This window comes from Streptomyces sp. ME19-01-6 (assembly GCF_033793745.1).
GTDB lineage: Bacteria > Actinomycetota > Actinomycetes > Streptomycetales > Streptomycetaceae > Streptomyces.
This window is the reverse complement of sequence record NZ_JARAXF010000001.1, coordinates 1-53,935: the sequence shown is the minus strand read 5'-3', so window position 1 is coordinate 53,935 and position 53,935 is coordinate 1. Positions and strand designations below refer to the sequence as shown.

The following is a 53,935-nucleotide window of genomic DNA, read 5'->3' as shown; positions in this document are numbered from 1 at the left end:
CGAGCGTCGCACGCGCGACCGCCGGGCCGCACACGACCGCGATGGCCGCACCTCTGCGCCGCGCGGGCGACGGTGCCCGCGGCGGAGCCGCTGATGTGACGAGCAGCCGCTGCCGCGGCTGGGCGAACGGAGAGACGCGGTGAGCAGCGGTATGGGCAGGTGTCAGCGGCGCGGGTGCGGTGGGGCGTACGAGGACGTGGGCGGCGGCCAGCTGTACTGCGACACCTGCGGCATGGCCCCGGTCGTCTCGCGGGACGGAATGGTCGGCTCGCCGCCCACCGGCATCACCGGCGTGGGGCGCGGCGACCGGGGAAGCGGCTCGTCGGGCACCGGCTCCCGATCCTCCTCGCGCCCGTCGTCCCGGTCCGCCTCGTCCCGGCGCTCGGTGTCCGGGCGGCTGTCCCGCTCGCTGGGGTCGGGGCGGTCCTCCTCTCGTTCGGTGTCGGTGCGCAGCTCCCGCTCCACCGCCGCGGCCCGCTCCGGACGCAGCCGACTCGGCGCGGGCCTGGTCAGCGTGGACGAGGTACCGCGCACCGACCCGCGCATGGCGGTGCTGGCCAACCCCGAGGTGCCCGAGCGCAAGCGGTTCTGCAGCCGGAGCGACTGCGGAGCGCCGGTGGGGCGCGCCCGCGGCGACCGGCCGGGCCGCACCGAGGGCTTCTGCACCAAGTGCGGCCATCCGTACTCCTTCGTGCCCAAGCTGAGCCCCGGCGACATCGTGCACGGCCAGTACGAGGTGGCGGGGTGTCTGGCCCACGGCGGTCTCGGCTGGATCTATCTGGCCATCGACCGCGCGGTGTCCGACCGCTGGGTGGTCCTCAAGGGCCTGCTGGACACCGGCGACGAGGAGGCGCTGTCCATCGCCGTGTCGGAGCGCCGGTTCCTCGCCGAGATCGAGCACTCCAACATCGTCCGCATCTACAACTTCGTCGAACACCTCGACCAGCGCACCGGCAGCCTCGACGGCTACATCGTGATGGAGTACGTCGGCGGCAAGTCGCTGAAGGACATCGCCAACTCCCGCCGCGCGCCGGACGGCAGGCGCGATCCGCTGCCGGTCGAGCAGGCGTGCGCGTACGGCATCGAGGCCCTGGAGGCCCTCGGCCATCTGCACAGCCGCAATCTGCTCTACTGCGACTTCAAGGTCGACAACGCCATCCAGCAGCAGGACCAGCTCAAGCTCATCGACATGGGCGCGGTCCGGCGGATGGACGACGAGGAAAGCCCGATCTACGGCACGGTGGGCTACCAGGCCCCCGAGATCTCGGAGCTGGGCCCGACGGTCGCCTCGGACCTGTACACGGTGGCGCGCACCCTCGCCGTGCTCACCTTCGATTTCCAGGGTTATACGAACGTCTTCGCGGACAGCCTGCCCGACCCGGGGAACATCGAGGTCTTCCAGCGCTACGAGTCGTTCTACCGGCTGCTGGTCCGGGCCACCGACCCCGACCCGAACCGCCGGTTCGGCTCCGCACAGGAGATGGCCGACCAGCTGACGGGCGTGCTGCGGGAGGTCGTGGCGCTGCAGACGGGGCGGCCCCGGCCCGCGCTGTCCACGCGTTTCGGGCCCGAGCCGCGGGTGGTGGACACCCAGCTGTTCGCCGAGCAGGGACAGGACACGTCCGTGCTCGGCGCCCGCGCCGGCCGGGGCCGGACGGCCGCCGCACCGGACCGCCCCCAGGGCGTGCTGGCCCTGCCGCTGCCCGCGATCGCGCCGCTGGACGCCCGCGCCACCGCCCTGGCGCTGCCGGTGCCGCTGGTGGACCCGGACGACGCCAACGCCGGGTTTCTCGCCGGACTGCTGGCCTCCGCCCCGGCCGAGCTGCACGCGGCGCTGCGGGCGGCCCCCGCCGACTCGCTCGAGCTGCGGCTGCGCCGCATCCGCGCCCAGCTGGAGCTCGGCCACGCGCGCGAGGCGGGGATCGCGCTGGACGGTCTGGAGGCCGGCTATCCCGACGACTGGCGGATCGTCTGGTACCGGGGCCTGCACGCGCTGGCGACCGGGGACAACGAGACCGCGGCCCTGTCCTTCGACGCCGTCTACGACGCGTTCCCCGGCGAGCCGGCGCCGAAGCTGGCGCTCGGTGTGTGCGCCGAGGTGCTCGGCCAGTTGGACAACGCGGCGGAGTACTACCGGCTGGTGTGGACGACCGACCCGAACCATGTGAGCGCCGCCTTCGGACTCGCCCGGGTCCTGCTGTACGCCGGGGACCGCGCGGGAGCGGTGGCCGCCCTGGAGTCCGTACCGGAGTCGTCCATCCACTACACGGCGGCCCGGGTCGCGGCGGTGCGGGCCCGGCTGCGGCAGCGCGCCGCGCACGAGCCGCTGCTGCCCGATCTGACGGCCTCGGCCCAACAGGTCGAGTGGCTGGGGCAATTGGGCCTCGACGCGGTGCGGTACGAGCGGCTGCGCACGGAAGTACTGGGCAGCGCCCTGGATTGGGTACTGTCCGGCAGCAGTGGCGCGCCTCCGGGCGGCGCCCGGCCGTCCCTGCTCAGCAGCAGTCTGGACGAGCGGGGACTGCGCTTCGGCTTGGAACGCTCGTACCGGGTACTCGCCAGGCTCGCGCAGCGCGGCGAGGAAAGGATCGAACTGGTGGAGCGGGCCAACCGTTTCCGCCCCAGGACGTGGGTGTGATCGATGTCGCAGATGCCGCAGATGCCCCGAGTGGCAACCTGCCCGACCTGTGAAGAGCCGCTGGAGTCGGGTGACAACTTCTGCGGCGTGTGCGGGGCCGACCTGGCGTCGGCCGGGCCGGCTGCCGCCGTGGCCGCGGACCGCCCGGCGCCCCCGGTGAACGGAGTGGCGCGGGCCGACTGGCAGGAGCCGGAGGACTACCCGCTCCAGGCCCCCGCCCCGGCGCACCCGGCTGCCATGTCGGCACCGGCCGCTCCGGACGGCCCGGTCGCCTGGGACGTCCCGGTCACGCCGGACGCCTCGGCCGTGCCGGACGCGTCGGACGCCATCCCACCGGCGGCCGACCCCAGGGCCGCGGCGGCTTTCGGAGAGCAACCAACCCCCGGCGCACCCGGCACACCCGGCACACCGGGTACGCCGGGCACCGGAACGGACACTGACGCGAGCAGCGGCGGCGGGGCGGGCCCCCGGCCGGCAGGCGGCGGCCGCCGCCTGTGCGCCGCGTGCCGGGAGGGCACCATCGACCAGGACGGATACTGCGACTCCTGCGGCCACGCGCAGCCACGGGAACGCGACCACATGGAGCGCGAGTTGGCGGGCGTCGCGGCGGCCAGCGACCGAGGTCTGCGCCACCATCGCAACGAGGACGCGTTCGCCGTGTCCGCCGCGGCGCTGCCCGACGGCTCGCCGGCCGTGCTCGCGGTCGTCTGCGACGGGGTCTCCTCGGCGACCCGCCCCGACGACGCGTCCGCGGCCGCCGCCCACGCCGCCGGCCAGTCGCTGCTCGCCTCGCTCCCCCGCGGCGCCCATCCCCAGCAGGCCATGAACGAGGCGATCGTCGCCGCCGCCGAGGCCGTGAACTCCCTGGCGGCGGAGGCCGGCCGGACCGGTCCGCACGACGAGCCCCACCAGCGCCAGCAGAACGCGCCGGCCTGCACCATCGTCAGCGCGGTGGTCGCCGCCGGCATCCTGACCGTCGGCTGGATCGGCGACAGCCGCGCCTACTGGGTGCCCGACGACCGTTCGGCGCCGCCCGCGCGGCTCACCGAGGACGACTCCTGGGCGGCCCAGATGGTGGCGGCCGGTCTGATGTCCGAGGCGGAGGCGTACGCGGACGAGCGGGCCCATGCCATCACCGGCTGGCTCGGCGCGGACGCCTATGAACTGGAGCCGCACACCGCGTCCTACAAGCCGGACCGGCCGGGTGTGGTGGTGGTGTGCACCGACGGCCTGTGGAACTACGCGGAGTCGGCCCAGGAGATGGCCCGCGCGGTGCCGCAAGACGCCCGCGCCCGGCCGATGCACAGCGCGCGCGTCCTGGTCGGTCACGCCTTGGACGGCGGGGGCCACGACAACGTAACGGTGGCCGTACTGCCGTTCCCCGCGGAGCCGGGCAGGGCAGGATCCGGCTGATCCTCCGGCAGGAGCCCCAGCGTCGGCGCCAAGGAGCGGTCTGAGCCAAGAAGGAGCGGTCTGAGCCAAGGAGGAAATCTGATGGCCGATTTCGCCAAGTCCACCGTGCCCCGGTTCTCGGTCGAGGTCTACCAGAACGAGTACCTCCCCGAGGGCGGCCGCGAGGTGAACGCGATCGTCACGGTCACCTCCACCGGCGGCGGCACCACCGGGGGGATGCCCATCCCGGCGATCCCGGCGCCCGCCCCGGCCCTGGACGAGGGCGGCGGTCCCGCGCGGGACCAGGGCGGCCCGGCCCCGCGCGCGGCCGTGGTCATCATGGTCGACTGCTCCGGCTCCATGGACTATCCGCCGGCGAAGATGCGCAACGCGCGGGACGCGACCGCCGCCGCGATCGACGCCATCCGCGACGGCGTCGCCTTCGCCGTGGTCGCCGGCACCCACAAGGTGGAGGAGGTCTTCCCGGGCGGGGGCCGGCTGGCGACCGCCGACCCGGCCACCCGGGCCCGGGCCAAGGACGCGCTGCGCAGGCTGAGCGCCGACGGCGGCACGGCGATCGGCACCTGGCTGCGCCTCGCCGACCGGCTGCTGGCGTCGGCCGATGTGCCGATCCGGCACGGCATCCTGCTCACCGACGGCCGCAACGAGCACGAGGAGCCGGGGGAGCTGCGGGCCGCGCTGAAGGCCTGTGCGGGCCGCTTCACCTGCGACGCGCGCGGAGTTGGCACCGACTGGGAGGTCAAGGAGGTCACCGGCATCGCCTCCGCGCTGCTCGGCACGGCCGATATCGTGGCCGACCCCTCTGACCTGGCCGCATTAACCGCGGACTTCACCCGCATGATGGATGCCGCGATGGGCAAGGAGGTCGCGGACGTCGGCCTACGGGTGTGGACCCCGCTGGGCGCCGAGGTGGCGTTCGTCAAGCAGGTGGCGCCCACGGTCGAGGACCTCACCGACCGGCGCGCCGAGGCCGGGGCGCGGGCCGGCGACTACCCGACGGGCTCCTGGGGCGACGAGTCCCGCGACTACCACCTGTGTGTGCGGGTGCCCACGGCCGAGGTCGGGCAGGAGATGCTGGCCGCCCGCGTCTCTCTCGTACTGCCACAGCACGACGGCGGGCTCCCGGCCACCCTCACCCAGGGGCTGGTGCGGGCCGTGTGGACGGAGGACATGGTCGCCTCCACCGCGATGAATCCGCAGGTCGCGCACTATACGGGCCAGACCGAACTGGCACAGGTCATCCAACAAGGGCTGGATGCCCGCAAAGCGGGCGATATGGATGGAGCAACGGCCAAGCTGGGACGTGCCGTCCAGCTGGCGAGCACCTCGGGGAACGAGGGCACGGCGAAACTGCTTGCGAAGGTGGTGGACGTCGTGGACGCGGCGACAGGTACTGTGCGACTGAAAGCGAAGGTCGCGGAGGCGGATGAGATGACTCTCGAAACGCGCTCCACCAAGACAGTGCGCGTCAAGAAGTAACAAGAAGTAACGCGACAAGCACGCAAAACGGCGGTAAGCGCCGAGAACGGCACAAGAGGGGGAACACCGACATGCCGACCTGCCCTAACGGCCACCAATCAGCGGCCGACGACTGGTGCGAGGTGTGTGGCCACCGGATGTCGGGGACGCCCGTGCCCACGGGCGCTGCCCCCCCGCCTCCGCCGCCTCCGCCGATGCCCGGCCCGCCCGGGTTCCCGGGAAGCGCTCCGGGCCAGGGCCCGGGAGGCCCCGGAGGTCCCGGCGCCCCAGGGGGCTACGGCTACCCCGGCGGGCCGCCGCCAGGCGCCCCGGGGCCCCAGGGCCCGCCCGGAGGCTACGGCTATCCCGCGCCCGCCCCGCAGCCGCCGGCCCCCACCTTCCAGGCGGAGCTGTGCCCTCAGTGCCGTACGCCCCGTGAGGCGCAGGCGCCCTTCTGCGAGGAGTGCCGCTACAACTTCCTGACCCAGTCGCCGACCTCGTACGCCCCGCCGCCCCCGCCCGGGCCCGGCGGGTTCCAGCCGCCGCACCCCCCGCAGCCGCAGTCGTTCCCGCCGCAGGGGCCCCACGGGGGTCCGGGTGACTTCCCCTTGCCCCACCAGCAGCCCCCGGGTCCGGCCTTCGGCGAGGACGACTGGACGCTGCAGCCGCCGAGCGCGGCCGGGCCGGCCGCGCCGCCGAACGCCCCCGCGCCCCCGTCGCCGTACGGGCAGCCGCACCCGCACCAGGCGCCCATGCCTCCTGGACCGCCTGGGCCCCCCGGGCCTCCCGGGCCGTCCTTCGGAGGCGGCGACTACCCGGGCGCCCCGGCGCCCGGACCGCACCAAGGGCCGCCCGCCCACTTCACCCAGGGCGGTCCCCAAGGCGGCCCCCAGGGTGCGCCCGGCCCCGCGGCCCCCGCGGGGTGGGTCGCGGTCGTCGCCCCCGACCGTGAGTACTTCATGGCGATGATGCACCGCAGCGGCCCGGAGGCGGCCGGCCTGAACCTCCCGGCCTACTCCCCCGAGCAGCAGCTCCCGCTCACCGGGCCGCAGGTCACCATCGGCCGCCGCCGCCACAGCACCGGCGAGTCGCCCGACATCGACCTGGCGCGTCCGCCGGAGGACCCCGGGGTCTCCCACCAGCACGCGGTCCTTGTCCAGCAGCCGGACGGCGGCTGGGCGGTCGTCGACCAGGACTCGACGAACGGCACCACGATCAACGGCGGGGAGGACCCGATCCAGCCGTACGTCCCGCATCCCCTCCAGGACGGCGACCGCGTCCACGTCGGGGCCTGGACGACGATCACCGTGCGCCGGGGATAGGGCCGAGGACGGCTCTCCCCCGGCGGACGGGACACAGCCCGGTGGCGGGCGGCCGGCCGACTTCGGCCGATCACCCGCCGTCGGAGGCACACCCTGCATAGATTCGGGGCGGAACATCCGCTCACCGAGATGTGTGGAGAGTGTCATGCCCGTACTGAAAGGCAAGACCGCCGTCGTCACCGGGGGCTCGCGGGGCATCGGCCGGGCCATCGTGGAGCGGCTGGCCCGCGACGGCGCCGAGGTGGTGTTCAACTACGCGCGCAGCGCCGAGGCCGCCGAGGAGATCGTCCGCACCGTCGAGGAGGCGGGCGGCAGCGCCCGTGCGGTGCGGCTGGACCTGGCCGAGCCCGGGGCGGCGGAGCAGCTGATGGAGACCGCGTCGCAGGGGCCGTCCGGCGGCGTGGAGATCCTGGTCAACAACGCGGCCATGAACTTCCCGAGGACCCCTCTCGCCGAGATCGAGGAGGAGCGCTTCGACCACCTGCTGACGGTCAATCTGAAGGCCGCCTTCCTGACCGTACGGCACGCGGCCCGCCATATGCCCGACGGCGGGCGCATCATCAACATCTCCACTCTCAACACCGTCCGGCCCGTGCCGGGCGTCGCCCCGTACATGATCAGCAAGGGCGGGCTGGAGCAGCTCACCGCGGCGGCCGCACAGGAGCTGGGAGAGCGCGGCATCACCGTCAACACGGTCTCCCCGGGTGCGACCGACACCGACATGCTGCACGACGCCAACCCCGGGGAGATGCTGGACCTGATCGTCGGCCTCACCCCGCTCCGCCGGCTCGGACAGCCGTCCGACGTGGCCGACGTCGTGGCGTTCCTGGCGGGCCCGGACGGCCGCTGGCTCACCGGCCAGAACCTCCGGGCCACGGGCGGCCTGAGCTGACGGAGGCCTCTTCAGCGGGTCGTTCGACAGACCCCTTCAAGGCCCTGTCCGGGGGCGGCCTGTTCAGGGGCCCTGTCCGGCGTGGGGGGCGGCGTGGGCGGGCCCCAGCGGCCAGGCGTACGCGCCCTCCGGGTCGTCCAGCCATGCCCACTGCCGCCCCTCGCGCACCGTCACGCCGTAGCGTCCCCGCCCCGGCCGGTCCTCGTGCTCCCACAGTGCGAGGGCCTCCAGCGGGTCCATCCGCGCCGTGACCACGTGCAGCAGGAAGCGGAAGGAGTCTTCCAGCAGCGGCCGGGCCGGCAGGCCCTTCGTCGCGACCCGGGGCGGGGGCTCGCTGCCGCGCAGCGGGACGAAGTACGCGGGGGTGGTCAGGAAGTGCCCCTCGCCGTGCTCGGCGTCGGCGACCCGCAGCGCGATCAGCCCCGTGGCGAGCGGCGCCAGGATCAGTCCGCCGGACCGGCACTGGGCCAGCCAGGCGGGCGGCAGGGAGGTCACGGCGCAGGTGGCGATGATCCTCTCGAAGGGGGCGCGCGAGGGGCAGCCGAGCGCCCCGTCCCCGGTGACGACCGTCGGCCGGTATCCGGCCGCGGCCAGGTGGTCGCGGGCGGTGTCGGTGATGTCCGGGTCGATGTCGACGGTCGTGACCCGGTCGTCGCCGAGCCGGTGCGCGAGCAGCGCCGCGTTGTAGCCGGTGCCCGTGCCGATCTCCAGCACGCTGTCCCCGTCCCGCACCTCCAGGGCCTCCAGCATCCGCGCCATCAGCGACGGCTGGCTGCTGGAGGAGACGGGCTCGCCGTCGCGCACCCGCGTCGCCAGGGGCGCGTCGGAGTACACCCCGGCCAGCCAGCGCGCCCGGCGCGCGGCGTCGGGGTCGTACCGCCCCAGCCGCTCGTAGATCACCGTCCCGCCGGGCGGGCTCGGCCCGCCGGCCTCGTAGTAACGGGGGACGAACACATGGCGCGGCACCTCCTCGAAGGCCTCTCGCCACGCGGGGTCGGCCAGCCCGCCGCCCGCGGCGATCTCCCGGACCAGGGCGGCCCGCAGCGTCGCGGCCGTCACGGCGTACGGATCGGACTTCCGGTCCGTGCCGCCCGCGCCACGCCTGCCTGTGCGCGTGCTGCCCATGACTCCACTGTCCTGCGCCCGCGCTCCGGTCGCGACCTACATCCCAAGTACTCCGCCAGGAGCGAACCGCCGTGAAACACAGTCTGAGAGCATGGAGGGGTGACAGAGATTCCGCGCGGCACGCTTCAGGAGCAGACGTTCTACGAACAGGTCGGCGGCGAGGAGGCCTTCCGGCGCCTGGTGCACCGCTTCTACCAGGGCGTGGCGGAGGACCCGCTGCTGCGGCCCATGTACCCCGAGGAGGATCTGGGCCCGGCCGAGGAGCGGCTGAGGCTCTTCCTCATGCAGTACTGGGGCGGCCCGCGCACCTACAGCGACAACCGCGGCCACCCGAGGCTACGCATGCGCCACGCGCCCTTCACCGTGAACCGCGCGGCCCACGACGCCTGGCTGCGTCATATGCGCGACGCCGTGGACGAGCTGGAGCTGGCGCCCGAGCTCGAGCGGCAGCTGTGGGACTACCTCACCTACGCGGCCGCCTCCATGGTCAACACCGCAGGCTGACCCGCGGGCTGACCCGTGGGCTGACCCCGCGGGCTGCCGCCGTCCGGTCAGGCGGCTCAGAGGTTCAGGCGGGGGTCACCGACAGGCCCGAGAGCCCCGGCAGCCCCGTTTTGCGCACCGCTATCGAGCCGTACGGCGTGCGCAGCCGCAGCCAGCCGCCCGCGGCGAGCAGCGCGAGCTGCTCGGGCTCGGGGGCGAGCGCCGTTGTGCCACCGCCCGACGGGCCGGTCGCCACGGCCGCGGCGACCGGCGCCGGGGCCCGGCCCGGGCGCAGGAAGCCCAGCGACTGCGCGGCGTGCACGGCGCGCAGCGGAAGGCCGGTCTCGCCGAGCGTCCGGGACCAGATCTCGCGGCCGATGCGGTCCCGCTCGGCGCGGGTGCGCCGCTCCTCGGGCAGCGCCGCGTCCCGGGCGCGGAACTCGGCGACGGCCGAGGCGACCGCCCCGCGCACCTCGGCCGCGCCCGGCAGACCGGGCACCTGGCGCCAGCCGCCGCGCGGCGGCAGCAGCCCGGCCCACGGCGGGCCGGTGACCGCCTCGGGCACGGCCACGTCCAGGCCGTCGGGCGCCGCACCGGCGCCGCCCGCCATTCGCCGCGCCCCCGTGTCCAGCGCGTCCGCGAACTGCCCGGCCGAGACCGTCGTGTCCAGCACGGTGTCGGCCGCGAGCCGCGCCGTACGGATGGCGAGCACCTCGAAGGAGGGCGGGCGGCCGAAGACGGCGAGCACTCCGCCGCCCGCCTGCAGCCGCACCGCCGCGGCGCGGTCGTAGTGGATCAGCCGGGCCAGGAAGGCGGCGAGGTCCGCCGCCTCCCCGGGGTCGGCGAAGCGCAGCTCCTCCCCCAGCACCGTCATACGATTACGGCCCCCTCGGGCTGCTCGTCCCGCCCGGCGGACCCGGTGGCCTTGGCGGACCCAACAGCGTGGTCTGCGGCGTCTTCCTGGTATTTCGCCAGGAAGCCCTCCTCCTCGGAGGTGAGGCGGCGCGGACGGCCGCGCTCCAGGTCATAGGGGACGATCATGGTGGAGGCCCGCGCGTACACGGTGTCCTCGTCCTTGACCTCGTACCCGAGCGTGATGAACGCGGCGCCGATGTCCTTCACCCACAGCTCGATGGTCACCGGCGCGTGCCGGTGGAAGAGCGGCTTGAGGTAACTGATCTCGTGCCGGGCCACGACCACGCCGCCGGTGAAGGCACCGCTGCCGTCCCCCGGCGCCAGCCGCCAGATGAAATCGACGCGCGCCTCCTCCAGATAGCGGAGGTAGACCACGTTGTTGACGTGGCCGAACGCGTCCATGTCGGACCAGCGCAGGGGGCAGGGGTAGATATGGCGGGCCATGCTCAGCCCCGGGTCAGCTTCTTGTACGTGGCGCGGTGCGGACGTGCCGCGTCCGGGCCGAGGCGCTCGACCTTGTTCTTCTCGTACGCCTCGAAGTTGCCCTCGAACCAGAACCACTTGGATTCGCCCTCGTACGCGAGGATGTGCGTCGCGACGCGGTCGAGGAACCAGCGGTCGTGGGAGACGACCACAGCGCAGCCGGGGAACTCCAGCAGCGCGTTCTCCAGCGAGGAGAGGGTCTCCACGTCGAGGTCGTTGGTCGGCTCGTCGAGGAGCAGCAGGTTGCCGCCCTGCTTGAGGGTGAGCGCCAGATTCAGGCGGTTGCGCTCACCGCCGGAGAGCACCCCGGCCGGCTTCTGCTGGTCCGGGCCCTTGAAGCCGAACGCGGACACATACGCGCGGGAGGGCATCTCGACCTGGCCGACGTTGATGTAGTCCAGCTCGTCCGAGACCACGGCCCACAGGGTCTTCTTCGGGTCGATGTTGGCGCGGGTCTGGTCGACGTAGGAGATCTTGACCGTCTCGCCGACCTTGATGTCGCCCGCGTCGGGGGTCTCCAGGCCCTGGATCATCTTGAACAGCGTGGTCTTGCCCGCGCCGTTGGGGCCGATGACGCCGACGATGCCGTTCCGCGGCAGGGTGAAGGACAGGTCGTCGATCAGGACCTTCTCGCCGAACGCCTTGGAGAGGTTCTCCACCTCGACCACGACACTGCCCAGGCGCGGACCCGGCGGGATCTGGATCTCCTCGAAGTCCAGCTTCCGGGTCTTCTCCGCCTCGGCGGCCATCTCCTCGTAACGGGCCAGTCGCGCCTTGGACTTGGCCTGGCGGCCCTTGGCGTTGGAGCGGACCCACTCCAGCTCTTCCTTGAGGCGCTTGGCGCGCTTGGCGTCCTTCTGGCCCTCGACCTTCAGCCGGGTCTGCTTGGTCTCCAGGTAGGTGGAGTAGTTGCCCTGGTAGCCGATGGCGCGGCCGCGGTCGAGCTCCAGGATCCACTCGGCGACGTTGTCCAGGAAGTACCGGTCGTGGGTGATGGCGACGACGGTGCCGGCGTACTTGGCGAGGTGCTGCTCCAGCCACTGCACGGACTCGGCGTCCAGGTGGTTGGTGGGCTCGTCGAGCAGCAGCAGGTCGGGCGCCTCGAGCAGCAGCTTGCACAGGGCGACGCGGCGCTTCTCACCACCGGAGAGGTTGGTGACCGGCCAGTCGCCGGGCGGGCAGCCGAGGGCGTCCATCGCCTGCTCCAGCTGGGCGTCCAGGTCCCAGGCTTCCGCGTGGTCCAGCTCCTCCTGGAGCTTGCCCATCTCCTCCAGCAGCGCGTCGGAGTAGTCGGTCGCCATCAGCTCGGCGATCTCGTTGAAGCGGTCGAGCTTGCCCTTGATCACCGCCACACCGTCCTGGACGTTCTCCATGACGGTCTTGGTCTCGTCCAGCGGGGGCTCCTGGAGCAGGATGCCGACGCTGTATCCGGGCGAGAGGAAGGCGTCCCCGTTGGACGGCTGCTCCAGGCCGGCCATGATCTTCAGCACCGTCGACTTACCGGCGCCGTTGGGACCCACGACACCGATCTTGGCGCCGGGCAGGAAGCTCAGCGTGACATCGTCGAGGATCACCTTGTCGCCGTGAGCCTTGCGCGTCTTGCGCATGGTGTAGATGTACTCAGCCAAGAGAAACCGTCCGGCAATCGTAGGTATCGAAGTGCGGCCTTACCACGAGGGTCGCCGCGTGGGTCGGCATGCGGCTGCGCCGCGTCGTCAGATACACCCCATCTTGCCGTACGCAAAGCTCATGACGGAAACCCGTTACTCCTCCGCCCGGGCCCGGCCCTGTCCCGACGCACGGCGGGCACACAACAGCCACACATCAGCCGCATCCCGGCCGGTCGCCCCACCGCATGCGAAAGGGCCGGAGCCTTACAAGGCCCCGGCCCTTTCAGCGATTACTGCGGGTCAGTGATCACTCACCCGCCGGAGCCGACTTCTTCTTGCGGACGAAGAAGACCGCGCCGCCACCGATCACGACAAGCGCCACGGCGACACCCGCGATGATCGGGGTGTTGTTGCTGCTGCCGGTCTCGGCGAGGTCGCCGCCGCTGCTGTCCGCGCTGCTGCCGCCGGCCGACGCCGGGCTCGGCTGGGAAGACGGGGTCTCGTCACCGCTGCCGCCGCCGGTGCTCGCGGTCTTGCAGTCCAGCACGCCGGAGAAGGTCTTCTCGAAACCGTTCGGACCGGTGATCGTGAACTTGTAGGCCTGGTCCTCCTTCACCGGGGCGGTGACGGTCTCGGACTTGCCGGCCTCGATGGTGTGCTTCTCGCCGAGGAGCTCGAAGGTGAACGCCTCGTCGCCCTTGTTCGTCGCGGTGATGTCCACGCCGCCCTTGGCGCAGTTCTTCTCGGCCGACAGCGCGGGTATCGGGCCCTTCTTCGCCCAGTCCGCGGTGGCGGTGGCGGAGACGGTGGACTCACTGGAGCCGGCCAGGATCTGCGTCTGGCTCTTGGTGGCGCTGGCGAACGCGCGGCCGACCGGGACCTTGGTGGCGGCCTGGGCGGTCAGCGTGGCGCTGCCGTCGGCGGCGCCGGCCGGCACGTCGAAGTAGAGCTCGCTGCCGTCGGCGGCGCTGGTGACCGTCTTGCCGTCCTTGTCGACGACCTTGACGCCGGAGGCGGCGGTGTCACCCGGGGTGACCGTGACGCTGTCCGCGTTGGTGTGGACCTTGATCGGGCCCAGGCGGTCACCGGACTTGCCGGAGACCGCGGGCGGGTCCAGGGTCAGCGACGCCTTGGGCTCCTCGAGGCTCTGCGCGTTCTTCTCGAGGTAGTCGGCCAGCTTCTCGGCCGCGGGGTCGGCCGCGTCGACGTCCGCGCCGTCCGAGAAGCGCCAGATGGCGACCTGGGTGCCGGCGGCCGCGGTCTTCTCCGTCAGGGGGCCGGAGTCCGCCTTGGCCGCGAGTGCGGAGAGGTCGTTGACCTGCGGGTAGGAGTTCTGCAGGATCCAGTTGATCTTGCCGGCGTTGGCGTTGTGCGCCAACGACGTGGCGCTCCAGGACTTCTCCTCGTACTTCGCCTTGCCCTGCGTCGGGTTGTGGAGGTCGATGCAGTACGTCTGGATGGTGCCGCCGTTGTCGACCGACATCTCGAACAGACCGGCGCCGACCCGCTGGTCCTTGCCCTTGTCGTGGATGACCGCCTGGTCGAAGGTCTTGAGACCGCTCAGCGTGGCGGTGGCGCCGCCCTGGCTCGGGGGCGCCTCGTCCGCCGCGGCGGTGCCGGCCGTGACGATCGCACCCGCCGCGACCAGGCCGGAGGCCAGGACAGCGACGGCAAGGCGAGCAGAGCCCCGCCTCTTTACAGAAATCATGGTTTCCCCTCCGGGCGAGCGCCAATCTGTGGGTGCGCCTCGCCAGCGAACTCAAAACTCAGGTGCCCCCGTTAGCACCAGGGATCCTAGGGAGAACCCTCGTCCCGTTCCCCAGGAATACCAAGGCCCAACCGATCCGAATCGAAATCGTTATCTCATCACACGATCGCGTCTGACCTGGCTTTATCGACAAATTTCCGGGAATCACGGGGGCGTTGCCCCAGTCGGTACGTTTAAAAGAGGTTTAGCCCGCGAGACCCTGCGAAAGGCAGACGTACCCCGCGCCAGATCGTGTCCGACCGCCATCGCGTCGATGTCCGCGGTGATCCACCGTCTGGTCCCGCCGGCGTCCTCCCCCTGCTGCTCCCCCGGTCCCCCCGCCCCCGGGCGCTCCACCGGCCGCTCGCCGGGCCACCCGCCGCGCGGCTCGCCCGTCCGCTCCCCCGTCCGCTCCCGCACTCGCAACGTGCCGTGCACGACCAGCGGTTCGCCGAGCGAGACCGACGCCGCCACATTGACCGCGAGCCCCCGCCAGGCCCAGACCGTGTAGAAGCTCGTGTACGCGTCCATCCACGCTTCCCGCGCCCGGTCCCAGCGCCGCGCCGTCACCGCCAGCCGTAACCGGGCCACCGCGACGCCGGCCGCCGTCTCCCAATAGTCCGGCCGCGTCGCGGCATTGCCCACCACCGTCAGCCAGGTCTCGTTCAACCGCGCCGCCTCCCCCGTCACTTCTCCGCGCTCGCGTCGCGCTCGCCTCCATTTGCGTCTTCATGCTGCACGCGATCGCGCAAGCCCGCCGGCGCCTGTGGGCTACTCCCCCGTTGTGGACAACTCGGCCCCCCGGCCGGGTGAACCGAGCCCGCCCGCCACGACCCCACCCGCCGCGATCACGTACTGCTTCCGCACCTCCCGGTAGCGCGCCAACTCCGCCGTCACCGGCTCCAGCACCCGCGTCCGCCCGCACTCCGCGGCCGCCTCCCGAAGCCGCCGCTCCGCCGCCAGCCCGTACCGCCGCGCGGGCCCCCGAGCCGCCAGCCCGCACCCCCAGGCCAGCGCCGGACCGCAGGCCCCCGCCGCCGTGGCCGGCAGCGCGGGCACCCACCACGCCGGACCGCCGAACGCCCCGGCCACCACCGCCAGCAGACACGCCGCCCCCAGCAACACCACCCCGGCCAGCGCGACCTGCGCCGCCGCCACCACCGACCACCACAGCGGCCGGGACAGCCGCCGGTCCGCCGTCGCGGCCACCGCCTCGTCCACCGCGTCCGGCAACCCCTTGCCGCCCCACGCCGCCGCCTCCCGTACGGCCTGCGCCCAGGGCGCGGGCAACCCCGCCGTCGCCTCGTCCGCCAAGGTCCGTACCGCCTCCTCCACCGCGGGCCGGGCGGTGACCGCGGACACCGCCGCCGCCTTCGCCCTCGCCCCCGGGATCTCCAGCGCGGTCCCCGCCCGTCCCCCGGCCGCGCCGCTGCTCCCCCCGCCCACACCGCTGCTCCCCCCGCCCGCCCTGTCTCGTTCCCAAGACCACTCGGCCCCCGCCCGCCTCAGCTGCCTCATCCGCCCCCAAGGCGTCCCGCACGCCCACCGTGCGTCCCGCAGCCAGGCGCGCTCCGCCGCCTGCCCGGCCGCCACCGCACCCGCCGCGTCCGCCAGCCGCTCCTCGAACTCCGCCCGCGCCTGCGCGGAGAAGCCGACCGGCGCCCCGTCCGCCACGTACTGCGGGCGCAGCCGCTCCATCGCGCCGTCCACGTCCGCCGCCAGCCGCCGCTCCGCCGCCCCGCACTCGGCCGTGAGCCGGCCCAGGGCCTCCCGCAGCTCCCCGACGCCCGCACCGGTCAGCGCGGACAGCGCCAGGACGGTCGCCCCCGGCTCCCCGTGCTCGCCGAGCGCGAGCCCGTCCTCGTCCAACAGCCGCCGCAGATCGTCCAGCACCTGGTCGGCGGCCTCACCCGGCAGCCGGTCCACCTGGTTGAGCACGACGAAGGTCACCTCGGCGTATCCGGCCAGCGGGCGCAGATAGCGCTCGTGCAGCACCGCGTCCGCGTACTTCTCCGGATCCACCACCCACACCACCGCGTCGACCAGCCCGAGCAGCCGCTCCACCCGCTCGCGGTGCCCCGGGGCCGCCGAGTCGTGGTCGGGAAGATCGAGCAGGACGAGCCCGCGCAGCGTCGGGTCGTACGGATAGGCGGGGCGGCGGCGGTCCCGGTGCGGGATGTCCAGCCGGTCGAGCAGGCCGTCGGCGTGGTCGGTCCACGCACAGGCGAGGGGCGTGGCGGTCGTGGGGCGGCGGATCCCGGCCTCGGACACATACGCCCCGGCCAGGGCGTTGAAAAGCGTGGACTTGCCGCTTCCGGTGGCCCCCGCGAGGGCCACGACGGTGTGTCCGAGCGGATGCCGCCCCCGCGCGACAGCCTCGTCGAGCACCCGCCCCGCCTCGCCGAGCGTGCGCCCGTCCAGCCGGGTACGGGACAGCCCGACCAGCTCGCGCAGCGCGTCGAGGCGCGGCCGCAGAGCGCCGGTGACGAAGCCGCGGTCGCCGTGCTCGTACGCCGGCGCGTACGGCTCGCGCGCCGCGCCGCCACCGATGCCGCACGCCCTGCCGTGTCCCGGACCGTCCCCCTCGCCGTGCGTCCCGCCGTACGTCCCTTCGTGCCCCTGGCCGTGGCCCTTCTCGCCGCAGGGCGCCTCCCGCCCCGGCGCGGGCACCTCCGCCTTCGGCGCCGCCTCCCACACCGGCCCGCTCCCCGGCCCCGCCCCCCGGCCCTGTCCCTGGGCCGCGACCGGCGGTCCGGGCCGCCGGCCCACCACCCGCCGCGCGATCAGGCCGTCGTCCCAGGTCTGCCGGGACGGCGCGGGCTTGCGGGCGGCGCCCTCCCGAGAGAGCGCGCTTTCCTGAGAGGGCGCGCTTTCCGGCCCGGACGTCGCAGTGGCCGTCACCACCGTCACCTCTCCTTCTGCAGTACGGACAGCGCGGCGATCAGCCGGACCTGGTGGTCCGGGGTCATGTTGAGGGCGTCGAGCGGGGCCAGGCGCCGTTCGCGCTCCGCCGCCAGCACCCGCCCGACGCAGTCGTCGAGCAGCCGCCGGCCCCGGTCGCGCAGGCGCAGCGCCCCGTGCGCACCCAGCGTCTCGGCCAGCCGCTCGCCCGCCGTACGCGTGCGGCGCCCGCCGATCAGGGACGCCACCAGCAGCGCGGCGGCCTCGTCCGGGGCGCAGCCGGCGCCGCCCTCGGCGGCCCGTGCGGCCACCTCCTCCTCGGCGAGTTCCTCGGCACAGCGCCGCCAGCGCCGTACGGCCACGCCGATCCGCTCCCCGGCGCCGCGCGCGTCGCACGGCGCGAGCCCGGCGCGCGCGGCGGGGTCGCGCCGCCCCGCCTCCGCGATCCGCTCGTCGGCGGCGGCCGTGACGCTGCGCAGCAAGGTGGCGAGGGAGTCGGCGAGGGCGGCGAGGAGTTCTTCGGGCGTGCTGTCGTACGGCCGGCCGTACCAGTGGGTGAGCGCACCCCCCGCGAGCGCCGCCCCGTGGGACAGCTCGCGCCGTACCCGCTCGGCCGCCTCCCCGTACGCGCCCTCCACGTGCTGTACCAGCCGCACCGCCGCCGCGTGCTGGGCGGCCGCCGCCCCGGCCAGCGCGGGCATCCGGGCGCGCAGCGAGGCGATCACCCCGGCGGCGGTCCGCTCGGCGGCGGCGTGGCGGGCGACCGGGTCCTGGGCGTGCCAGGTGAGCCAGTCGCGCAGTGCCGCGACCGCCGTGCCGGGCAGCAGCCCGCTGCCGCCGCCCGCGGACTCGGGGAGCTCGGGGATGGTGAACCGGGGCACGTCCCCCAGGCCGGCCGCTGTGAGAAGCGCCGCGTACTGGTGCGAGACCTCGGCGGCGACCTGGTGGGGCACCCGGTCCAGGACGGTGACGAGGGTGACGTCGTACTCCTTGGCGGTGCGCAGCAGATGCCAGGGCACGGCGTCGGCGTAGCGGGTGGCGGTGGTCACCAGCACCCAGATGTCGGCGGCGCAGATCAGTTCGGCGGCGAGGTCGCGATTGCGGGCGACGAGGGAGTCGATGTCCGGCGCGTCGAGAAGCGCGAGCCCGCGCGTGAGCCCGGGGTCGGTCTCGATCCGCAGCGCCCCGGCCGCCGTCCGCGCCGCCTTGTCCGTCTCGTCGTACGCCGCGCCCTCGTACGTCTCGTTCTCGTACGTCTCGTTCTCGTACGTCTCGTTCTCGTACGTCTCGTTCTCGTACGGCGCCCCCTCGTATGCCTCCTCCTCGTACGCCTCACCCTCGTATCCGCCCTCGGCCCGCTCGCCCTGCGCGGGCACCCACACCCGGGTCAGCTGCGGCAGCACCCGCTGTCCGGAGAACCACTGGCGGTCGTCCGGATGGCAGACGAGCACCGGCGTGCGCGTGGTCGGGCGCAGGACTCCGGCCTCGGTGACGCGGCGGCCGACGAGCGAATTGACGAGCGTGGACTTCCCGGCGCCGGTGGATCCGCCGATGACCGCCAGCAGCGGCGCTTGGGGGGCACGCAACCGGGGCACGAGGTAGTCATCCAGTTGGGCGAGCAGCTCGGCTCGGCCACGGCGAGCGCGGTCGGCGCCGGGAAGGGGGAGCGGAAACCGTGCGGCATCGACGCGGTCACGTAGTGCGGTCAGTGCGTCGAGCAGTCGGGGCCGTACGTCCAAGATCGCCACGGGTGAAGAATGCCCGCTTTTGCGATCTTTTTGAAGCATATGCTCGCTCATGCGCGTCAAACAGACCCACCCGGATTACCCCAGATTGACCAAGGGGCGGACGTGGCGACTGGGGCACGGGCATAACGAGTAGACAACACCCGCCCTCTGAGGCGTGAAAAACGATGCGGGATTCGCACCTGCCTGCGATTATCTAACCGCTTCACCGAACCTCCACAACGTGCCACGGAGGTGAAGCAACCGGGGCGAGGCGCACGGAGCCCTATCCTTGTCCCCGGCAAGGTCACGGATCCGCCGAGCCCGGCCACCGGCACCACGGCCCCGCACCGTCGGAACCGCAGGCACCCGGGGGCTCAGCAGTTGCATGATCCACCGTCCGGCCCCCGTAGCTCAGTGGATAGAGCAGGTGCCTTCTAAGCACTTGGCCGCAGGTTCGAGTCCTGCCGGGGGCGCATTGCTACACCCTGCGTTGCCCCAGGTCAGAGACGCCATACGACCACCCGTGGGGCTACCTACGGCACCAGGACACAGGCGACCGCGCATAGACCCGGCCCAGCCACACAGCCTGTCTTCGCCTCACGTCTCCGCAGGTCAGCAAGGTGGGACGGGAGCGTCAGCTCTGGCCCGCAGCGCCGCAGGTTCGAGCCATAGGGGGCAACTGCAGCAAGCAGCTGGTCACCCGCGCAAGGCGCGCAGGTCAGAAGGGGCCAGGGCCTACTCTTCGTGTGGCGATGGCCTGAAGTCTGGATCCTGGCCCATCGGCCCGTCCGCGTCCTGTGCGGTCGATTCGGAAGCGCTGCTCTGCTCTCGCTGCTGCGCGACCCAGCTCACCACGTCACGCAAAGCGGCCACCTGCTGCCGAGCCAGAGTTTCCGCCTCCGGGCCTGAACCGTGTTGATACGGAACTCGAAACGCACATCCTGACGGCGACCGGCGCCACTCGCACCATCACCCGGGCCGCCCCGGTCCACCATCACATCACGATCGTCGGCCATAACCACCAGCCTGCCCGAGCGTCCGTATCCGGGTCCGACAGCAACAGGAAAACCGGCCCAAAGAGTGAACCGCCTCGGGTGAGATGGGGGCTCGATTCCGCGTAAGGGCCAGAGTCACGGCACGTTTCCTACCCGCCCAAGTGGCGCAAGCATGCGGTGCGCATGGTCGCCGAGATCCGCAGCGACTACCCGACCGAGTCACCAGCGATCAACGCCGCCGTCACGAAGCTGGGCATGGCTCGCGCGAGACGCTACGCACGGGTCCGCCATGACCAGATCGACACCGGCAGCAGCCGGGGACGACGACACAGGAGTCGGCGCGGTCAAGCGGCTACGCAAGGAGACCGCCGAGCTCAAGAGGGCGACGAGATCCTGAAGGCAGCGTCGGCATTCTTCGTGGCCGAGCCCAGCCAGCCACACCGAGAGACACTTCAGGGGCAATTTCGCGCTGCCTCTCCACTCTCCGAACCTCCACTCCGAACCCGTCTGTGAGCTCGGATGGCGTAGGAGATGGGCTACACCTCTAGGATATCTCGGCCCGTAGCTCAGTGCTCTGCAGACGGGTCCGGGCAGGAGAGAGCCGCTTGCGGCACGGATCCCGGACATTGTGCGCGCCTTGTACCGTCCGCAGAGGCCCCAGGCTCTTGGAACCTCTCCGCGGGCCATCTCCCCGCCAAGGCGTCTGGGCGCCCCCATGCGTGACCACTTCGGATCTTTCCCCGAGCCGTCGGCGGTCCGCCAAGGTGTGGTCGTCGCCGTTGGCACCTATTCTTTCTGGGCTGTGGAAGGGAGCCGTCAGGGGCCCGGTCTTATCAAGGTGGACGAGGGCGGACAGACCTTGAGAGGGGCGCTACTCACGGCACCTGTGGGCAGCGCGGTGTAGGAATAGCACTGGGCCCAGCCCGAGTCGGCGATCCACACCACGAGGATGGTGCGTGTCTTTTCCCGCCGGAGGGAGCGGATGCTCGGTTTGTGGTTCAGGGCCACGTCGATTTCCTGTCCTGCGAGTGTGCCGTCGGAGTTGGCGTCGAGGAGTCGGATCCTGAGTTGTTCGGCCGCGGCGATGACGGCGGCGTGTGCGTCGCGGTCACGGCTCCGTTGGACCTGTTGCATGTGGCTGAAGAACCAGACCACCAGGCTCGCGGCGATGAGGAAGCAGACCAGTACGGCGGCGCCGACGCAGCCGGCCGTCCGGGCGAGAAGCCCGGCCGGCCGGCCGTTGCGCTGTTGTGCGGTGGGAATCACCCTGTCATGTTCCCGTGTATCCGATGTCGGTCAGGCGCTTTTCCACCAGGCGTGCGTATCCGGTGGTGCCCGCCTGTTTCGGGTGGAAGGCCTCGCGGCTCAGGCACGTCTGGCCGATGCCGGAGAAGGCGATGCAGACAGCGTGCGGGTCGCCTTCGTGGAAGTCGCCGTCCCCGTTGGGACCGAGCACAATCTTGTTGATCCACTCCTCGCTGTCGCATCCTCCGTGGCCGACGAAAGGGTCGACGGGATTGGCGTACGACACGCGGAGTCCCTCGGCGCGCAGTTCGTCCACCTTGGCGTCCTGCGCGTGGTCCATGTAGTTGGCCAGGGTAGCCAGCGCGGCGGCTTCGCCGCCGTCGAAGTACCAGGATCCGGCGCACTTGACCGTCCGGCTGAGGATTTCCGGGTATCCCACCAGGAGGATCCGGGCGTAAGGGGCGCGCTCGGCGATGATCCGCAGGGTGTGGTCCATGTCCTCCTTCGTCTTGTCGATGAGTGCCTTGTACCTGCGGGAGAAGTCGTCGTCGGCACAGTCCGTGATGTTCGCGCACTCGGTGACGGCGTTGACGAATGCGCCGTAGTTGTTGCCACCGATGGTGAGTGTCACCAAGGTGGTGTCCTTGGTGAGGACGCCGGAATCTACCTGGGGGATCTCCCGGAACATGCCGTCTCCGGCGGCGATGTCCCCGCTCTGCCAGTAACTCGTGCCGACGCGTCCGTCGACCTGCTCTGTACGGGCCCCGGAACAGGCGACGAAGCCGAGTTCCGCGTTTGGGCTGTGGTTGTCGGACAGCAGCGACAGGCGCTCGGACATCCCCGGCAGCATGAGCTTGCGCGGCCATGCGTTGGCGCTGCGGCGGCAGGCGTTCCAGTTGATGGTGCCGTGCTTTTGGTTGCTGGATTCGTCGTAGTCGTTCGCGCCCTCACCGGAGGAGTAGGAGTCGCCGAGTGCGGCCACGATGTGCTGCGGTTTGGCCGAGAGCCACTGGAAGCCCACCGCGTCCCAGGCGATGTCGTTGTCCGCCTGTCCCTCGGGTGTGTAGTTGGACTGCGAGACGCCTTGGAAGTCGGAGCCGGCGGTGAAGTGGTAGATGCCCAGGCTCACCCACTGGTTCTTATGGGAGATCGCGTTGATGATCCGTGTGTGCGTGGTCCCGTCACCGAGATGGATGGTGTAGACGGCCTGCTGACTGCCCGAGCCCGTGTTCGGCAGGTGTACCAGTACCCGTGTCCAGGAGGTGCGCTGGGTGTTCAGTTTCCAGGTGCCGGTGACGGCCATGACACCGGAGGCGGGACCAGGATCCTGCTCCGGGTCGTAGAGGCTCGCGGAAGCGCCGTGATCTCCGTCGCGGGCGTGGGCGTACCAGAAGTGGTCGCCGAAGCCGCCGCCGATCTGATGGAGATCGCCCTTTGCCTCGTAGTGGTTCTGCTCGTCGGGGTTGAAGCGGAAGCTGAGGGTGCCGGAGTTGGTCCAGCCTGTCTTGCCGCATCCGTCGGTGTATGTGGGGACGCTGCTGGGCACGTCGTCCACGATGGTGAAGCCAGCTGTGGAGTTGTTGCACATGGTGCCCGCGCCGTTGTTGCCGTTGCCGAGTTCGGTCCTGAGGGTCTTGTAGGTCAGGTACTCGTGCCCGCAGCTGGTGGGGCAGGCGACCTTCCAGGTCGTCTGGGGGGTGTGGTACCAGTGCGGCGGATCGCAGGTCTCGCCGAGGTGGTCGACCTCGCAGCGCGGCGGGTTGGCCGGGTTGCAGGCGTTGATCTGCGGGTTGCAGAAGGTGTCCATCTCCGGCTTGACGCTGGAGCGGTGGATGTCGGAGTCCCACCAGGCCGCTGAGTATCCTGCGGTGTTGCTGTTGTTGGCGGTGCCGTCGTCGGCGTAAGCGCGTCCGGTGTCGATGGGCCAGGCGGCCCAGCCCAGCACCTTCTCCGCGTACGACCAATCCTGTGGATGTCCGGCGTCGGCGTAGGTGTTGCCGTCGAGGAAGGCGTGCCGGTCCGGTGGGTAGAGGGGGTTGGACGGGTTGTTCAGGTAGCCCAGGCCCCAGTACTCGGTCGGGCTGGCCGGGACGTAGTAGTTGAGGCCGGAGTTGTAGTCCCACAGCGCCGCGAACCAGTTCTCCGGGGCCGCAGGGTCGTCGGTGTTGAGCCTGATACCGCCCGGCGTGATGGCGTTGTCGTGCAGCTCGTTCCACTTGGTGGCCAGAGTGCGTGCGGCGACCGCGATGTTGGAGGTGTAGTCGAGTGCAATGGCCTTCTGCTGTGCGGCCGGCAACTCGTCGATCTCACCGCTCTTCATGCCGTCGGTCTGCTGGCCGATGCCGTAGCCGCAGTCCGCCTTCGCCCAGTCGATCCGCCAGTGGTCCTCGGGCGTCGCCGGGTCGCTCGGATGCCCGTAGAAGCCGTTGGTGCTCGCGAGGGTCGAGCTGGTCTGGCCGGGCAGGGCCCCGCCCTCGGCCTGCCACAGGTTGGACTCCTGAGCCAGCACACCGAGGAGGACCTGAGCCGGGATGCGTCCGCCGCTGGTTCCCTCCAGACTCGGCAGCGGGAACATTCCCTGCGGATTGACCGTGCCGAGCCCGGCAGTGGTGCGCCATCCGCCCTGGCGCACGTAGGCGCTGGTCAGGTTGCCTCGGATGGCCATGTCGACGGCCCACTCGACCTGGTTGGGGGTCGGCTGGTACGCCTGTTGCTTGGGGTCGTTGCGGGGCTGCGAACAGGTGCGGTCGTTGTCGATCGTGGAGGTCGGGTCACCGGCCGTCGTGACCGCGCGTGTCCTCGCGGTGCTCCCTGTCCTGGCGGTGGACGCCGACGTGGTAGCGGCCGAGCCGGTCAGGGCAGGGGAGGCGGCCTTGCCCGCCGCCTTCTGGCCGCTGTCGACTGTATTGACCGTGAACGAGACCTTCTTGCCGGTCGCCGGAACTTCGCTCTTGATCTGTATCGGTGCCGCCGCGTTCCACGCGGTCGCGGCCAGTGGTTGGCTGACGTGGCTGCGCAGGCTCTCGGACACTGCCTGGTCCACCGCGAGCGCGCCGCTGGACGACACCGTCGCGTCCGCCGCGGCCTTCAGGCGCCGGACGGCGGATGGCACCGACGAAGTGGACGTGGGGGTGCCGGTGAGGAAGACCCGTCCGGACGTGCCGGCCTGCAGGCTCAGGGAGCCCGAGGTGCCCTGTGCGAACGTGCGGGTCGTGCCGTTCGCGGTGCGGCGGGCCCGGGCCTTGCCGTCCCGCTGGTCCAGGAAGCTGACGCCGCCGTGGCCGTCCACGCGGAGGTCGAAGGCGGGGCCCGAGGTCGTGGTGAGCTGGCTGGCGTGATTGTTGTGATCGAAGCGGATCAGACGCCCCACCGCCGCTCCGACGATCGTGTCGCCGGTAGGGACCGCCGAGGTGACCTGGACCTTCTCGGTCTGTCGGCGGACGACGGTGGCCGTGGTGGTGTCCACGGTCAGCAGCCGGGTCTGGTTGCTCTTTTCGTCGCCGACCTGCGTGAGCACGGCGGTCTCCCCGGTGCCGCAGCCTGGGTTGAAGTACGCCAGACTCACGGTGTCCGCGAGCTTCGTGACCTTGCCTTTGGTCAGGTCCACGACAGCCGCGAAGCCGCCACGCTCCATCAGTTCGGGCTTGTTGGTGAAGTCCCGGGGCGCGTAGACCACGACCGCCCGTTTCCCCGACCCGGTCACACACGCGTTCCCGATCCACAGGTCGGTGCCGAACCCGGGTTCGGAGAGGGTGGCGACCGTGCGCCACTGGTAGGCGTCCTGGCTGGCGGCCACGAGGACGTGCAGGCCGGAGCCGTCACCGGCCACGGTCACCGCCCGGTCAGCGGACTCCTCCCAGTCGTCGGGCAGTACATCGTTCGGCTTCAGTACTTTGGACGACTCGTCCTGGCGCGGTGGGTCCGACTTCGCTTCCGCCCCACTCGCGGGGTCCGGCGAGGAGGACGTGGCCGCAGCCGGCCTCGTCGGCGGCGCCGACCAGGCAGGTCCGGTCTGCGTCAGGCCGGTGACCGCCAGGACTGCGGCCATGAAGGTGATGGGCATTCGTGCTCTACGTCTCAGCCTCAAGACTTCTCCAGGGTCTGGGAGAGCAGTGGTCTGTACGGACTCCGCGACCGCGCCGACGCAGGACGTCGGCTCAGTGACGGAGGGCTTCGGCGGGCTGGACACGGGCGGCGCGCCAGGCCGGATAGAGGCCGGCGAGCAGGCCGGTGGCCAGACCGATCACGGGAGCGAGGACGACGGTCAGGGGCGGGATGACGGGGGTCCACTGGCGGGTGACGGCCACGCCGAGGACGGTGAGTGTGCCCAGGGTGGTGCCGATCAGCCCGCCCAGAGTGCCGAGGAATGCGGACTCGGTGAGGAACTGGGCGGTGATGTGTCTGCCCCGTGCACCGAGCGCCCGGCGCAGGCCGATCTCACCGGTGCGTTCCAGCACCGCGACCAGGGTGGTGTTGGCGATGCCGACGGCGCCGATGACCAGGCAGATCGCAGCCAGCAAAAGGAAGAGCTGGTTAAGGTCCGAGGTGACAGAGGCGCGCAGCGTCCTGGGGTCGGGCGGCGGCACGGCCTTGAAGTACTCGGGGTGGTCGGAGCGCAGTGCGAGGGGGGCTTCAGCGGCCACCTGGGCGGCGGCGCCAATGCGAGTGGAAACGAGCATCTGCGCCCGGGGGGTGGTGGGCGGTCCCCAGATCTGTTCGGCGGTGGTGAGCGGGACGACGACGGACAGCAGCAGGTCCGCCTTGCGCTCGACGTCGTCGACGATGCCAATGACGGTGAAGGGGATGTCGCCGATGAAGATCGCCGGCCGGGTGTCCAGGGTGGTGATGTCGAGCCGGCTCGCCAGGGCGGATCCGATGACCGCGACCCGGCTGCTGGTGCGGTCGTGGTAGGCATCGAAAGTCCGGCCCGTCCTGATGCTGGGATGGGCCGCGGTGAGGACCCCCGGCGAAGCGGCCACGATCGGCGTCTGCTCACCAGCCGCGGCGTCTGCGACCGGTGCCGCCCGTACCGTGAGAGCACCCGCGGGCGGGGTGACCGTCCAGTAGACGCCCGCCGCCTCGACGCCGTGCAGCGCCCCGATGCGGGTGTCGGCATCCCGGGGAAAGGCAAGGGGGGCCAGGTCCGCGTCCTGGCCGCCAGTGTCCTCCACGGACACCTCGGTCGCGGTGAGCAGATCGAAGCGGGCGTCGATCTGCGAGGACGCGGTCGCGGTCAGTCCCAGGATCGCGACGAACGCACCCACCCCCAGTACGGTGCCCAGCGCGGTCAGCGCGGAGCGGGCGGGCCGCTGCAACAGCCCGGCGAAGGCCTCCGCCAGCAGGTCGCGCGGGGCGAGGCGGGACGGTGCGATCCGACGGCTGGACCGTGGGCGGTGCCACCTGCGTCCGCCGGTCCTGGGCCCGGCGTCGTGCGGCGGGCCACCGACGGCCTCGGTGAGCGTGCCGGGCCCGGCAGTCCCGCCATGTCGTACGGCGCTCACGGTGTCCACCTCTCCCGAGCGTTCCGGCGCGGCGCTCATCCGGTGCCTCCGGTACGGCTGCCGACCGCCGCTTCGGTGGGCCGCTTGTCGGGTGACGGGTCGGTGAGCGCGCCGTCGTGCAGAACACCGTCGCGGATGGTCAGGGTGCGCTGTGCCCGGGCCGCGACGGTGGAGTCATGGGTGATGACGAGCACGGTCAGGCCGTCGGCGTGCAGTTCGTCCAGCGTCTCCAGCACGGTGGCGGCCGTGGCGCTGTCGAGGTTGCCGGTGGGCTCGTCGCACAGCAGCAGCGCGGGCCTGGTGGCCACGGCCCGCGCGATCGCCACGCGCTGGCGCTCTCCTCCCGACAACCGGGAGGGCGTCGCGTCGATCCGGTGTCCCAGACCGACACGTGTCAGTGCCTCGCGAGCCCGCCTGCCGCGTTCGGTGCGTGGAACAACGTTGTAAACCATGGCCAGCAGCACGTTTTCCTCCGCCGATCGATGCGGCAGCAGGTGGAACGACTGGAAGACGAAGCCGATCCTCCGCCCGCGCAGGGCAGCCCGTTCGGCGTCGCGCAGCGAGGCGACGTCCATCCCGTCGAACAAGTAGCGTCCCGCAGTGGGCGCGTCGAGTAGTCCGACGATGTTGAGGAACGTCGACTTCCCGGAGCCGGAGGGCCCCACGACCGCGACGTACTCGCCCCGTTCGACGCGCAGGTCGCAGGGGCGGAGCGCGGTGACGGGCGGGGGCCCGGGATAGGTGAGCCCGACCGCCTGGCACTCGATCACGGTCGTGCCAGCGGCGAGTTGCACTGGCGGGGTGGCGACGGGTGGGGTTCTTCTCATTCCGCCGCGCCCCCGGTGGCCGTCGTGGGCAGCGCCGCGGAGCCTGGCCCGTCGTCCTGCCGTACTCCCACCACGACTCGGTCCCCCACTTCGACCGCCCCGGGTATACGGGGCCGGATCTCCGTGTAGCCGTCGCCGGAGGTGCCCAGCGTGACCTCCACCCGTCGGTCGCGGGAGGCCTGATGGATGGTCACCACGGTGGTGCCGTCGGCGCCCGCGGAGACCGCGGAAACTGGGACGACGAGCACCTTGCCCTGTGACGACGCCGCCTGCACGGTCAGCCGTACGTCTTGTCTGGCCAGCTCTGCCTTGAGCGGGCGGTCGGGTCGTATGACGACGGCATAGGCGCCCGAGGTACCAGCCTGCGCCCTGTCGCCCTGTGCGGGGTCGGCTACCGCCGCCTTCGGTGTGTCAGACACCGATGTCACCCGACCCGGGGCCGTCACTCCGGTGACCTCGGACAGGATCTCCACCTTCTGCCCCGTGCGGACCAGGCCCTTCTGATGGGAGGCCAGGTTCCCCTTCACCACGAGTGCCCCCGCGGAAACCGTCATGATCTTCCCGGAGACCGTCGCTCCCACTGACACGGCGAGGGACTCGATTCGGGCCGGGAAGCCCTTCAGGTACACGACTTCGGACGCGGGCAGCATCGGCCCGTCCGCCGCCCGGGCAGCCGCCAGTTCCTCACGCGCCGCGGCGAGGTCCTCCGCGGCTCGCCGCACCTGCCGGCTCTCGCCCTGCGCAGTACCGCCGCCGCCCGCGACGGGGGTGCTCGTGTCACCACTCCTGCTGGTGGCGGAGGCAGCGGCGCCCTTGGCGTCCTGCCATGTCCGCTCCGCCTCGGTCACGGCCTCCTGGGCGGCCTTCACCTTGTCCGCGCCGTCCGCCGCGGCGGGCAGGGGGTCATAGCCGAGTGAGGCGTAGAAGGCGTTCAGCGCGCTCTTCGTCCCCTCCCCGAAGATCCCGGATGCGTCCCCGCCGGTTCGGTGCCCCAACGACCGGAGCGCCTGCTGTAGCTGGGTGACATCGTTGCCGTGGGCGCCCGGCTTGAGATCCCGGTACGCCGGCAGCTTCCCGGGCAGCGCGAACACCGGCCGTCCGGACACCTCCGCCAGTACCTGCCCGGACCGCACGGGGGCACCGGTCTTCACTGGCAGCCGCGTCACCACCGGGCGGAACGCGTCCCCGCCAGAGACAGACGGCGCGACGTCCACCGACTGTCCCGCCGCCACCATGCCGCGGATCACCACAGAATCGGTCAGCACCCGGCGCTCGACCGGGGCCGTCAGCACATCCGACGCAGGCGGACCGGTGTCCGCCGCTGCCTCAGCCGGTGACTTGATCAGGGTCGACGCCCCTAACCCGGCACCGGTCATCAGCACCGCTCCGGCGACGACTCCGGTCAGGACGCGGCGTCGCCTGGACAGATGCGAACGCCCGCGCACACCGCCGGGTACCGCATTGTCGGGCTCTTTTCCGGGGGCCGCCTCCCGGCAATCGGCGTCCTCGGACCGCGTCCGGTCTGCCTCGGGCCGCGGTCCGCCGCGTGCCGCGGTACTCATGTGACGTCCGCGCTGGCACGCAACGCGGCGGAGATCTTCTTCCGCTCCGAGTTCAGGGCGAGTTGATTGTCCTCGATCAGCCCGCGCTGGATCTGCGTCTCGACAGCGAACATCTTGCCGACGAGGCCCGTGCTGTCCTTGCAGTCGATGTCGGCCAGTGCGACGGCGATCTCCTTCTTGGAGGGCGTCGGGCCGGCTGCGGGCTTGTTCACATCAGTCACGTCGTACGGATCGCCAGCCGTGTACCCCTTGTCCTTCATACAGGCCGACCACCGCTTCTCCACGGCTTTGACAGCCGGGTCCTGCAGTGTTTTGTCGAAGCTCTCCTTGTTCAGGCGGTCGGCCATCGTGTTGGTGAAGTCCGCGTCGAGCTTGCGGCGCGCCTCACCCATGCACCCTCCTTTAGGGATACCGTTCTTGCCGCCGCCCGGCGAGGCACCGGGGCGCGGAGCGTCCGGGGATCCGGTCAGCGCCTCGTGTTCCGCCTTGCTCATCGGTGTCGAGGACGGAGCGTCCTGCGCTCCGCGGGGCGGAACGTGGTAGCCCCACTTCTGGGCCTCCTGGCGATCGGTGATGCCGTACCGCCGGGGCATGTTCGAGTCGTTGGCGCTCGCGGGCGGGTGCAGACCCGGCTGCGGCGGAGCGTAGGAGAAGCCAAGTCGTGCCATGCAGGCTACGGCCAGACGCTGCTGACCTCGCTCGATCTGGATCCCGTCCGAGTAGTCGAGCATGTAGGCCTCCAGCGGCAGTGCCAGCCCCTTGGCCAGACCCGTCTCGGGTACGCGCGACGGCGCGTTGGAAACCTGGTTGTTCGCCGACTGTGCGGAAGCCCCGTCCGCTGCCCTTTCGCCGGTACTGCACGACGCCGTCAGTGCGATCAAGAGCAGTACCGTGCCGAGTGTCACGGCACGGCTACCGCTGGAAGAACCGATCTTCATCCCCCACAGCCTCTTCTCACGCATGAACCACATGTGGTGCCCGTGTCCGGAGGGACCCATGGATGGATTCCTCCGGACACGGGGTTCGAACCAGTGCCGACGACGGGTCAGGAGTACCAGTCCTGTGAGGCGTTCTGGTTCTTCAGATCGCTGTTGAGGTTCTTGCACGTGCCGTGGGTGAACGTCTGCGACACGCCCTTCTGATAGCTGTTGTAGAAGACCTTGTAGTTTTCGTTGTTGCTGTCGACGCAACCGGAGGCCGCGTTATTCTTGACGGCGTTTCCGTAGCCGGTGCCCGATACCGTCCCGCCGAAGACGTACACGACAGAGTCCGTCGTGTAATTGTTGATCTTCCCGCCGAACGACGAGGCGGCGCCTCCGAAGTCGGAGTTGTAGTAAAGGGTGAGCGTTAACCAGGTGTCGCACCACCCCGAGGGCGTGCGGGAACACTCGCCGTACTTGTACGTGACGGCGTTGGCCGGTCCGCTGGAGATGATGACCGCCGTCGCCCCCGCCGCCACAACTGCCAGCCCGCGCTTGACAATCTTCCCGTTCATAGAGATCGCCCCCCACTATGTCGAGTTGTCTCCGATGATCGTCGGAGTGACATGAATTGCTTTTGACTGTGCACGGTCACAGCGAAGCATCTCGCTGGTATTGGGGTCAACGCCGGACTGAGGGGATGTGAGTTTTTCGGACAGCCGGTAGCTGTCGTTCCACGCGATTTGGGAGATGCGATGCTCGACGATCTGGCGACGTACCTTCGTGCGAGTTGTGAACACGTAACATTTTCAATCACTTGTTTCTTCGGTGGGTCGAAGGAGGACCCATTCGCGGCATTGTCCCAGCAGGCACGGGACTTTCCCGCGGGCCGCCTCGTGACGTGGCGGGGCAGGGTCCTCGGCGAAATCGCCTGAGGTGTAGTTGTTTCCGTGGCCGGCGTGGAAGACGGCATCATTTTTGATCTTCATTCGCCCGGCGGTCATGTAGCGTGCCGGCGATATCAGTGCGGTCTTGAAATAGTCATCCATGTCCCAGTTGATGATGACCTTGCTGTGACAGTCGAAAACGGCGGGAAGGCGGCCGAAGCGCTAGCGGGCTTTGACCGGACGCCATGGGCAGTTGGCGGGGGTCAGCCCTGGTCCACGCATCAGCCCGCGCTCCGGCGACGCTTGCTTGCCCAACCGCGCCAGTACCGCGTCATGCGCCGGTAGTCGTGCATCTGGTGCGAATGCCGCTCCGGGTACCAGCTGCAGGCGTCCCCGTCGCTGTGCTGTGGCTGGCGGAAACCGGACGGCTCGGCCATGCGTGGAATCCAGAACGAGAGACATGCAGCCACCGGCGCATATCGGTTACGCGGAAGCTCTTCCTACCTGCATCGATGAACTCGTAGTGAACGTTCGCTGATGCCTCCGGGCGGGGGCAGTGTTTTCAAGAATGCGTTCCCCTCCCGGAGCTACTGGGGCCTTGTGCTCGAACTGCCGTTCGCGGTCAGTTTTCGGTCTGTCGCTGTCGGCGTGTGTGGCGGTGTCATGTGATGCGCAGTGCAGCGAGACGCAATTGCGGGGGTGGTCTCGTGGACGCCGAGCCCGGCAGCGACATGGGTAACCGGACGGAACTGTTGATCGCATGTGAACGTCCTCACCCTTGAACTGCTGTGTGCATCGAGATGGCAGTAATTCTCTCCTCCCGGAACACCTGCACCCTCTACGCGGGTCCTGTCCGGAAGTTTCGGGGTACCTCGGACACATGTGAGCGATCAACTCGCCGATGATGATTACATTCGACACCGCAAAAAGGGCAGCAGTGCTCATATTCACGAGTCGTTAATAGGCAAGGATTGCTTTAGCCGGCTGCCCATCCTGGAGGGATTTCCGTGGCATGCTTCAGGCCGAATCGAGCCGCGCCGGATCGCCAGTGTCGGTTTCCGGTGCCTGGACCGACCCATCCGGCTCGATCTTGGGCAGGCTCTTCTGCGGCGTCGCCAGCAACGCCTTCTTCTTGTCGATCGAGCCGTCGTCCTGAACGCCGTACAGGGCTTTGTAGATGCTGCGCACTGCCTCACCGGAGGCGCCCGAGCCCGTGCCGGCCTGGGAGATTGTCATGACGATCGTGTAGTCCTTGGTATACGTGGCGAGCCAGGATGTGGTCTGCTTCCCGTGCACCTCGGCGGTTCCGGTCTTGGCGTGCAGCGGTAACTCGTCCTGCGGCCAGCCCTGGAACTTCCAGGCGGCGGTTCCACGGGTGGCGACGCCCGCGAGGGCTTTGTCTATCTGTTCGCGGGTCTTCTCCGTCATCGGCAGCTTGCCTTGCGACTTGGGCTCGATCTCCGTCACGTGCTTGCCGTCGGCGCTGATGATTGCCTTGCCGACGGTCGGTTCGTACAGGGTGCCGCCGTTGGAGATGCCCGCGTAGATGTCCGCCATCTGGATCGGGGTCACCAGGGTGTCGCCCTGGCCGATGGAGTAGTTGACCTCGTCGCCGGCACGCATCTGGTTGCCCTCACGACAGTTCTCGTACTCGATCTTCTCCACGTACGAGCCGTTCTTCTTGCCATCCTTGCACCAGACGCCGTTGTTGGCCTCCCAGAACGCCTGCTTCCACGCGCGGTCGGGCACGCGGCCGGAGACCTCGCTGGGCAGGTCGATGCCGGTTTCCTTGCCGAGGCCGAACTGGTCGGCGGTCTTGAAGAACCAGTCGGCGGGATTCTTCTTCGGGTCGATGCCGCCGTCCTTCTTCCACTCGTTGTGAGCGATGCCGTAGAAGACGGTGTCGCAGGAGAGCTCCAGCGCCCGGCCGAGTGAGATGGGGCCGTAGTTCTCCGACTCGAAGTTCTTGAAGGTCTGATTGCCGATCGAGTACGAACTGGTGCAGGGGTAGCGGCCGTCGAACGGATAGCCGGCATTGACCGCCGCCGTGGTCGAGACGACTTTGAAGGTCGAGCCTGGTGCGGACTGCCCCTGGATGGCCCGGTTGAGCAGCGGGTAGTCGCTGTTCTTGCTGGTGAGCTTCTTGTAGTCCTCGGCGGAGATGCCGCCGACCCATGCGTTGGGATCGTACGTCGGGGCGGACGCCATGGCGACGACCCGGCCGGTCTTGGCCTCCATCACTATGACCGCGCCGGAGTTCGCCTTGTAGTTCTCGCCGGTGAGCGTGTCGAACTGCTTCCGGGCAGCCTTCATCGCCTTGTCGAGCTCGTACTCGGCGACCCGCTGCACGCGCGAGTCGATGCTCGTGACGAGGTTGGAGCCGGGCCGGGCGGCATCGGCCTGGGCCTTGCCGATGACGCGACCGAGGTTGTCGACCTTGTAGCGAGTGACGCCGGCCTTGCCGCGCAGCTGCTTGTCGTACTGCCGTTCCAGGCCTGAGCGGCCGACCTGGTCGGTGCGGAGGTAGGGCGAGTCGGTGTCTTGAGCCTTGGCGACCTCTTCGTCGGTGACCGGCGACAGGTAGCCGAGCAGCTGAGCGGCGTTGGCCCGGTTGGGGCTCGGGTAGCGGCGCACGGCCCCGGGCTCGGCGGTGATGCCGGGGAAGTCCTCGGCGCGCTCGCGGATCTGCAGGGCCTGTTTGGCGGTGGCTTCGTCGGTGATGGGGATCGGTTGGTAGGGCGAGCCGTTCCAGCACGGCTTCGGTGTCTTGGCGTCGCACAGCCGGATCTTGTTGCGTATCTCTTCCTCCGACATGCCGATCACTTGGGACAGACGGCGCAGCACGGTCGCACCGTCGTCCTTCAGATCCAGCAGGTCGGTGCGGGAGGCGGAGACGACGAGCCGGGTCTCGTTATCGGCGAGCGGAACCCCGCGTGCGTCCAGTATCGAACCGCGCACAGCGGGCTGCACCACCCGCTGCACGTGGTTGCTGGACGCCTCCTTGGCGTACTCCGCGCCGTTACGTATTTGCATGTACCACAGGCGTCCGCCGAGGGTCGCCAGCAGTGAGAACACAACCACCTGGATGATGGCGAGCCGGATCCGCACCCATGGAGTCCGCCCGGTCTCGGGAATGTTCGTCAAGTCGATTCCTCACAACGCAGAAGTGCCCATGCGCACAGCTGTGTCGACTCCGGTCGCGCCTCTCGGTGATCCATCTGATCACCACGCCAGATGCTGAGCCTAATGTTTGATTCACCGGGTGACTGTGCGTCAAATATCTGGACATGAAGGTGGGGACGCGTTCTGACCTGGGAAAGTAGAAGGTCCCTAGGCTTTACTCAACCAGTTCGGAGGCGCATCTTCGGGATTCGACCTTCCATACCGCCGCGTGCCGTGTTCGGTGATGTGAATCGGGGCGCGAACGCTGGGCTGGTCCCGGTAATGCCGCTGGCCGAGCGGTGTGGGCTTGCCCGGCTGGCGGTGGAGAAGGTGAGACTGAGCAAGGCGGAGAACGGCCCAGGTGCGGCGGACGCCAAGGTCGCCAGCATCATGGACGGCATGGTCGCGGGAGCGGACAGCATTGATGATCTGAACTTGCTGCGACACGGTGCAATACCAGCCGTCAGCCGAGAGGCACATGCCCCGTGCACGCTGGGCATGTGCCTGCGTGCGTTCACACATGGTCATGCCCTCCAACTGCACGTGCACCGTAAGTTGCCCGGCGAACTGGCCACGCATACCCCGCTGCTTCCCGGCGCTCCGATCTTTACAGCACTGAAGTCGTACACGCTGTGACCGATGCTTCCGTAAGCCCCGCCCTGCCCTGAGTTGTAGTACAGATGGAGCTTGAATTTCGAAGCATAGGGATCCTTTCAGATCTCCATGCTGAATATGTTGTCCGTGTTCCCATCCGCTTGCGCGCCGGGTGCGACGGCTATCGAGACGAAAAGCGCGGCGACCATACCGGCCAGCGCCCCTAATGTTCTACGCATGCCCCTCCGCTCATTCAGGTTACTTGCATGGCAGTGCCGGTGTCCGCAGTCTCGAACACGCATGCGCTGCGTAGCGGGATGACTATAGGCGGGCATCGGGTGCAGCAAGAGACGACCCAAAGTGGGTGGCGCGATCCTTGTCGCCGCGCTGACGACCCTCGCACCCAAGACTCCTCGCGGTGGCCTGCCCTGATACCTGCGAGGCACCCGCGAGAGGCACGAAGTGGAGTAAGCCCCGCCAATTTAGAATGGCCGGTTCCTCTGCACTGAAACCTTATCGTCCGAATTTCAACGGTTGAGGGGGCGTTAAAGTCTCGGTAGTGGCGTCATCGTGCCGCCCTCAACCAGTGCGGGTCAGGGGATGCACTCGTCGCAGGATGCAGCGCGCTGAACCGAATCGACACCGCGTGGCTGTCCGGGCGAGTACGGATTCACGCGGCGCATGAACGGCCTGTTCATGCGCCGCTGCTGTGGAACGGCGTACCGAAGGGCACCCGGCGATGGTGTGTGCGGCGGGAATTTCGGCGGAGGCTCCGGATGGTTATCCAAAGCTGACGATCACCGTTGACGCCTGGGTCTCCGGTCACTACGGAGACCCACATGCCGAAGTCCACGCCCACCACCCCGCCTGAAGGGGTGTCAATATTCCGATCAGGCTGCTGAGCTGGGCGTTTCCTGTGGATGATGAGGCAGCCGGGGTGACATGGTGTGGTAGTCGTTGATCAGTCCGCCAAGTACCTGGCGGCGCCTGACCGCAGCAGCAGGCAGGAGAATGACGCTCGGGTCGTCGTCAGGTGCTCGTAGGCCGAGGCGGCAGTGCGCCCGTCCCGCGTTGTAGTGCTCCGCGTACGTAGTGAGGACCGCGCGGAGGTGTCGTTCACCAATGATGAGGAGGCGGTCGGTGCATTCAATGCGGGCTGTCCGTATCCATCGTTCGGCGAACGCATTGGACCGGGGGCTTTGTGGCGGAGCCGGAATGACGGCTGTACCGTTTCCGGCGAAGACGGCGTCGAACGCGGCGGTGAACTTGCTGTCCCTGTCCAGGATGAGGAACCGGAAGCGCCCAGCCCTCTCCTCGAGATCCGTGAGCAGGTTGCGGGCAAGTTGGGTGCCGGACTGAGGAACGCGCGCAAGTCTGCTGGGATGCTCGCTTCGGTGCGGGCGGCAGACCGGAGCGGCGCAGAACGCGCCGGATCGTGGCGGCAGCAACCCGATGACCGAGCCGTCGCAGCTCGCCTTGGATCCTGACGTATCCCCAGGTCGGGTTCTCTCGCGCCAGGCGCTGGATGAGCGCCGCAATCCCTTTGAGGCCATCCGCGCCTCGCGCCACCGTGGGAAGCCCTCGGTCATCGTCTACCGCCTCGTCTCCGACTTCGCCCCGGCCGCCACCGCATGACAGCGCTACGCGCTGCCTCACCACTTCCGCCACTTTGTTGTGAACTGGTAGCGGCCACCTCAGGGATGGTCTAACCGCTGGTGCCCGCTGATCGGCGACACAGAGCTGCTGGCGGGTCAGCTGACCCAGATGCCCTCGGGTGAGACCCGGCGTGCGAGGCGCCGGCCGGCGTCACTGATCGGGGTCGACCAGGACACATCGGCGACCTGGCACCTGAAGTCGTCGGCGAGTACCTGCACGAGCGTGGCGCCGACGCGCTGGCGGCGGTAGGCGTCCGCCACCCAGATCAGGTTGATACGCGGGCGCAGCGTGTCATCCTCGTCGCCGTACTGCGACCCGTCGATCAGATCCCAGCGGCGGTGCTCGCTGGTGTCGTGGGCCGCCAGGTAACCGATGACGTACCCGTTGGCTTTCAATAGATACGCTCGCACGTTGTCCGGGGTTACCTCGGGCTCACCAAGGTGAGACCACGAGTTGAAGTCGTAGTGGTTCTCCTTCTGTGGCATCCGCCCCACCTGATAGGCCAGCCTCCGCCAGGCAATTGGCGACTGTGAGCTCACAACGGCCAGGTCGCGCAACCACATCAGGTTTTGGGGTGCTCGGATGCCTAACGCCCACGCCGCGTGATGGGAGGTGTGCTCCTTACCGCCGTCCCAGGGCTCCCGCAGGCTCATACCGCAGGAGCACTCCCCGCTGCTCTGCCGCTCCACAGCGCGGAACTGAACGGGTGTCGCGCCGTAGCTGAGGTCCTTGTCTCTGCCACCCACCCAGGGCCGGACAGGCGCTTCCTCCGACTCGGCGTAACCGGTCCAGCGGTCCACCCACCCGGGGTACCGCTCGGGGAACTCCTCCCGCATCTGCTTCTCGACGGGCGACAGCGTCGGGCGAACCCAGACACTTCCAGCGGTCGCCCGGCCGTTGATGCGCACTCCACATGTTTTGGCCTTGCCCCGCAGGAACCTCAGGAACGCGCCAGGCGGCGCGTTGAAGTCAACGCCACGGATCAGCTCCCGCTCGCCGGGAGCAAGCCACTCATCAACAGGGAGCGTCAATCGGTCGGCCAGCGCATGAAACCCGCTGTAGTCGTGGTCGAGCTCGGCTACGCGCAGCGCCTCGACCGTGGCCTCGACATGCGGGAACTGCACGAACAGGGGTCACCCAGCGCGGGCCGCTCCCCCAAGAGAAGTCGCCCGGATAACCGTCGTACCAGATGCGGTCGATAGACGCATCGCGCACCCTGTCTACGGCTTCTCCGTAGGCCGTGGGCAGCTCGGGGTCGTGGCCCAGCGAAGTCGCGGCGCCGACGTACCCATCGCGGTCGAGGGCGACCGTGGCGTACCAGCGGTGGAACCGGACACTGATCTTCCGGGAGCGCCAGTCGCGTGGATCAGAGTCAAGGTAGACAGTTCGCTCTGTCATGCGCCCAGCTCCGTAGCTCTACAAAAATCGGCCGTTGGAGGTCATACAGGTTGCGGCACAGCCCTACAAGGGCACGGTCATCAGGCGGGGGTGGTGTACATCGTTGCTGTAACGCGGCACCGCCGACCGCGCGGCCCTCGCGCAACACAGCACCGACGCGAGTGACATCCCGTGAGTCCCTACCCTGCCATGGCGCCGAACGACGCGAATCCATCTCCGCTCAATGCCTTCGAAGATGGTCGCGTCACCACGTGGGGCATCAAGAAAGATCTCCTCGCACAGCACCGTGCGGAAGACTCACTCATCTGCCAGGCCTTCCTCGCCTGCACCATCGGCCTGACGGCAAGACTGAGCGATCGAAGGGCCGGCCCCGACAGATGACGACTCGACCGCCAGATAATCGGTCCTCGTCGAACGCACGGTGGCCACCAGCATCCGGGACCTGGCCGCCCCGACGCGCAGCCTCTTCCGTAGCGTCTCAGCCGAGATCGGCCGTTGATACGTCTCCCAATGCCACGCATCTTCCGCCAGCGCACGCTCAAGAAGATCGTCCCCGCCAGGCCTGAGCCGACTTTGCTGATCATCTTCGTCTAAGGCGTACGGTTGTTCGACGTTACCCCTCTCCCGATCAGTTATCTGCGCAGCGTGTACCACGGGGCTCTCCTGGACCTCCGCCTCATGTGACGGCTCACCCCCGGCACCACTGATGGCCTGGAGAAGACCTGGCCCCACCTCTGCCCAACCGATCAGCAGCAACGGCCCAACCGCGTCGAAAGCGGCTTTGCCGTTCTGACCGGCCAGCAGCGGGTCCGTCAGGTTCAGTGCCAAGCTCATCAGGCTGGAGAAGACCAACAACCGGCGCGCCGGTCGGAGCTGCTCCCGACTCGCGCCTTGCAGAGCCAGATACCGCGTACCCAGCAGCAACCCCAGCACAGAAAGATCCACCGCCGGGGCTACCAGGGGCGCCACCCACGGCGGCACGCCCAACCGCAACGCCAGAGTCCACACATTGCCAAAGCCGAACAAGAACGTCAGCCCCACCACCGCCGCCATGATCCCCGTCACCGCCCGAAGCGTGACCACCCGCTCGAAAGCAGCCCCCGCCCCGCCACTGGCATGTGCCGGCCCCTCGCCATTCATCGGCCCGCTCCGCCCCGCGCGACGGGTTCGAAGCTGCCCTTGATCACCAGCCTGCCGGACAGATTCTGCAGGTAAGTGGGGTCATCCTTCTGTGTGGTGCCCTGCCGGGGGCGCTTTCCACCTCCTCCTCTACGCACGTAGAAGACGAGGTATCTTCCCAGCTCAGCGCCGGTACGGCCCAGAAACAGAGAAGCCGGACCCGCACCCTCGGGAGAGAGCACAGGTCCGGCTGTGCTCCATGGGCTCCGGCCGTTCGGGCGATCGTCTGAGTGACGCTTTCCAGGGCAGCGTGCGAGCCTGGAGAAGCTGGCGGTGAAAGTAAGGAGTGCACCGTGCAGGCCAGGCTTGGCAGAGACAGGGGCGTGTTCGCCGCGCTTGTGGCCTATGCCGCCCTGATCGGCACACTGGACGCGGTCACAGCCGATGCTGCGGTGCGCCTGGCGCCTTTCGCGGTGCTCGCCCCGCTGGCCGCCGCGGCGCTGCTCAGCCTCCGCATGGACGCTGCCGTGTGCGGGCTGTACCTGGTGCTTACCTGCCTTAACTACAGCCTGTTGACCCCGGGCATCAGTACTGGCAACCGAGTCGTCATCTGTACCTCCGCGCTGGCCGTGTGCGGGGTGAGCCTCATGGTCTGCCGGATGCGCCTGGGACGCGAGGAGCGCATCAAGCGTCTGAGACTGACGGCAGGGGCGGCCCAGCGGTTGCTGCTGCGGTCGTTGCCACTGCTGACCGGCGATGTCACGGCGGACGGCTTCTACGAGGCGGCCGAGCGCGAGGCGACGGTCGGCGGGGACATCTACGAGGTGCTGTGGACTCCCTACGGTACGCGGATGGTGATCGGAGACGTCCGGGGCAAGGGCCTCCCGGCGATCGGCGCGAGCGCGGCGGTGCTGACCGCATTCCGCGAGAGCGCCTTCCGGGAGCCAGACCTGCGGACCGTCGTGGAGCGCATGGAAGAGGGGCTGCTGCGGTGGGAGAACGTGTCTGCCCGTGAGCCGGAAGAGGAATTCGTCACCGCTCTGGTAGCGGAGACACTGGGTCGGGACATGCGTGTGATCGACTGCGGGCACGTCCCCCCGTTCATACTCGCCGATGGCCGCGCCACGGAGGCCCGCTTCGAGGAGCCCGGCCTGCCGCTGGGGCTGGCCGACCTCGCGCCCACGCCTCGGCGATGGCAGGACCTCAAGGTCCCCAGCGGCGGCCGGGTGCTGCTGTGCACGGACGGGATCATCGAGGCGCGAAGCCCGCAGGCTGAGTACTACCCGCTGGCCGAGCGACTGGGCGCGTGGGCGGAGCTGCCCACAGGCGAACTGCTGGAGCGGCTGCACGAGGACCTGAGCAAGCATGTCGGCGGAGTGCTCACCGACGACGCGGCCGTGCTCGTGGTCCAGCGCCGAGGAATCAAGGCGTCTTTGTGGTCCAAGAGCGCTTGAGCCAAAGCACCCCGCGGGTGGTGCGGCGCTTCCGCCGACCCAAACGGTCGTGGGTCCGCTTTCGGCTGCATCTGCCTGCCCATGTTCCGGTGACGCCGATATCCGGACGATAGTGGGTACTGAACAGGTGAGGGACGGTCCGGCAAGGGCTGGGCTCGTCCCCAGGTTTGGAAATGGCACCTCGTCCGGTGTCAGACGCGGGCGTATGTGTCCAGCGGGTCGCGAGTTCACTACCTAGGAGTCGGTCTCAGTGAACGTAGAGCGCCCTATGCGCGTGCTGGAAAAAAGCCGGGCAGTCGTGTCCGCCCTGGTGGCACCTTTGCTTGTTGCTCTGGCGCTGGTGCCGTTCCGGACCACCTTCCCCAGCAACGACGCGGCTCTCGTCATGGTCCTGGTGGTGGTGGCTGTGGCCGCCCAGGGGGACCGCATCGCAGGCCTGGTCGCGGCGGTCTCGGCCACCGTCTGGTTCGACTTCTTCCTGATAAGCCCATGGTTCACACTCTCCATGACAAGCGCCGAGGACCGCTGGACGATCCTCCTCCTGCTCGTCATCGGTGCCGCTGTCTCGGAACTGGCCATCCGCGGCCGCCGCCAACGGGAGCTGGCTCAGGCGGCTCATGGCCGCCTGGAGCTGCTGCATGACGCGAGCATGACCCTGGGTGCCAGCCTCGATGTGGAGCGGACCGCGCAGGAGCTGGCGGGGGTAGCGGTGCCCCGGTTCGCGGATTTCGTCACCGTGGACCTGGCGGAGCCCGTCCTGCGCGGAGAGGAGCCGACGGTCGACGGGGCGGACATGCGCCGGGTGGCCGTCGCGGGCATCCAGGAGAACCACCCGTTCCACCCGAAGGGCACGGTGATCACATCCACCGTATTCGCTCCGCAGGCCCGCAGCCTCCTCCGCAGTGGACAGGCGAGGATCGAGCGCGACCTACGAGCCTCCGTCGCATGGCGGTCTCTGGTCCCGGATCACGCCGGGCCGGTGCTGAGCTACGGCATCCACTCTCTGATCACGGCTCCGCTTTGGGCACGGGGCGTGCCGCTGGGGATCGTCAGCTTCTGGCGTGCGGGGAAATCCGGAGCTTTCGAGAAGAGGGACCTGCCCGACGCCGAGGAGATGGCCGCCAAGTCCGCCGTGGCCACCGACAACGCGCGTCGCTACACCCGTGAGCGGACCACCGCGCTCGCTCTGCAGCGGAGTCTGCTGCCGCAGCAGCTGCCCAGACAGACGGCAGTGGAGGTGGCCTTCCGCTATCTGCCGGCAGACTCGCAGGTCGGCGTGGGTGGTGACTGGTTCGACGTGATCCCGCTCTCCGGCAGCCGGGTCGCCCTCGTCGTCGGAGATGTCGTCGGCCATGGCGTCAACGCGTCCGCCACCATGGGACGGCTGCGCACCGCCGTACGTACCCTGGCCGACGTCGACCTGCCGCCCGACGAGCTCCTCACCCATCTCGACGACGTGGTCATCCGCCTCACCGGTCATGAGGAGCTCGGCACCGCGGAAGGCGATGTCGCGGCGTCCGGCGAGCTTGGAGCGACCTGCCTGTATGCGATCTACGATCCGGTCTCCCGGCGCTGCGCGCTGGCCTCGGCCGGCCATCCGCTGCCCACCCTCAGCACTCCCGACGGGACTGTGGAAAATGTCTCCGGGTTCATAGGTCCACCCCTCGGGCTGGGTGGCCTGCCCTTCGAGACCGTAGAGCTGGCCCTGCCCGTGGGCAGCGTGCTCGCCCTCCACTCCGACGGCCTCGTCAAGTCCCGTGATCGCGACTTCGACGAGGGCCTGGACTCGTTGCGCGACGCGCTGGCGGTGCGGACACCATCGCTGGACGCCGCCTGCGACATGGTCATCAACAGGTTGGTGACCGATCGCCCCGCCGACGACGTCGCCCTGCTCCTCGCCCGCACCCATGCCCTCTCCTCCGACCGGGTCGCCAGCTGGGACATCCCCGCTGACCCGTCCTCTGTCGAACGCGCCCGGAAGGTGGCCGTCGAACAGCTCGACACATGGGGACTGGAATATGCGACGTTCGCCACCGAGCTCCTGGTCAGCGAGCTGGTCACCAACGCTATCCGCTACGGCGACTCCCCGATCCAGTTGCGGCTGATCCGCGACACCACGCTGATATGCGAGGTTTCCGACGCCAGCAGCACCGCGCCGCATCTGCGCCGGGCCCGGGTCTACGACGAGGGCGGCCGGGGCCTGCTCCTGGTCTCCCAGCTCAGCCAGAACTGGGGTACCCGGCATGCCACCGTCGGAAAGACCATCTGGTGCGAGCAGAACCTATCGGCGGGCTGATCTCCGGACACCCCGCCTCGCATGCGCTCAGTCGGCCGGGCCGGAGACCTCGCGCTCGTACGTCTCGATCGTCCGGACGAACATGGCGCGCTGCTCGGGGGTGAGCGAGTCGAAGGCCGCGCGCCAGGCGTTCGCGCCGTGGGCGAGCCAGGTGTCGATGGCCGAGCGGGTCTCCTCGTCCTCCGTGATGGCGACGATGGTGCGCCTGCGGTCGTCGGGGTCGGTGCGGCGCTCCAGGACCCCCTGCCGGTTGAGGTCGCTGACCATCAGGCTGACCGTCGTGGGGGCGACCTCCAGCCGGGCGGCCAGCTCGTTGACCGGCATCGGGCCGTCGAACAGCAGGTAGGACAGCAGCGACAGATGCCTGGGGGCCAGGTTGAAGGAGCGCAGCGGCTCCGGGATCCTGGTGCGCTTGAGCCGGGCGGCGACGCGCGGCATCAGCAGCAGCATGGCCCGGATCGCCTGGTCCGAGCTCAGGGCGGACTCCGGACCGGACCGCGGCTCACGCTCCGCCGACATGTCTCTCGACCCCCTCATGGCTCGCGCCGTCGCCTTCCCGGCAAAGCTATCCCGAGGCGCGCGCCGCCACGCACGGCAGGGTCGTCACGACGGGAGGGACACCTCCAGGGCGGGCAGCAGGTGCTGCTCCTCATAGGCGAAGTGCTCCTCCAGGCCCGAGACCAGCCGGTCCAGCTCGGCGCGGAGCTCGGCCACGCCGACGGGGTCACCGGGCAGTTCCCCGGTGAGCAGGGTCTCGAACTCCTCCAGGGCCCGCTCCACCACCTCGTGCTCCTGGCGCAGCCGCGTGATGGCCGGGGCCAGATGCGGGAACTGCTGCCCGAAGGCGGTGAACGAGCCGTCCTCCCTGATGTGGTGGGTCTGCAGCGCGTAGCAGAAGGTCAGGCAATGGCGGCGCAGCTGCCCCGCCAGGTCGGTCCCTGAGCGGCCGTCGGCGCCGGCCTTTGAGGACTCCGGCGCCGGCTTGCCCTCCTCCCCCGCCAGTACCCGGTCGATCTCCGCGCGGATGCGGTGGAGCTCGGCGCGCAGATCGTTGTGGTGGCTGACCAGCTGCCGGCCGATCATCCGGTTGCGCTCCGGGTTGTGCGCGCCGAGGTCCAGGAGGTGGAGGGCGACGACCGGTGTCGTCCGCTCGGTCCGCTCCGCGTAGGCGCGGAAGGCCGGGTCGCGTGAGCACCGCAGCTCCCAGGAGCGATCGCGCTCCTCGCCGTCCAGCACCACCGCCCGCGCCGCGAACGGCTTGACGGCCCCCTCCTCGGTGCCGAGTTCCACGGTGAGGTGCGGATCGGCCAGCAGGTTGTGGTACCAGTGCGGGTACTTGGGGCCGTCGGGGCCGAAGACCAGATAGCGGTTCCCGTCGCGCAGATACACGGCGGGGGTCGTATGGGGCTTGCCGGTCCTGACGCCGACCGTGGTCAGCAGGATCAGACGGGCCCCTTCGAACCTACCGCCCACTTTTCCGTTGTTGGCCCGGAATTCTTCGATGACGTGCCTATTGAGGTCCATAGGAGCCCTCCATCGTCAGCACCGCGACCCCGTGCACCCGGTCGGCCGCCAGGTCGTCCAGCGCGGCGTCCGCCTGCTCGAACGGATACGGCGTCACGGCGACCCGGAGCCGGTGGGCCGCCGCCGCGTTCAGGAACTCCCGGCCGTCCTCCCGGGTGTTCGCCGTGACGCTGCGCAGGGTGCGCTCGCGGAAGAGATGCCGCTCGTAGTCCAGGGGCGGGGTGTCCGAGAGATAGATCCCGGCGACGCTCAGGGTGCCGCCGCCGTCCAGCGCCTCCAGGGCCACCGGCACCAGATCCCCGACCGGCGCGAAAAGGATCGCCGCGTCCAGCGGCTCGGGCGGCCGGTCGTACGCGTCGCCCGCGGAGGCCGCGCCGAGCTCCAGCGCGAGCGCGCGCGCCGCCGCCGAGCGGGTCAGGACATGGACCACCGCGCCGCGGCCGATCGCGACCTGGGCCGTGAGGTGCGCCGACCCTCCGAAGCCGTAGATCCCGAGCCGGCCGCCCGGCGGCAGCTCGGCGCGGCGCAGCGCCCGATAGCCGATGATTCCGGCGCACAGCAGCGGGGCGAGTTCCTCGTCGGCGTAGCCGCCGGGCAGTTCGTACGCGTAGGCGGCGGGGACCGTGGCGTACTCGGCGTAGCCGCCGTCCGCGTCCCAACCGGTGTACTCCGACGACGGGCACAGGTTCTCCCGGCCCCTCAGGCAGTAGCGGCAGCGGCCGCAGGTCCGGCGCAGCCAGGGGATCCCCACCCGGGTCCCGGCCGGGGGCCCCTCGGCCGCCGGGCCCGCCGCGACCACCTCCCCGACCGCCTCGTGGCCGGGGACGACGGGGGTCCTGTGCGGCGGCAGGTCGCCGTCGCGTACGTGCAGATCGGTGCGGCACACTCCGCAGGCCCGGATCCGTACCAGCAGCTCGTCCGCGGCGGGGCGCGGCACCGGCAGCTCCACCCGGTCGAGCCGGCCCGGGGCCCGTACCACCCATGCCCGCATCCCCTCTGGAATGTCCGGGATGCCTGTTTCATCCTGCGCCACCGGGGCACCGTACTGCCGCGGCGGCACGGGGATGCGGAGGCGCGCGTTCCAGGCGCGTCAGCGGGTCCGGAACGCCGTGGTGGGCACCCCGTGGTGGGCACCCCGCGGTGGCGCCCCGTGGTGGCGCCCCGTGGTGGCGCCCCGTGGTCCGAGGGGCACCCCGTAATCTGAGGCCCATGGGCAGCTCACGGTCTCCGCTGGCGGAGCAGGTCACCGGCCCCGGCGCCACCCCGCCCGTGCGCCGCGGCTCCTGGCGCGGGCAGGGCCCGGTGGTCTGCGTAGTGGCGGTCGGCGGAGCTGCCGGGGCGGCCGCGCGCTACGGGATGGCGCTGCTGTGGCCGACCCCGGCGGGCGCGTTCCCGTGGACCACGTTCGTGGTCAACGCCGTCGGCTGTGCGCTCATCGGCGTGTTCCTGGTGCTGATCACCGAGGTGTGGGCGGCCCACCGGCTGGTGCGGCCGTTCTTCGGGACGGGGGTGCTGGGCGGGTTCACCACCTTCTCGACCTACGCCGTGGACATCGAGCGCCTGGTCGACGGGGGTCACCCGGTCACCGGGGCGGTCTGTCTGGCGGCCACCCCGCTGGCGGCGCTGGCGGCCGTGTGGGCCGCGGTGGCGGCGACACGGCGCACCGTCGGGGTGTTCGGGGCGCGCGGCGCGGACGGCGGGAACGGGCGATGAGCGGCCTGCGGCTGACCGTCTTCGTCAGCGAGAGCGACACCTGGCACCACAGGCCCCTGTTCGCGGAGATCGTGCACCGCGCCCACCGCGCGGGGCTGGCGGGCGCGAGCGTCTTCCGCGGGATCGAGGGGTTCGGCTCGTCGTCGGTCGTCCATACCTCGCGGCTGCTGTCGCTGAGCGAGGATCTGCCCGTCGCGATTGTGATCGTGGATACGGAGGAGCGGGTGCGGGCCTTCCTGCCCGGGCTGGAGGAGATCGTCGGCGAGGGACTGGTCGTGCTCGACCCGGTCGAGGTGATCCGGTTGCCGGGCCGGGGCGAGGACAGCGGCGAGGAGGCTCGATGAACTGGCTGTTGGTGGTGGCCGGCGGCATGGTGGGCGCGCCACTGCGCTATCTGACCGACCGCGCGGTGCAGGCCAGGCACGATTCGGTGTTCCCCTGGGGCACCTTCACGGTCAATGTCGCGGGCTGTCTGGTGCTGGGCCTGCTCACCGGAGCCACCACCGCGGGAGCCGCCTCCTCGCAGCTGCAGCTGCTGCTGGGCACCGGGCTGTGCGGGGCGCTGACCACGTACTCGACGTTCTCGTACGAGACGCTGCGACTGGCCGAGGAAGGCGCCCGGCTCTTCGCGATCGTGAACGTCGTGGTGAGTGTGGCAACCGGACTCGGCGCCGCCTTCGCCGGTGCGGCGCTGGCCCGGGCCCTGTGGGGCTGAACACCGGGTCGATCAGTCGGGACACCGAGCGCCCCGTCGATCAGCCGGGAGCGATCGGCAGCAACCTGGTGCCCGGGGTCAGCTCCTCCCCCGCCCTCGCCGAGCGCAGATGCTCCAGCAGCACCCGGCTCAGCTCCCGCGCCGCCCGCGGCGGCGCGACGTCCTTGCGGTGCGCGACCGAGATGGTGCGCCGCATGCCGCGGCCCGCGAAGGGCGTGGCCCGCAGCCCCGACCGCGCGGCCACCATTCCCGGGATCACGGCGATCCCCAGCCCGGCCCGTACGAAGCCGAGCACCGCGTCCATCTCCCCGCCCTCGACGGAGAACGAGGGCTCGAAGCCGGCCGCCCGGCAGGCCGAGGTGGTGAACTCCCGCAGGTCATAGCCGCGCCGGAACATCACGAGCGGCTGGTCCCGCAGATCTTCGACACGGATGTGGCGGCGCCTGACGGGCGGCGGGGACGCGGGCGAGGAGGCCACGACCAGCTCTTCGCGCAGCAGCTCGGTGGTGGCCAGCGCCGGGGCCTGTCCGGCCAGCGGGGTGATGATCAGCGCGAGGTCCAGCTCGCCCGCGGCCAGGGTGCGCACCAGGTCCTGCGAGCCGCCCTCGTCCACGATCAGCTCGATGCCCGGGAACTCGTCGTGGAAGCGGCGCAGCACATCGGGGACGAGGCTGGCGCACAGGCTCGGCGGGGCGCCGAGCCGGACCCGGCCGCGCCGCAGCTGGGCGACCTCCTGCACCTCGCGGCGCGCGGTCTCGGTGTCGGCGAGGATCTGCCGGGCCAGCGGGAGCAGGGCCTCGCCCGCGTCGGTGAGGGCGATGTTGCCGCGGGCGCGGTGGAACAGATCGGCGCCCAGCTCCCGCTCCAGGGTGCGGATCTGCTGGGACAGCGACGGCTGGGCGACATGCAGGATCTCCGCCGCGCGCGTGAAATGGCGAGTATCGGCCACGGTGGCGAAATAGCGCAGCTGCTGCAGTCTCACTCAGGCATGATAGCTACTGGCTATGGAATCGAGCCATACCATGTCTTGGACGAATCACAAAGCGTTCCTTAGCGTCTTGTCACATGGCACTGGCGACGCGGACGGACCCTGAGCGGGCCGCCCAGAAGGGGCCGCGACAGCGGCCGGAACCGCCACGGAAGCCCGCGCGGAGCCTGTCCCTCATCGGCTCCGTGTGGCGCTCGACCGTCGGCAAGAAAGCGGTGATGGCCGTCACCGGGCTGATCATGCTGGCCTATCTGGCGGCCCATATGTTCGGCAATCTGAAGATCTTCTTCGGCCCCGGCGAGTTCAACCACTACGCGCACTGGCTGCGCACCCTCGGCGAGCCCGCGCTGCACTACGAGTGGGCCCTGTGGCTGATCCGGGTGGCGCTGGTGGCCTCGGTGGTGCTGCACGGCGTGGCCGCGTACCAGCTCAGCCGCCGCGATCTGGCCGCGCGGCCGCAGAAGTACGCGCGCCGCAGGAAGAAGGCGAGCTACGCCACGCGGACCATGCGCTGGGGCGGGGTGATCCTCGGCCTGTTCATCGTCTGGCACATCCTGGACCTGACCACGCTCACCGTGAACGAGCGCGCCGAGCCCGGCCATCCGTACCAGAACGTGGTGGCGACCTTCTCGACCTGGTACGGCAACACCATCTACATCGTGGCGATGCTGGCCCTCGGCGCGCACATCCGGCACGGCCTGTGGAGCGCCGCCCAGACCCTGGGCGCCGGCCGCCCGCACCGCGACCGCGCCCTCAAGATCGCCTCGACGGCCGTGGCGGTCGTCCTGGCCGGCGGGTTCGTCGCCGTGCCCATCGGCGTCATGACCGGAGTAGTGAGCTGAGCTGACATGAGCACCTATACGGAGTACACGACCGGCGAGCCGATCACCGACGCCAAGGCCCCGGACGGCCCCATCGAGGAGCGCTGGGACCGCCGCCGCTTCGAGGCGAAGCTGGTCAACCCCGCCAACCGCCGCAAGTACACCGTCATCGTGGTCGGCACGGGCCTGGCGGGCGGCGCGGCCGGGGCGACGCTGGCCGAGCAGGGCTACCACGTGGTGCAGTTCTGCTACCAGGACTCGCCCCGGCGGGCCCACTCGATCGCGGCCCAGGGCGGCATCAACGCGGCCAAGAACTACCGCAACGACGGCGACTCCATCCGCCGGCTCTTCTACGACACCGTCAAGGGCGGCGACTTCCGCGCCCGCGAGTCCAACGTTCACCGCCTCGCCCAGGTCTCGGTGGAGATCATCGACCAGTGCGTGGCCCAGGGCGTTCCGTTCGCCCGCGAGTACGGCGGCCTGCTGGACACCCGCTCCTTCGGCGGCGTCCAGGTCTCCCGCACCTTCTACGCCCGCGGCCAGACCGGGCAGCAGCTGCTGCTCGGCGCGTACCAGGCGCTGGAGCGGCAGATCGCGGCAAACAACATCGACATGCATCCCCGCACCGAGATGCTCGACCTGATCGTCATCGACGGCCGGGCCCGCGGCATCGTGGCCCGCGACCTGATCAGCGGCGAGATCTCCACCTACTTCGCCGACGCCGTCGTCCTGGCCTCCGGCGGCTACGGCAACGTCTTCTACCTGTCGACGAACGCCAAGAACAGCAACGCCACGGCCATCTGGCGGGCGCACCGGCGCGGCGCGTACTTCGCCAACCCCTGCTTCACCCAGATCCACCCCACCTGCATCCCGCGCTCCGGCGACCACCAGTCCAAGCTGACCCTGATGAGCGAGTCGCTGCGCAACGACGGCCGCATCTGGGTGCCCAAGGCCAAGGGCGACACCCGTCCGCCGGCCGAGATACCCGAGGACGAGCGCGACTACTACCTGGAGCGGATCTATCCGGCCTTCGGCAACCTGGTGCCCCGCGACATCGCCTCCCGCGCCGCGAAGAACGTGTGCGACGAGGGGCGCGGGGTGGGCCCGGGCGGCCAGGGCGTCTATCTGGACTTCGCCGACGCGATCGCCCGGATGGGCCGCAAGGCGGTGTCCGAGAAGTACGGCAACCTCTTCGAGATGTACGAGCGGATCACCGCCGAGGACCCGTACCGGGTGCCCATGCGCATCTACCCGGCCATCCACTACACGATGGGCGGCCTGTGGGTCGACTACGACCTGCAGACCACCGTGCCCGGCCTGTTCGCGATCGGCGAGGCCAACTTCTCCGACCACGGCGCCAACCGGCTCGGCGCCTCCGCGCTGATGCAGGGCCTGGCCGACGGCTACTTCGTCCTCCCCTCCACCATCAACGATTACCTGGCCCGGCATCCGCACGGCGAGGTCGACCCCGGCCACCCGGCAGTCACCGAGGCGGTCTCGGAGGTGACGGACCGCCTGACGCGGCTGCTGGGCAACGACGGCGACCGCACCCCCGACTCCTTCCACCGCGAGCTCGGTGAACTGCTCTGGGACGAGTGCGGCATGGCCCGTACCGACACCGGGCTGCGCAAGGCGCTCGACCGCATCCCGGCGCTCCGCGAGGAGTTCTGGCGGCGGATCAAGGTCCCGGGCACCGGCGAGGAGCTCAACCAGGCGCTGGAGAAGGCCAATCGCGTCGTCGACTATCTGGAGCTCGCCGAGCTGATGTGCCTGGACGCGCTGCACCGCGGCGAGTCGTGCGGCGGCCACTTCCGCGAGGAGAGCCAGACGCCCGACGGCGAGGCGGCCCGCGACGACGAGGCGTTCGCTTACGTGGGCGCTTGGGAATTCACCGGCAAGGGCAAATCCCCCATTCTCCATAAAGAGCGGCTGATATTCGAATATGTTCGTCCCACCCAGCGGAGTTACGCGTAACGGGTTCTTCCGCCTGTGGGTGGGGGTCGTCTTCAGCTGTGCGCTGAGACCCGCCGCTACCAGCACCAGCCATCACGTACAAGGAGGTGACCTTGATGGCTACGTTCCGCGAAGTCATGTAGCCGTGGACGGATTTGGTCCGGGGCAGGTGCAGACGGGGGAAGCCATATCGATCGGGGCGGGTACCTACACCACCCGCCCCGAAGCACACAATTCTGACCCGATAGAGCAATAGCGGCGATGCGGCTGTGCCCCGTGTCGCACGCCCCAAGGCTGTATTTACCTCTCTGTCTCAAGCCAAGGGATCATACGCAAGGAGATTCCGATGAAGCTCACCCTGCGGATCTGGCGCCAGCACGGCCCCGAGGAGCCGGGCGCCATGACCGCGTACGAAGTCGACGGCATCTCGCCCGAGATGTCCTTCCTGGAGATGCTGGACACCCTTAACGAGGAGCTGATCCTGCGCGGTGAGGAGCCCGTGGCCTTCGACCACGACTGCCGCGAGGGCATCTGCGGCGCGTGCGGCATGGTCATCAACGGCCAGGCGCACGGTCCCGAGCGCACCACCACCTGCCAGCTGCACATGCGGCACTTCTCCGACGGTGACACGATCGACGTCGAGCCGTGGCGCGCCGCTGCCTTCCCCGTGGTCAAGGACCTGGTCGTGGACCGTTCGGCCTTCGACCGGATCATCGGCTCCGGCGGCTACGTCTCCGCGCCGACCGGCAGCGCCCCGGACGCCCACGCCACTCCGGTGCCCAAGCCGGTCGCCGACACAGCCTTCGAGCACGCCGAGTGCATCGGCTGTGGGGCCTGCGTGGCGGCCTGCCCCAACGGCTCGGCAATGCTCTTCACCTCCGCCAAGGTCGTCCATCTGAACGTGCTGCCGCAGGGACAGCCCGAGCGCGAGTCGCGGGTGCTGGACATGGTCGGCGCGATGGACGAGGAGGGCTTCGGCGGCTGCACCAACACCGGGGAGTGCGCGGTGGCCTGCCCCAAGGGGATCCCGCTGCAGTCCATCTCCATGATGAACCGGGAGTTCCTGCGAGCGAGCGTCAAAGGCAGCCGGCACGGCCGCTGACCGTACGAGGTGGCGCACTGTTCCGTAGGGTCGCCGGGCCACTGTCGACACCGGCCACGCCGGGTGGGGGCGCGGGCTGCGGCTGCGGGCGCCGAACGGGACACAGTTCGACGTCCCCGACTCGGTGAGCAATGGGTGCACGGGCCGGACAGTGCGGGTGTGGGCGGAGGTGCCGAACCCCCGGCGGACCCGGGCTTGATGGATGGGGAGTGCACCGGTGTTGTCGATCCACACGGACCGGGTGGTCAGCCGGGGGTGGATGCGGTCCCAGGCCATCACGCGGGCTGTTCCGTACCGGTCGGTGACCTGCACCGTCGCCGCGTCCGGATCGCCCCAGGTCTCCGGTTCGGCAAAGCGGAACTCCTTGCCGCGCTTCGGAGGGCGCCCGCCTTGCGGCGGTGAGATTTACGGCACCGGGACCGGCTTGCGCATCCCCCGGTCGTGCGCATCCGGCGTCCGGCCCGATTCGAGCGCTGCGACGAAAAAGTAAGGCCAGCCGGGCACGTACTGGTCCGAGGAACGGCCGCTGCGGCCGTAGACGTGGCAGAACAGACGGTCCGCGCTGGTCGGCGCGTCCGGAAACGGAGCCAGTGACTGACGTTGACCGCGAGGACCAGGCGCCCGCCAGCGGACTCCGTGCGCGGTCAGGCAGTCGAATAAGTCGTCCCGGAAGCATGACGCTTCCGCGAACGCTTCTCTGGGACAGGTGTCAGGCAGAGACTCATGCTGATCAGTAAGCGGTGGCCGTCGTGGGGTCTTCTTGGAGAGACTCCTGGGCATGCCTGACAACTCGCTGTTCGTCGCTGGCCTCACAGGTGTGGCGGCGATCGCGGCCAGCTCGCTGGCGAGCTGGCTGACCAGCAGGGGCAACGCCCACGCTGCTCGGATCCAGGTCGATGCGACTACTGAAGCGCAGCGACGCGAAGGAACCCGTCAGACTCGACGGGCCGCATACCTGGGCCTCATTGAGCAGGCCCAGGGCATCGCTGACGGACTCCGGGGAGTCGACGGTCTCTCGAGCACCGAGTGTGAAGCCGCCTTGACCGCCCACCGCGACCGGCATCGGCGGTTGCGTCGGGGGGTGACACTGATTGACCTGGAAGGCCCGTCCGCAGTCCAAGTCGCAGCATCGAATTTGTTGATCATGTCGGGCGCCCTCGCCACTGCTCTAGCGGCCATAGTCGAGAACGCCGGCCGGGAGAACCGCGATGAGTTCCAAGAGACGTTGCGTGCCCACATTCGGCTGATCACGCCCGAGCACGCCGTTTCTGATAGCGGCGCACCGCACTGGACCGACTGGTCGTTCAGGGGGTCATGCTGCTCGCCGGTCGAAAAGTGGAACTCCTCGCCCTCGGACAAATAGTTCGTTCCGCAAAAGGTGGTGAGCGGGCAAGGCGGAATCGGAGTCGCCGGAAGCACCTCGATCCGCAACGATGTTGTTGTGACCACTTCCATCCACGGAGAGTCCGACGGCGCCCGTGCCGCCGCCGAGGCTCCGGCAGTGCTTTTCGACGTCACCCGCAGGGAGCTCGTCGACATCTTCGGCAAGGACCGGATCGCAACCGTGCCCGCCACCGCCTTCCCGCCCGCCGCCGCGGACACCGAGGGCGCCCGCCTCCTGCAGACCGTCGGCGTCCCCACCGGGACGCTCCTGCTGCGTCAGCCCGACGAGGACGACGGCCTGCTGTCCCTCGTCCAGGACGTCGTCTACATCGAGGACTTCGAGGACGCCGCGGAGGGCGCGGGTGACTGGCCCGTTATCGGCTGGCTGCTCAACGCACACCTCGCCCTCGACCCCGTATCCGGCAAGGTGCACGCCTTCGACCCCGACGAGGAGGCCGTGGTCGAACTCCACACGGACGTCTCCTCCCTCGTCCAGGTCACCCTCCGGCTCCAGCGCCTGCTCGAGGAGTTCACCTTCAGCAGCGACGAGGACGAGGAGGAAGCCGACTTCGAGCGCCTGGAAGGCGAGGTCGATCGCATCCGTGAGGAGACGAGCAGCATCGACCCACTCCCGTTCCAGGACGGCGAGACCGTCTGGTCGGTAGTGAGCGATGAGATCGCCATGGGTCAGCGCTTCAAGGGGCAACAGCCCAGGAGTCCGCTCGCTCTAGGGTGATCGCCGGCCGATGCCGCCCACGAACCGTGTGGTCTGCGCGGTGCGCGGACCACCTTCCTGCGGACCGGTCTCCTCCTCGACCTGCCCGACCAACTCGTCGCCGCCGCCCGCGCGTCGCCCAAGCCGGCCGCGGCTTAACCCTCGGCTGGGACCCTGACCTCGGGCTCGATCAGGCCATCGCTCTGCTTGGCCTGACGTGTCGGCGTACCAGCGGTGGTCAGGGCAAGGAGGCCATCAGCCGGTTGCGGCACGCCAGCGAACAGGGACCGGTGCTTGTGGGGCCGGTTGATATCGGCTTGCTCACGCACCAGCCGTGGTCGGCCGGCGCCGCCAACGGCAATGATCACTGGGTTGTGGTGCTCGACGCCGACGACCAGCGGGTCATGTTCCACGATCCCGACGGCTTTCCCTTCGCCACCTTGTCTATGGACGATTTTCTCGCGGCATGGCGTGCGGAGCAGGTCGAATGCGCCGGCCCCTTCACCATGCGCAGTCACCTTCTCGGCCGTGAACGGCCGAGCTTGTACGCTCGGTCGTTCGCACCTCGTCGCGCTCCCGACTGCCCTCTACAACAGGACGGTCACGGGTCGCATCCACCCAGCCCCCGACAGGTGTCAGGGGGCCGGTGCGGGTGCGGTGACAAACACCCACGCCGGGCGTGCGCGATCGC

The 53,935-nt window shown here is 70.0% G+C and carries 43 protein-coding genes, 1 tRNA gene and 3 pseudogenes; 20 read left to right on the top strand and 27 right to left on the bottom strand.

What is annotated here, in order from left to right; genetic code table 11:
• Positions 1-151: 151 nt before the first annotated feature.
• The 5 genes from PV419_RS00230 to PV419_RS00210 all read left to right on the top strand — a co-directional run bounded on the left by PV419_RS00230 (position 152) and on the right by PV419_RS00210 (position 7,723).
• The gene (locus tag PV419_RS00230; protein ID WP_319686178.1) at positions 152-2,638 is read left to right on the top strand and encodes a serine/threonine-protein kinase; all 2,487 of its coding nucleotides are present in this window, start codon (positions 152-154) and stop codon (positions 2,636-2,638) included.
• 21 nt (positions 2,639-2,659) lie between these two features.
• Complete coding sequence (locus tag PV419_RS00225) at positions 2,660-4,051, top strand: PP2C family serine/threonine-protein phosphatase (RefSeq protein ID WP_415925198.1); 1,392 nt, start codon at positions 2,660-2,662, stop codon at positions 4,049-4,051.
• An 81-nt stretch (positions 4,052-4,132) separates the two neighbouring features.
• Positions 4,133-5,530 (top strand): VWA domain-containing protein, encoded by a 1,398-nt coding sequence (locus PV419_RS00220; RefSeq protein WP_319685544.1) that lies wholly within the window; start codon positions 4,133-4,135, stop codon positions 5,528-5,530.
• A 71-nt stretch (positions 5,531-5,601) separates the two neighbouring features.
• Positions 5,602-6,831, top strand: coding sequence for an FHA domain-containing protein (locus PV419_RS00215; RefSeq protein ID WP_319685543.1), 1,230 nt, complete (start codon positions 5,602-5,604; stop codon positions 6,829-6,831).
• A 145-nt stretch (positions 6,832-6,976) separates the two neighbouring features.
• Positions 6,977-7,723: an SDR family oxidoreductase gene (locus tag PV419_RS00210; protein WP_319685542.1), complete on the top strand. Its 747-nt coding sequence runs from the start codon at positions 6,977-6,979 to the stop codon at positions 7,721-7,723.
• A gap of 63 nt (positions 7,724-7,786) precedes the next feature.
• Here PV419_RS00210 and PV419_RS00205 read toward each other — a convergent pair whose 3' ends face one another.
• On the bottom strand, positions 7,787-8,848 hold the full coding sequence (locus PV419_RS00205) for a methyltransferase domain-containing protein (protein WP_319685541.1): 1,062 nt from the start codon (positions 8,846-8,848) through the stop codon (positions 7,787-7,789).
• Between the two features lie 99 nt (positions 8,849-8,947).
• Here PV419_RS00205 and PV419_RS00200 point away from each other — a divergent pair, with 99 nt between their 5' ends.
• Positions 8,948-9,352 carry a globin gene (locus tag PV419_RS00200; RefSeq protein WP_319685540.1) on the top strand — a complete coding sequence of 135 codons (405 nt, stop codon included), beginning with the start codon at positions 8,948-8,950 and terminating at the stop codon, positions 9,350-9,352.
• Positions 9,353-9,416: 64 nt separating this feature from the next.
• Here PV419_RS00200 and PV419_RS00195 read toward each other — a convergent pair whose 3' ends face one another.
• The 7 genes from PV419_RS00195 to PV419_RS00165 form a co-directional block, all read right to left on the bottom strand.
• Positions 9,417-10,205, bottom strand: coding sequence for a hypothetical protein (locus tag PV419_RS00195; RefSeq protein ID WP_319685539.1), 789 nt, complete (start codon positions 10,203-10,205; stop codon positions 9,417-9,419).
• Positions 10,202-10,690 carry a thioesterase family protein gene (locus tag PV419_RS00190; RefSeq protein WP_319685538.1) on the bottom strand — a complete coding sequence of 163 codons (489 nt, stop codon included), beginning with the start codon at positions 10,688-10,690 and terminating at the stop codon, positions 10,202-10,204. The genes PV419_RS00195 and PV419_RS00190 overlap by 4 nt, the downstream gene beginning before the upstream one ends.
• Before the next feature lie 2 nt (positions 10,691-10,692).
• The gene (ettA, locus tag PV419_RS00185; RefSeq protein ID WP_319685537.1) at positions 10,693-12,357 is read right to left on the bottom strand and encodes an energy-dependent translational throttle protein EttA; all 1,665 of its coding nucleotides are present in this window, start codon (positions 12,355-12,357) and stop codon (positions 10,693-10,695) included.
• A 289-nt stretch (positions 12,358-12,646) separates the two neighbouring features.
• Positions 12,647-14,047, bottom strand: coding sequence for a Cys-Gln thioester bond-forming surface protein (locus tag PV419_RS00180; RefSeq protein ID WP_319685536.1), 1,401 nt, complete (start codon positions 14,045-14,047; stop codon positions 12,647-12,649).
• A gap of 204 nt (positions 14,048-14,251) precedes the next feature.
• The gene (locus PV419_RS00175; protein ID WP_319685535.1) at positions 14,252-14,755 is read right to left on the bottom strand and encodes a single-stranded DNA-binding protein; all 504 of its coding nucleotides are present in this window, start codon (positions 14,753-14,755) and stop codon (positions 14,252-14,254) included.
• Positions 14,756-14,857: 102 nt separating this feature from the next.
• The gene (locus PV419_RS00170; protein ID WP_319685534.1) at positions 14,858-16,996 is read right to left on the bottom strand and encodes a YfjP family GTPase; all 2,139 of its coding nucleotides are present in this window, start codon (positions 16,994-16,996) and stop codon (positions 14,858-14,860) included.
• Entirely contained in the window at positions 16,993-18,726 is a 1,734-nt protein-coding gene (locus PV419_RS00165) for a dynamin family protein (protein ID WP_319686177.1), read from the bottom strand. Before PV419_RS00165 ends, PV419_RS00170 begins: the two co-directional genes overlap by 4 nt.
• Before the next feature lie 388 nt (positions 18,727-19,114).
• On the opposite strand from PV419_RS00165, the gene PV419_RS00160 reads away from it, so the two are divergent.
• Positions 19,115-19,187: transfer RNA gene (locus PV419_RS00160), tRNA-Arg, on the top strand.
• Between the two features lie 804 nt (positions 19,188-19,991).
• Positions 19,992-20,149: pseudogene (locus PV419_RS53085) on the top strand (IS3 family transposase); the annotation flags it as partial.
• A gap of 376 nt (positions 20,150-20,525) precedes the next feature.
• Here the strand turns inward: PV419_RS53085 and PV419_RS00155 are convergent.
• The 9 genes from PV419_RS00155 to mrdA form a co-directional block, all read right to left on the bottom strand.
• The gene (locus tag PV419_RS00155) at positions 20,526-20,975 is read right to left on the bottom strand and encodes a hypothetical protein (RefSeq protein WP_319685533.1); all 450 of its coding nucleotides are present in this window, start codon (positions 20,973-20,975) and stop codon (positions 20,526-20,528) included.
• 4 nt (positions 20,976-20,979) lie between these two features.
• Positions 20,980-25,002 carry an SGNH/GDSL hydrolase family protein gene (locus tag PV419_RS00150; RefSeq protein WP_319685532.1) on the bottom strand — a complete coding sequence of 1,341 codons (4,023 nt, stop codon included), beginning with the start codon at positions 25,000-25,002 and terminating at the stop codon, positions 20,980-20,982.
• Between the two features lie 109 nt (positions 25,003-25,111).
• Positions 25,112-26,494, bottom strand: a complete 1,383-nt coding sequence (locus tag PV419_RS00145) for an ABC transporter permease (protein ID WP_319685531.1) — start codon at positions 26,492-26,494, stop codon at positions 25,112-25,114.
• Positions 26,491-27,282: an ABC transporter ATP-binding protein gene (locus tag PV419_RS00140; protein ID WP_319685530.1), complete on the bottom strand. Its 792-nt coding sequence runs from the start codon at positions 27,280-27,282 to the stop codon at positions 26,491-26,493. Before PV419_RS00140 ends, PV419_RS00145 begins: the two co-directional genes overlap by 4 nt.
• Positions 27,279-28,844: a peptidoglycan-binding protein gene (locus tag PV419_RS00135; protein ID WP_319685529.1), complete on the bottom strand. Its 1,566-nt coding sequence runs from the start codon at positions 28,842-28,844 to the stop codon at positions 27,279-27,281. Before PV419_RS00135 ends, PV419_RS00140 begins: the two co-directional genes overlap by 4 nt.
• On the bottom strand, positions 28,841-29,782 hold the full coding sequence (locus PV419_RS00130; RefSeq protein WP_319685528.1) for a hypothetical protein: 942 nt from the start codon (positions 29,780-29,782) through the stop codon (positions 28,841-28,843). Before PV419_RS00130 ends, PV419_RS00135 begins: the two co-directional genes overlap by 4 nt.
• Before the next feature lie 107 nt (positions 29,783-29,889).
• Entirely contained in the window at positions 29,890-30,339 is a 450-nt protein-coding gene (locus tag PV419_RS00125; RefSeq protein ID WP_319685527.1) for a hypothetical protein, read from the bottom strand.
• 234 nt (positions 30,340-30,573) lie between these two features.
• Positions 30,574-30,813 (bottom strand): hypothetical protein, encoded by a 240-nt coding sequence (locus tag PV419_RS00120; RefSeq protein WP_319685526.1) that lies wholly within the window; start codon positions 30,811-30,813, stop codon positions 30,574-30,576.
• Between the two features lie 855 nt (positions 30,814-31,668).
• On the bottom strand, positions 31,669-33,795 hold the full coding sequence (gene mrdA, locus PV419_RS00115; protein WP_319685525.1) for a penicillin-binding protein 2: 2,127 nt from the start codon (positions 33,793-33,795) through the stop codon (positions 31,669-31,671).
• A gap of 252 nt (positions 33,796-34,047) precedes the next feature.
• On the opposite strand from mrdA, the gene PV419_RS00110 reads away from it, so the two are divergent.
• Complete coding sequence (locus tag PV419_RS00110) at positions 34,048-34,449, top strand: hypothetical protein (RefSeq protein ID WP_319685524.1); 402 nt, start codon at positions 34,048-34,050, stop codon at positions 34,447-34,449.
• 848 nt (positions 34,450-35,297) lie between these two features.
• On the opposite strand, the gene PV419_RS00105 is transcribed toward PV419_RS00110, so the two are convergent.
• Both PV419_RS00105 and PV419_RS00100 read right to left on the bottom strand, forming a co-directional pair.
• Positions 35,298-35,558 carry a hypothetical protein gene (locus PV419_RS00105; RefSeq protein ID WP_319686176.1) on the bottom strand — a complete coding sequence of 87 codons (261 nt, stop codon included), beginning with the start codon at positions 35,556-35,558 and terminating at the stop codon, positions 35,298-35,300.
• Positions 35,554-35,889 (bottom strand): hypothetical protein, encoded by a 336-nt coding sequence (locus tag PV419_RS00100; protein ID WP_319686175.1) that lies wholly within the window; start codon positions 35,887-35,889, stop codon positions 35,554-35,556. The genes PV419_RS00105 and PV419_RS00100 overlap by 5 nt, the downstream gene beginning before the upstream one ends.
• Here PV419_RS00100 and PV419_RS00095 point away from each other — a divergent pair.
• Positions 35,860-36,042, top strand: coding sequence for a hypothetical protein (locus PV419_RS00095; RefSeq protein WP_319686215.1), 183 nt, complete (start codon positions 35,860-35,862; stop codon positions 36,040-36,042). The two genes, PV419_RS00100 and PV419_RS00095, sit on opposite strands and share 30 nt — an antisense overlap.
• Before the next feature lie 116 nt (positions 36,043-36,158).
• Here PV419_RS00095 and PV419_RS00090 read toward each other — a convergent pair whose 3' ends face one another.
• Both PV419_RS00090 and PV419_RS00085 read right to left on the bottom strand, forming a co-directional pair.
• Positions 36,159-37,187, bottom strand: coding sequence for a GNAT family N-acetyltransferase (locus PV419_RS00090; protein WP_319685523.1), 1,029 nt, complete (start codon positions 37,185-37,187; stop codon positions 36,159-36,161).
• A gap of 571 nt (positions 37,188-37,758) precedes the next feature.
• Positions 37,759-38,601 carry a SpdA protein gene (locus PV419_RS00085; RefSeq protein ID WP_319685522.1) on the bottom strand — a complete coding sequence of 281 codons (843 nt, stop codon included), beginning with the start codon at positions 38,599-38,601 and terminating at the stop codon, positions 37,759-37,761.
• 332 nt (positions 38,602-38,933) lie between these two features.
• On the opposite strand from PV419_RS00085, the gene PV419_RS00080 reads away from it, so the two are divergent.
• Both PV419_RS00080 and PV419_RS00075 read left to right on the top strand, forming a co-directional pair.
• Complete coding sequence (locus PV419_RS00080) at positions 38,934-40,034, top strand: PP2C family protein-serine/threonine phosphatase (protein WP_319685521.1); 1,101 nt, start codon at positions 38,934-38,936, stop codon at positions 40,032-40,034.
• Between the two features lie 268 nt (positions 40,035-40,302).
• Positions 40,303-42,330 (top strand): SpoIIE family protein phosphatase, encoded by a 2,028-nt coding sequence (locus PV419_RS00075; protein ID WP_319686174.1) that lies wholly within the window; start codon positions 40,303-40,305, stop codon positions 42,328-42,330.
• A gap of 27 nt (positions 42,331-42,357) precedes the next feature.
• Here the strand turns inward: PV419_RS00075 and PV419_RS00070 are convergent, their stop codons facing one another.
• The 3 genes from PV419_RS00070 to PV419_RS00060 form a co-directional block, all read right to left on the bottom strand.
• Entirely contained in the window at positions 42,358-42,849 is a 492-nt protein-coding gene (locus PV419_RS00070; protein WP_319685520.1) for a MarR family winged helix-turn-helix transcriptional regulator, read from the bottom strand.
• An 84-nt stretch (positions 42,850-42,933) separates the two neighbouring features.
• The gene (locus PV419_RS00065) at positions 42,934-43,854 is read right to left on the bottom strand and encodes a nitroreductase/quinone reductase family protein (protein ID WP_319685519.1); all 921 of its coding nucleotides are present in this window, start codon (positions 43,852-43,854) and stop codon (positions 42,934-42,936) included.
• Positions 43,841-44,845 (bottom strand): zinc-binding alcohol dehydrogenase family protein, encoded by a 1,005-nt coding sequence (locus PV419_RS00060; protein ID WP_319686173.1) that lies wholly within the window; start codon positions 44,843-44,845, stop codon positions 43,841-43,843. The genes PV419_RS00065 and PV419_RS00060 overlap by 14 nt, the downstream gene beginning before the upstream one ends.
• 218 nt (positions 44,846-45,063) lie before the next feature.
• On the opposite strand from PV419_RS00060, the gene PV419_RS00055 reads away from it, so the two are divergent.
• Genes PV419_RS00055 through crcB form a run of 3 tightly spaced genes read left to right on the top strand, consistent with a single transcriptional unit; the run spans position 45,064 to position 46,282 of the window.
• Positions 45,064-45,567, top strand: a complete 504-nt coding sequence (locus PV419_RS00055; RefSeq protein ID WP_319685518.1) for a CrcB family protein — start codon at positions 45,064-45,066, stop codon at positions 45,565-45,567.
• On the top strand, positions 45,564-45,911 hold the full coding sequence (locus PV419_RS00050; protein WP_319685517.1) for a DUF190 domain-containing protein: 348 nt from the start codon (positions 45,564-45,566) through the stop codon (positions 45,909-45,911). The genes PV419_RS00055 and PV419_RS00050 overlap by 4 nt, the downstream gene beginning before the upstream one ends.
• Positions 45,908-46,282 carry a fluoride efflux transporter CrcB gene (crcB, locus tag PV419_RS00045; RefSeq protein ID WP_319685516.1) on the top strand — a complete coding sequence of 125 codons (375 nt, stop codon included), beginning with the start codon at positions 45,908-45,910 and terminating at the stop codon, positions 46,280-46,282. The genes PV419_RS00050 and crcB overlap by 4 nt, the downstream gene beginning before the upstream one ends.
• 40 nt (positions 46,283-46,322) lie before the next feature.
• Here the strand turns inward: crcB and PV419_RS00040 are convergent, their stop codons facing one another.
• Complete coding sequence (locus tag PV419_RS00040; protein WP_319685515.1) at positions 46,323-47,264, bottom strand: LysR family transcriptional regulator; 942 nt, start codon at positions 47,262-47,264, stop codon at positions 46,323-46,325.
• Between the two features lie 83 nt (positions 47,265-47,347).
• Between PV419_RS00040 and PV419_RS00035 the strand changes: the two genes are divergently transcribed.
• The 3 genes from PV419_RS00035 (at position 47,348) to PV419_RS00025 (ending at position 51,146) form a co-directional block, all read left to right on the top strand.
• Positions 47,348-48,112: a succinate dehydrogenase gene (locus PV419_RS00035; protein WP_319685514.1), complete on the top strand. Its 765-nt coding sequence runs from the start codon at positions 47,348-47,350 to the stop codon at positions 48,110-48,112.
• Positions 48,113-48,118: 6 nt separating this feature from the next.
• Positions 48,119-50,065 (top strand): fumarate reductase/succinate dehydrogenase flavoprotein subunit, encoded by a 1,947-nt coding sequence (locus PV419_RS00030; protein ID WP_319685513.1) that lies wholly within the window; start codon positions 48,119-48,121, stop codon positions 50,063-50,065.
• Between the two features lie 325 nt (positions 50,066-50,390).
• The gene (locus PV419_RS00025; RefSeq protein ID WP_319685512.1) at positions 50,391-51,146 is read left to right on the top strand and encodes a succinate dehydrogenase/fumarate reductase iron-sulfur subunit; all 756 of its coding nucleotides are present in this window, start codon (positions 50,391-50,393) and stop codon (positions 51,144-51,146) included.
• 180 nt (positions 51,147-51,326) lie between these two features.
• On the opposite strand, the pseudogene PV419_RS00020 reads toward PV419_RS00025, so the two are convergent.
• Positions 51,327-51,790: pseudogene (locus tag PV419_RS00020) on the bottom strand (transposase); the annotation flags it as partial.
• A 134-nt stretch (positions 51,791-51,924) separates the two neighbouring features.
• On the opposite strand from PV419_RS00020, the gene PV419_RS00015 reads away from it, so the two are divergent.
• Both PV419_RS00015 and PV419_RS00010 read left to right on the top strand, forming a co-directional pair.
• Positions 51,925-52,509: a hypothetical protein gene (locus tag PV419_RS00015; protein WP_319685511.1), complete on the top strand. Its 585-nt coding sequence runs from the start codon at positions 51,925-51,927 to the stop codon at positions 52,507-52,509.
• Between the two features lie 138 nt (positions 52,510-52,647).
• Positions 52,648-53,260: pseudogene (locus tag PV419_RS00010) on the top strand (SUKH-4 family immunity protein).
• Positions 53,261-53,399: 139 nt separating this feature from the next.
• Here PV419_RS00010 and PV419_RS00005 read toward each other — a convergent pair.
• Positions 53,400-53,762 (bottom strand): hypothetical protein, encoded by a 363-nt coding sequence (locus PV419_RS00005; protein WP_319685510.1) that lies wholly within the window; start codon positions 53,760-53,762, stop codon positions 53,400-53,402.
• Positions 53,763-53,935 lie beyond the last annotated feature (173 nt).

Bases quoted from the DNA above. Each gene is read 5' to 3' on its own strand.
- PV419_RS00055 (WP_319685518.1), top strand. From the start codon at position 45,064: ATGGGCAGCTCACGGTCTCCGCTGGCGGAGCAGGTCACCGGCCCCGGC.
- PV419_RS00025 (WP_319685512.1), top strand. From the start codon at position 50,391: ATGAAGCTCACCCTGCGGATCTGGCGCCAGCACGGCCCCGAGGAGCCG.
- PV419_RS00095 (WP_319686215.1), top strand. From the start codon at position 35,860: ATGACCGAGCCGTCGCAGCTCGCCTTGGATCCTGACGTATCCCCAGGT.
- PV419_RS00190 (WP_319685538.1), bottom strand. From the start codon at position 10,690: ATGGCCCGCCATATCTACCCCTGCCCCCTGCGCTGGTCCGACATGGAC.
- PV419_RS00060 (WP_319686173.1), bottom strand. From the start codon at position 44,845: ATGCGGGCATGGGTGGTACGGGCCCCGGGCCGGCTCGACCGGGTGGAG.
- PV419_RS00015 (WP_319685511.1), top strand. From the start codon at position 51,925: ATGCCTGACAACTCGCTGTTCGTCGCTGGCCTCACAGGTGTGGCGGCG.
- PV419_RS00035 (WP_319685514.1), top strand. From the start codon at position 47,348: ATGGCACTGGCGACGCGGACGGACCCTGAGCGGGCCGCCCAGAAGGGG.
- PV419_RS00125 (WP_319685527.1), bottom strand. From the start codon at position 30,339: ATGAACGGGAAGATTGTCAAGCGCGGGCTGGCAGTTGTGGCGGCGGGG.
- PV419_RS00135 (WP_319685529.1), bottom strand. From the start codon at position 28,844: ATGAGTACCGCGGCACGCGGCGGACCGCGGCCCGAGGCAGACCGGACG.
- PV419_RS00050 (WP_319685517.1), top strand. From the start codon at position 45,564: ATGAGCGGCCTGCGGCTGACCGTCTTCGTCAGCGAGAGCGACACCTGG.
- PV419_RS00085 (WP_319685522.1), bottom strand. From the start codon at position 38,601: ATGAATGGCGAGGGGCCGGCACATGCCAGTGGCGGGGCGGGGGCTGCT.
- PV419_RS00070 (WP_319685520.1), bottom strand. From the start codon at position 42,849: ATGTCGGCGGAGCGTGAGCCGCGGTCCGGTCCGGAGTCCGCCCTGAGC.
- PV419_RS00075 (WP_319686174.1), top strand. From the start codon at position 40,303: ATGCGCGTGCTGGAAAAAAGCCGGGCAGTCGTGTCCGCCCTGGTGGCA.
- PV419_RS00215 (WP_319685543.1), top strand. From the start codon at position 5,602: ATGCCGACCTGCCCTAACGGCCACCAATCAGCGGCCGACGACTGGTGC.
- PV419_RS00145 (WP_319685531.1), bottom strand. From the start codon at position 26,494: ATGAGCGCCGCGCCGGAACGCTCGGGAGAGGTGGACACCGTGAGCGCC.
- PV419_RS00130 (WP_319685528.1), bottom strand. From the start codon at position 29,782: ATGAAGATCGGTTCTTCCAGCGGTAGCCGTGCCGTGACACTCGGCACG.
- PV419_RS00150 (WP_319685532.1), bottom strand. From the start codon at position 25,002: ATGGCCGCAGTCCTGGCGGTCACCGGCCTGACGCAGACCGGACCTGCC.
- PV419_RS00210 (WP_319685542.1), top strand. From the start codon at position 6,977: ATGCCCGTACTGAAAGGCAAGACCGCCGTCGTCACCGGGGGCTCGCGG.
- PV419_RS00220 (WP_319685544.1), top strand. From the start codon at position 4,133: ATGGCCGATTTCGCCAAGTCCACCGTGCCCCGGTTCTCGGTCGAGGTC.
- PV419_RS00065 (WP_319685519.1), bottom strand. From the start codon at position 43,854: ATGGACCTCAATAGGCACGTCATCGAAGAATTCCGGGCCAACAACGGA.
- crcB (WP_319685516.1), top strand. From the start codon at position 45,908: ATGAACTGGCTGTTGGTGGTGGCCGGCGGCATGGTGGGCGCGCCACTG.
- PV419_RS00140 (WP_319685530.1), bottom strand. From the start codon at position 27,282: ATGAGAAGAACCCCACCCGTCGCCACCCCGCCAGTGCAACTCGCCGCT.
- PV419_RS00225 (WP_415925198.1), top strand. From the start codon at position 2,660: ATGCCCCGAGTGGCAACCTGCCCGACCTGTGAAGAGCCGCTGGAGTCG.
- PV419_RS00030 (WP_319685513.1), top strand. From the start codon at position 48,119: ATGAGCACCTATACGGAGTACACGACCGGCGAGCCGATCACCGACGCC.
- PV419_RS00180 (WP_319685536.1), bottom strand. From the start codon at position 14,047: ATGATTTCTGTAAAGAGGCGGGGCTCTGCTCGCCTTGCCGTCGCTGTC.
- PV419_RS00205 (WP_319685541.1), bottom strand. From the start codon at position 8,848: ATGGGCAGCACGCGCACAGGCAGGCGTGGCGCGGGCGGCACGGACCGG.
- PV419_RS00120 (WP_319685526.1), bottom strand. From the start codon at position 30,813: ATGGATGACTATTTCAAGACCGCACTGATATCGCCGGCACGCTACATG.
- PV419_RS00230 (WP_319686178.1), top strand. From the start codon at position 152: ATGGGCAGGTGTCAGCGGCGCGGGTGCGGTGGGGCGTACGAGGACGTG.
- PV419_RS00195 (WP_319685539.1), bottom strand. From the start codon at position 10,205: ATGACGGTGCTGGGGGAGGAGCTGCGCTTCGCCGACCCCGGGGAGGCG.